At 38.5% G+C, this 57671-nt stretch carries 51 protein-coding genes (2 of these 51 only partly in view); 41 read left to right on the plus strand and 10 right to left on the minus strand.

What is annotated here, in order from left to right; translation table 11 throughout:
* From ACQKMV_RS02550 to opp4C, 5 genes are all read left to right on the plus strand, one after another.
* Positions 1–840 carry the 3' portion of an ABC transporter ATP-binding protein gene (locus ACQKMV_RS02550; protein WP_427502236.1) on the plus strand. Its footprint begins 156 nt before the window's first position, so 840 of the gene's 996 nt are visible here — the last part of the coding sequence; the start codon falls outside the window, past its left edge; the stop codon is at positions 838–840.
* 4 nt (positions 841–844) lie between these two features.
* Positions 845–1834, plus strand: coding sequence for an ABC transporter ATP-binding protein (locus ACQKMV_RS02555; protein WP_427502237.1), 990 nt, complete (start codon positions 845–847; stop codon positions 1832–1834).
* Positions 1835–1895: 61 nt separating this feature from the next.
* The gene (gene opp4A / locus ACQKMV_RS02560) at positions 1896–3620 is read left to right on the plus strand and encodes an oligopeptide ABC transporter substrate-binding protein (RefSeq protein WP_427502238.1); all 1725 of its coding nucleotides are present in this window, start codon (positions 1896–1898) and stop codon (positions 3618–3620) included.
* 94 nt (positions 3621–3714) lie between these two features.
* A complete protein-coding gene (gene opp4B / locus ACQKMV_RS02565; RefSeq protein ID WP_427502239.1) occupies positions 3715–4680 on the plus strand; it encodes an oligopeptide ABC transporter permease in 966 nt (321 codons plus the stop codon).
* A gap of 12 nt (positions 4681–4692) precedes the next feature.
* Positions 4693–5601, plus strand: a complete 909-nt coding sequence (opp4C, locus tag ACQKMV_RS02570) for an oligopeptide ABC transporter permease (protein ID WP_427502240.1) — start codon at positions 4693–4695, stop codon at positions 5599–5601.
* 459 nt (positions 5602–6060) lie between these two features.
* Here opp4C and ACQKMV_RS02575 read toward each other — a convergent pair whose 3' ends face one another.
* The 7 genes from ACQKMV_RS02575 to ACQKMV_RS02605 all read right to left on the minus strand — a co-directional run bounded on the left by ACQKMV_RS02575 (position 6061) and on the right by ACQKMV_RS02605 (position 14804).
* Complete coding sequence (locus ACQKMV_RS02575; RefSeq protein WP_427502241.1) at positions 6061–6987, minus strand: ABC transporter ATP-binding protein; 927 nt, start codon at positions 6985–6987, stop codon at positions 6061–6063.
* Positions 6980–8035: an ABC transporter ATP-binding protein gene (locus ACQKMV_RS02580; protein ID WP_387079883.1), complete on the minus strand. Its 1056-nt coding sequence runs from the start codon at positions 8033–8035 to the stop codon at positions 6980–6982. Before ACQKMV_RS02580 ends, ACQKMV_RS02575 begins: the two co-directional genes overlap by 8 nt.
* Before the next feature lie 14 nt (positions 8036–8049).
* Positions 8050–8970: an ABC transporter permease gene (locus ACQKMV_RS02585; RefSeq protein ID WP_427423735.1), complete on the minus strand. Its 921-nt coding sequence runs from the start codon at positions 8968–8970 to the stop codon at positions 8050–8052.
* Complete coding sequence (locus ACQKMV_RS02590; RefSeq protein ID WP_427502242.1) at positions 8970–9899, minus strand: ABC transporter permease; 930 nt, start codon at positions 9897–9899, stop codon at positions 8970–8972. Before ACQKMV_RS02590 ends, ACQKMV_RS02585 begins: the two co-directional genes overlap by 1 nt.
* A 131-nt stretch (positions 9900–10030) precedes the next feature.
* Positions 10031–11680, minus strand: coding sequence for a peptide ABC transporter substrate-binding protein (locus tag ACQKMV_RS02595; protein WP_427502243.1), 1650 nt, complete (start codon positions 11678–11680; stop codon positions 10031–10033).
* A gap of 1079 nt (positions 11681–12759) precedes the next feature.
* Positions 12760–14457 carry an Rqc2 family fibronectin-binding protein gene (locus tag ACQKMV_RS02600; RefSeq protein WP_427502244.1) on the minus strand — a complete coding sequence of 566 codons (1698 nt, stop codon included), beginning with the start codon at positions 14455–14457 and terminating at the stop codon, positions 12760–12762.
* A gap of 71 nt (positions 14458–14528) precedes the next feature.
* Positions 14529–14804 (minus strand): hypothetical protein, encoded by a 276-nt coding sequence (locus tag ACQKMV_RS02605; protein ID WP_427502245.1) that lies wholly within the window; start codon positions 14802–14804, stop codon positions 14529–14531.
* Positions 14805–15698: 894 nt separating this feature from the next.
* Between ACQKMV_RS02605 and ACQKMV_RS02610 the strand changes: the two genes are divergently transcribed.
* The 16 genes from ACQKMV_RS02610 to spoVM all read left to right on the plus strand — a co-directional run bounded on the left by ACQKMV_RS02610 (position 15699) and on the right by spoVM (position 30376).
* The gene (locus ACQKMV_RS02610; RefSeq protein ID WP_427502246.1) at positions 15699–16574 is read left to right on the plus strand and encodes a YicC/YloC family endoribonuclease; all 876 of its coding nucleotides are present in this window, start codon (positions 15699–15701) and stop codon (positions 16572–16574) included.
* Between the two features lie 43 nt (positions 16575–16617).
* Positions 16618–17235: a guanylate kinase gene (gmk, locus tag ACQKMV_RS02615; protein WP_053594155.1), complete on the plus strand. Its 618-nt coding sequence runs from the start codon at positions 16618–16620 to the stop codon at positions 17233–17235.
* 4 nt (positions 17236–17239) lie between these two features.
* Positions 17240–17467, plus strand: coding sequence for a DNA-directed RNA polymerase subunit omega (rpoZ, locus tag ACQKMV_RS02620; protein WP_427423740.1), 228 nt, complete (start codon positions 17240–17242; stop codon positions 17465–17467).
* Between the two features lie 87 nt (positions 17468–17554).
* Entirely contained in the window at positions 17555–18565 is a 1011-nt protein-coding gene (coaBC, locus tag ACQKMV_RS02625) for a bifunctional phosphopantothenoylcysteine decarboxylase/phosphopantothenate--cysteine ligase CoaBC (RefSeq protein WP_427502247.1), read from the plus strand.
* Positions 18562–20976 (plus strand): primosomal protein N', encoded by a 2415-nt coding sequence (priA, locus tag ACQKMV_RS02630; RefSeq protein ID WP_427502248.1) that lies wholly within the window; start codon positions 18562–18564, stop codon positions 20974–20976. The genes coaBC and priA overlap by 4 nt, the downstream gene beginning before the upstream one ends.
* 147 nt (positions 20977–21123) lie before the next feature.
* Positions 21124–21300: a hypothetical protein gene (locus ACQKMV_RS02635; protein ID WP_427502249.1), complete on the plus strand. Its 177-nt coding sequence runs from the start codon at positions 21124–21126 to the stop codon at positions 21298–21300.
* 57 nt (positions 21301–21357) lie between these two features.
* Positions 21358–21852 carry a peptide deformylase gene (gene def / locus ACQKMV_RS02640; RefSeq protein WP_427502250.1) on the plus strand — a complete coding sequence of 165 codons (495 nt, stop codon included), beginning with the start codon at positions 21358–21360 and terminating at the stop codon, positions 21850–21852.
* A gap of 1 nt (position 21853) precedes the next feature.
* On the plus strand, positions 21854–22795 hold the full coding sequence (gene fmt, locus ACQKMV_RS02645) for a methionyl-tRNA formyltransferase (protein ID WP_427502251.1): 942 nt from the start codon (positions 21854–21856) through the stop codon (positions 22793–22795).
* On the plus strand, positions 22792–24153 hold the full coding sequence (gene rsmB, locus ACQKMV_RS02650) for a 16S rRNA (cytosine(967)-C(5))-methyltransferase RsmB (protein ID WP_427502252.1): 1362 nt from the start codon (positions 22792–22794) through the stop codon (positions 24151–24153). Before fmt ends, rsmB begins: the two co-directional genes overlap by 4 nt.
* A complete protein-coding gene (gene rlmN, locus ACQKMV_RS02655) occupies positions 24153–25295 on the plus strand; it encodes a 23S rRNA (adenine(2503)-C(2))-methyltransferase RlmN (protein ID WP_427502253.1) in 1143 nt (380 codons plus the stop codon). The genes rsmB and rlmN overlap by 1 nt, the downstream gene beginning before the upstream one ends.
* A gap of 6 nt (positions 25296–25301) precedes the next feature.
* A complete protein-coding gene (locus tag ACQKMV_RS02660; protein WP_427502494.1) occupies positions 25302–26051 on the plus strand; it encodes a Stp1/IreP family PP2C-type Ser/Thr phosphatase in 750 nt (249 codons plus the stop codon).
* 2 nt (positions 26052–26053) lie between these two features.
* Positions 26054–28039, plus strand: a complete 1986-nt coding sequence (pknB, locus tag ACQKMV_RS02665; protein WP_427502254.1) for a Stk1 family PASTA domain-containing Ser/Thr kinase — start codon at positions 26054–26056, stop codon at positions 28037–28039.
* 11 nt (positions 28040–28050) lie between these two features.
* A complete protein-coding gene (gene rsgA / locus ACQKMV_RS02670) occupies positions 28051–28935 on the plus strand; it encodes a ribosome small subunit-dependent GTPase A (RefSeq protein WP_427502255.1) in 885 nt (294 codons plus the stop codon).
* A 2-nt stretch (positions 28936–28937) separates the two neighbouring features.
* Entirely contained in the window at positions 28938–29606 is a 669-nt protein-coding gene (gene rpe, locus ACQKMV_RS02675) for a ribulose-phosphate 3-epimerase (RefSeq protein WP_387081476.1), read from the plus strand.
* Positions 29603–30256 (plus strand): thiamine diphosphokinase, encoded by a 654-nt coding sequence (locus ACQKMV_RS02680; protein WP_427502256.1) that lies wholly within the window; start codon positions 29603–29605, stop codon positions 30254–30256. The genes rpe and ACQKMV_RS02680 overlap by 4 nt, the downstream gene beginning before the upstream one ends.
* Positions 30257–30274: 18 nt before the next feature.
* A complete protein-coding gene (spoVM, locus tag ACQKMV_RS02685; RefSeq protein WP_156304606.1) occupies positions 30275–30376 on the plus strand; it encodes a stage V sporulation protein SpoVM in 102 nt (33 codons plus the stop codon).
* A 921-nt stretch (positions 30377–31297) separates the two neighbouring features.
* On the opposite strand, the gene rpmB is transcribed toward spoVM, so the two are convergent.
* Together rpmB and ACQKMV_RS02695 are read right to left on the minus strand one after the other, a co-directional pair.
* Positions 31298–31486, minus strand: coding sequence for a 50S ribosomal protein L28 (gene rpmB / locus ACQKMV_RS02690; RefSeq protein WP_024362078.1), 189 nt, complete (start codon positions 31484–31486; stop codon positions 31298–31300).
* A gap of 663 nt (positions 31487–32149) precedes the next feature.
* Positions 32150–32890, minus strand: a complete 741-nt coding sequence (locus tag ACQKMV_RS02695; protein ID WP_427502257.1) for an IclR family transcriptional regulator — start codon at positions 32888–32890, stop codon at positions 32150–32152.
* Between the two features lie 222 nt (positions 32891–33112).
* Here ACQKMV_RS02695 and ACQKMV_RS02700 point away from each other — a divergent pair, with 222 nt between their 5' ends.
* The 9 genes from ACQKMV_RS02700 to sdaAA all read left to right on the plus strand — a co-directional run bounded on the left by ACQKMV_RS02700 (position 33113) and on the right by sdaAA (position 42679).
* Positions 33113–33985 (plus strand): dimethylarginine dimethylaminohydrolase family protein, encoded by an 873-nt coding sequence (locus ACQKMV_RS02700; RefSeq protein WP_427502258.1) that lies wholly within the window; start codon positions 33113–33115, stop codon positions 33983–33985.
* Between the two features lie 16 nt (positions 33986–34001).
* Complete coding sequence (locus ACQKMV_RS02705) at positions 34002–34763, plus strand: dimethylarginine dimethylaminohydrolase family protein (RefSeq protein ID WP_427502259.1); 762 nt, start codon at positions 34002–34004, stop codon at positions 34761–34763.
* A 193-nt stretch (positions 34764–34956) separates the two neighbouring features.
* Positions 34957–36393: an amino acid permease gene (locus ACQKMV_RS02710; protein WP_427502260.1), complete on the plus strand. Its 1437-nt coding sequence runs from the start codon at positions 34957–34959 to the stop codon at positions 36391–36393.
* 40 nt (positions 36394–36433) lie between these two features.
* Positions 36434–38038 carry a M20/M25/M40 family metallo-hydrolase gene (locus tag ACQKMV_RS02715; RefSeq protein WP_427502261.1) on the plus strand — a complete coding sequence of 535 codons (1605 nt, stop codon included), beginning with the start codon at positions 36434–36436 and terminating at the stop codon, positions 38036–38038.
* 413 nt (positions 38039–38451) lie between these two features.
* Positions 38452–38601 (plus strand): hypothetical protein, encoded by a 150-nt coding sequence (locus ACQKMV_RS02720; protein WP_427502495.1) that lies wholly within the window; start codon positions 38452–38454, stop codon positions 38599–38601.
* Between the two features lie 109 nt (positions 38602–38710).
* On the plus strand, positions 38711–39073 hold the full coding sequence (locus tag ACQKMV_RS02725) for an Asp23/Gls24 family envelope stress response protein (RefSeq protein ID WP_053594173.1): 363 nt from the start codon (positions 38711–38713) through the stop codon (positions 39071–39073).
* An 18-nt stretch (positions 39074–39091) separates the two neighbouring features.
* Entirely contained in the window at positions 39092–40741 is a 1650-nt protein-coding gene (locus ACQKMV_RS02730; protein ID WP_427502262.1) for a DAK2 domain-containing protein, read from the plus strand.
* Between the two features lie 349 nt (positions 40742–41090).
* Complete coding sequence (sdaAB, locus tag ACQKMV_RS02735) at positions 41091–41753, plus strand: L-serine ammonia-lyase, iron-sulfur-dependent subunit beta (protein WP_053483331.1); 663 nt, start codon at positions 41091–41093, stop codon at positions 41751–41753.
* A gap of 14 nt (positions 41754–41767) precedes the next feature.
* A complete protein-coding gene (sdaAA, locus tag ACQKMV_RS02740) occupies positions 41768–42679 on the plus strand; it encodes an L-serine ammonia-lyase, iron-sulfur-dependent, subunit alpha (protein ID WP_427502263.1) in 912 nt (303 codons plus the stop codon).
* 372 nt (positions 42680–43051) lie between these two features.
* Here the strand turns inward: sdaAA and ACQKMV_RS02745 are convergent, their stop codons facing one another.
* Complete coding sequence (locus ACQKMV_RS02745; RefSeq protein WP_427502264.1) at positions 43052–43327, minus strand: transporter; 276 nt, start codon at positions 43325–43327, stop codon at positions 43052–43054.
* A gap of 716 nt (positions 43328–44043) precedes the next feature.
* On the opposite strand from ACQKMV_RS02745, the gene recG reads away from it, so the two are divergent.
* From recG to ffh, 11 genes are all read left to right on the plus strand, one after another.
* Positions 44044–46089 (plus strand): ATP-dependent DNA helicase RecG, encoded by a 2046-nt coding sequence (gene recG / locus ACQKMV_RS02750; protein ID WP_427502265.1) that lies wholly within the window; start codon positions 44044–44046, stop codon positions 46087–46089.
* A 129-nt stretch (positions 46090–46218) separates the two neighbouring features.
* A complete protein-coding gene (fapR, locus tag ACQKMV_RS02755) occupies positions 46219–46791 on the plus strand; it encodes a transcription factor FapR (protein ID WP_427502266.1) in 573 nt (190 codons plus the stop codon).
* Positions 46792–46793: 2 nt separating this feature from the next.
* Positions 46794–47786 carry a phosphate acyltransferase PlsX gene (gene plsX / locus ACQKMV_RS02760; protein WP_427502267.1) on the plus strand — a complete coding sequence of 331 codons (993 nt, stop codon included), beginning with the start codon at positions 46794–46796 and terminating at the stop codon, positions 47784–47786.
* 256 nt (positions 47787–48042) lie between these two features.
* Entirely contained in the window at positions 48043–48996 is a 954-nt protein-coding gene (gene fabD / locus ACQKMV_RS02765; RefSeq protein WP_427502268.1) for an ACP S-malonyltransferase, read from the plus strand.
* Positions 48989–49735 (plus strand): 3-oxoacyl-[acyl-carrier-protein] reductase, encoded by a 747-nt coding sequence (fabG, locus tag ACQKMV_RS02770; protein ID WP_427502269.1) that lies wholly within the window; start codon positions 48989–48991, stop codon positions 49733–49735. Before fabD ends, fabG begins: the two co-directional genes overlap by 8 nt.
* Positions 49736–49792: 57 nt before the next feature.
* Positions 49793–50029, plus strand: a complete 237-nt coding sequence (gene acpP / locus ACQKMV_RS02775; protein ID WP_008181678.1) for an acyl carrier protein — start codon at positions 49793–49795, stop codon at positions 50027–50029.
* 331 nt (positions 50030–50360) lie between these two features.
* Entirely contained in the window at positions 50361–51125 is a 765-nt protein-coding gene (gene rnc / locus ACQKMV_RS02780; protein ID WP_427423765.1) for a ribonuclease III, read from the plus strand.
* Positions 51126–51128: 3 nt separating this feature from the next.
* The gene (gene smc / locus ACQKMV_RS02785) at positions 51129–54710 is read left to right on the plus strand and encodes a chromosome segregation protein SMC (protein WP_427502270.1); all 3582 of its coding nucleotides are present in this window, start codon (positions 51129–51131) and stop codon (positions 54708–54710) included.
* Positions 54707–55978, plus strand: coding sequence for a signal recognition particle-docking protein FtsY (ftsY, locus tag ACQKMV_RS02790; protein WP_427502271.1), 1272 nt, complete (start codon positions 54707–54709; stop codon positions 55976–55978). The genes smc and ftsY overlap by 4 nt, the downstream gene beginning before the upstream one ends.
* Before the next feature lie 191 nt (positions 55979–56169).
* Positions 56170–56505, plus strand: coding sequence for a putative DNA-binding protein (locus ACQKMV_RS02795; protein WP_427502272.1), 336 nt, complete (start codon positions 56170–56172; stop codon positions 56503–56505).
* A 12-nt stretch (positions 56506–56517) separates the two neighbouring features.
* Positions 56518–57671: the 5' portion of a signal recognition particle protein gene (gene ffh / locus ACQKMV_RS02800; protein ID WP_427502273.1), read on the plus strand. 205 nt of this gene lie beyond the right edge of the window; the window shows 1154 of its 1359 coding nt (coding positions 1–1154); the start codon lies at positions 56518–56520; its stop codon lies off the right edge, out of view.

The following is a 57671-nucleotide window of genomic DNA, read 5'->3' on the forward strand; positions in this document are numbered from 1 at the left end:
TCCATTATGCAGCTTCTTCCCAAAGGAATTGGTAAAATCACTGGCGGAGAAATAAAATTCCATGGGAAAAACATAGAAAATCATTCGAGCGACGAGATGAATAAAATTAGAGGAAAAGATATAAGCATGATTTTCCAAGAACCTATGACATCCTTAAACCCAGTTTTTACTATAGGCTCACAAATTGAAGAAATTATGCTTAATCATAGTAAGATTTCGAAGGCTGAGGCTAAAGAAAAAGCGATTGAATTATTAAAACAGGTTGGTATTCCAAGAGCTGAAAAAATTATAGATGAATATCCTCATCAATTGTCAGGTGGTATGAGACAAAGAGTAATGATTGCTATCGCCATCGCTTGTCAGCCTAGACTTTTAATAGCGGATGAACCAACTACTGCACTTGATGTAACTGTACAAGCCCAAATACTAGATTTACTGAAAAATATTCAAGCGAAAAATAACATGTCTATTGTCTTGATAACTCACGATTTAGGTGTAGTTGCGGAAATGTGTGATGAAGTAATTATTATGTATGCAGGGAAGATTGTAGAACGGACAAATGTTGATAATTTGTTTTACAATCCCAAACACCCATATACAAAGCTCTTGATGGCATCGATTCCGAGAATAGATACAGAAGTTAATGAGTTAACCACTATTAAAGGTATAGTACCTTCTTTAAAAAATATGCCTCAAGTAGGCTGCCGTTTTGTTGATAGATGCCCGTCGGCAATGCCTGAATGTAGCAATGTTACACCGCAACTTGCCTTAGTAGGTGACAATCATGAAGTCTCTTGTTTACTTTTTGAAGGCAGTAATTCTAGAAAGGGCGTGAGCTGACAATATGGAGCAAACAGCAATTAAACAAAATAAAGAAAATTTATTGGAGTTAATTGATTTAAAAACCTATTACCCGATTAAAGGTGGATTTTTCAAACATACGATTGGCTATGTTAAAGCAGTAGATAATATTTCTTTTTCAATAAAAAGCGGTGAAACATTAGGACTAGTTGGCGAATCTGGCTGTGGAAAGTCTACAACTGGTCGTACTATTTTAAGATTGCTAGATTCAACAGATGGAAAAATCATTTTTAACGGCCAGGATATTACAAAATTACAAGGAAAATCATTAAGGGAAATAAGGAAAGATATTCAAATGGTGTTTCAAGATCCCTATGCATCGTTAAATCCTATGCAAATGGTAGGTAGTATCATAGCTGAACCGATCATGAATTTCCATAAAAAATCACTGAACTCTTTAAAAAATGAAGTGATGGAGCTTTTACAAAAAGTAGGCTTACCAGAAGATGCATATTACAAGTATGCACATGAATTTTCAGGTGGTCAGCGTCAACGGATTGGTATTGCTAGAGCTCTTGCACTTAGGCCAAAACTAATTATAGCAGATGAGCCAGTTTCAGCTTTAGACGTATCTGTACAATCGCAGGTTCTTAATCTTCTAAAAGAATTACAGGATGAGTTTGACTTAACATTTTTATTTATCGCTCATGATTTAAGTGTTGTAAAACATATGAGTGATCGAATCGGTGTTATGTATTTAGGAAATATTGTGGAGATTGCAGATAAGGAACATATTTATGAGGAACCACTGCACCCTTATACACAGGCATTAATCTCTGCAATTCCAGTACCTGATCCAAGGAAGAAGAGTAGCCGAATAGTATTAGAAGGGGATATCCCTAGTCCGGCTAATCCTCCAAAGGGGTGTCCTTTCCATCCAAGGTGTCCGAAGGCAATGGCAGAGTGTTCATTATCAAAACCAACCTTAAAGGAGGTGAAGCAGGGGCATAGAGTTGCATGCCATTTATATTAAAAAATAACAAGAGAATAGTGTATTAATTATTTTCAAAATAAAATTCACGGGGGGATAAAGAATGAAAAAATCAGCATTATGGGCTTTCATGCTTATGCTAGTAACTGCTTTGTTTTTAGCAGCATGTAATAGCGACACATCGACAAATGAAAAAGATAAGGAAAAAGACAAGGGAGAATCCGCAACAACAGGTGAAACGGCAAAAGGTGGAGTTGTAACTTTTGGTACTGACCAAGCACCTGAAGGTGTATTTGATCCAGCCTTTAATGGAAGTATTGTAGATAGTTATATTCAAGGTTTTACAACTGAAGGTATTTATGAAGTAAATGATAACTTGGAATATGTTCCTAATTTAGCGACTTGGGAAATTAGTGAGGATAAATTAACTTATACGTTTAAATTTAAGCAAGGTGTAAAATGGCACAATGGTGAGGAGTTAACTGTTGATGACTGGGTATTTGCATTAGAGACACTAGCTGATAAGGATTACGATGGCCCACGATTCAATTATGTTGAAAATATTAAAGGTGCAAAAGCAAAAAAACAAGGGAAAGCTGATAAAATCGCAGGAATTGAAGTCGTTGATCCCTATACTGTAAAAATTACTTTTGAAGAAGTGAAAATTAATAATTTGGAAAGCCTGTGGAATAACCCAATGCCTAAAAAACATTATGAAGGTATTGCTGTTAAAGACTTAGGCGAGTCGAAACAAGTTCGTGCGAATCCTGTTGGCTTAGGGCCGTTTAAAGTGAAAAAAGTTGTAGACGGTGAATATTCTGAATTAGAGCGTTTTGATGATTACTGGAAGGGCAAACCACAGCTTGATGGGGTGATTGTAAAAGTAATTGACCCATCATTGGCAGCTGGTGCGTTCCAAAACGGAGAAATTGACATCATGGATATTAGACCACAAGCTGTAAAAGAATTGTCAGCATTAGATAACGTACGCATTGAACAAACGAATGGTGTAAGTTACTCATATATTGGTCTTCGTTTTGGTCATCGTGATAAAGCTGCTCTTAAAAATGTAGCTGATTTTGATAAGTTTAAATCAAAAGAATTGCGTCAAGCACTACTATACGCAATTAACCGTCCAGCAATGATCGATGCTTTCTTAGAAGGAAAAGCTAATGTTGCGAATACTGTGATTCCACGTGCCTTCTGGACTGCTGCAGAGGAATCTGACTTAAATCAATATGAATACAATCCAGAAAAGGCTAAAGAGCTTCTTAAGTCTGCAGGCTATGTAGATACAAATGGTGATGGATTTGTAGAAGATCCTAAAGGTAAACCATTTAAAATTTCGTTTGGTCACTATGCCGGTCCTGCTGTCTTTGAAGGTCGCTCTCAAGCGATTATTCAAGCTTGGAATGATATCGGAGTGAAAACAGAATTAGCTACTGGTACATTAATAGAATTTAACTTATATAATGATATGAAAGATAATGATGATGCTGCATTAGAAGCATTCTTCGGTTCTTGGAGTACAGGTTCAGATCCTGACCCATCTGGATTATGGGGTAACAATGCAGAATGGAACTATGGTCGTTATGTAGATGCTAAGAACCAAAAATTATTAGATGAAGGCTTAAGTGTAAAAGCATTTGACAAAGATACGCGTAAGAAAACTTATGTAGAGTGGCAAAAATACTTCAATGAAGAATTACCAGCTCTTCCGTTATGGGAAAATATGGATTTATATGGCATTAATAAGCGACTACAAGGTGTTCATATCAACGCTGTTGGTTTCCAAACAGACGTTTATAAATGGTACATTAAGGAATAAATTGTAGAATAACAAAGAGAAGTTAAAGCCTACTAACTAGGTCCACTTCATGAATTGGGCCTAGTTAGTAAATTTCTAGATAAGGAGACGTCATATGCTGCAATACACACTTCGAAGATTTCTTGGCATGATTCCATTGTTACTCCTTATTTCTGTGGTGGTGTTCTTTTTAGCGAAAATGATGCCAGGAGATCCATTTGCTGGTGAAATCAATCCGTCTAATACGAATCCACAATACATCGAAGAAATGAGAGAAAAATTAGGCTATAATGATCCGATTATCGTGCAATACGGTAGATGGGTTGGTAAATTTTTACAAGGTGATTTCGGGAAATCTACTGTTTATAAAAAACCAGCCGCAGAGATTATTGCTCAGCGAATACCTAATACAATATTTTTAGCATTAATATCATTAATTTTTACGTACATTTTTGCATTTTTTATGGGGATGTATGCTGGAAGAAAGCCTTATACACTCGGGGATAATTTAATAGCAACTTATAATTATTTAGCATTAGCAATTCCGTCGTTTGTTGCAGGGATTGTTGCTATTTATCTCTTTTCCTTTAAGCTAGGGTGGTTTCCTTTTAATGGTTCCGTAGGTGTAGGCATAGGGGAGGGGACTTGGGAGTACTACATGAGTAAGATTCACCATGTTTTATTACCGGCACTTATTTTAGGATTAATGGGAACGGCGTCCTATACACAATTTTTACGAAATGACATTATTGAAAATAGTAGAAAAGATTATGTAAGAACAGCGAGAGCAAAAGGAACGAAAGAGTCGAAAATTTATAACAAACATATTTTACGGAACTCCATTATTCCAATAATTACGTTTCTTGGTTTTGATATTGCAACTTTAATTAGTGGTGCGGTAATAACAGAAACGATCTTTACTTATCCGGGAATAGGCGCACTCTTCTTAGAGTCCGTTGGAAGAAGAGATTATGCAGTCATGATGTCGATAACAATGCTACTTTCGTTCTTAACACTTTTTGGTAATTTGGTGGCGGATATATTATATGGTGTGGTAGATCCACGTATTAGACTAGATTAAGGAGGGGAAATTATGACATTGGTAACTGATCAAGAAGTTTTATCTCCAAAAACGCCAAAAAAAAGCCCCTCGCCATGGGTAATAGCGAGACGAAAGTTTGTTAAAAATAAATTAGCAATGATTAGTCTTATTTTTTTACTATTAGTTATCGTTTTATCGTTTTTAGCTCCTTATATTACAACAAAAGATATTGTTCGTGTCGATTTTATGAAAATTAGTCTACCTCCATCAAATGAGCATTGGTTAGGAACGGATACGAATGGACGTGATGTTTTTACTAGAATGCTCTACGCTGGAAGATCATCTTTATTGGTTGGGTTAAGTTGTATGTTTTTTATTGTAATAATTGGTACTGCTGTTGGCGCGATATCAGGGTATTTTGGAGGAAAGATGGATCAAATTTTAATGCGATTTACTGATTTCGTATTAATGTTTCCATTCTTAATATTCGTCATTGTTTTTAATACGATCCTTTCAGGAAAAGTTTCTGGTTTATGGACATTAATAATTGTCATTTCGCTTTTAAGCTGGGGAAGCGTTGCAAGGATAGTGCGTAGTAGGGTGCTAGCTGAAAAGGAAAATGAATATATATTAGCAGCGCAATCAATAGGTTGTAAGCCTTCAAAAATAATCATGAAGCACTTATTGCCAAACGTTGCCTCGACGATTATTGTACAAGCAACATTATTAATGGCCGTAACAATCGTTGCTGAGTCCAGTTTAAGCTTTTTAGGATTTGGTGTACCAGCTGATACTCCGAGCTGGGGCAATATGTTATTTGAGGCTAGAAACTCAGATGTACTTAAGTATAAGCTTTGGATGTGGGTGCCACCTGCAACAGCCATTACATTAGTTATTTTGTCAATCAACTTCATTGGAGAAGGTTTAAAAGATGCATTAAATCCAAAATCAAGAAGGTAATAAGTTTGGTTTAGACGATTACATCATGAAACATTAAACAAAAGATAAGGGCACCCTTAAAAGTAGGTGTCCTTATTTTCGTTAAGGTCTTTCTTTACTAGGCTTTAAATCACATCCTGGGGTATAGTAGCAGCAGAAACAGGACCTACTATAAATGCAGTAAGATAAATAGTACGGAGAATAAGTTTAACATCTTTCAGCAGATGTTTTTTGTACCGAAAGCGAAGCGGCAGGTACAGATGTTTTTTGTACCGAAAGCGAAGCGGCAGGTACAGATGTTTTAAGTAACGCAAGTGAAACGGTAGTTACAAGTGTTTTGGTAGTGAAAGTAAAGCGTCAGCTACAAGCGTTTTGGTAGAATGTATGGAAGAATAATGCATCATCTGTAAGTTGTAGCTTTGAAGCAATAAAAAAATAACTCCCATCACAGCGTTTATACTGTAGATGGAAGTTATAGTTTTATCGATTAGCAACCCAAGTTTTCATAAGATCTGCAGTACCATAAACGTAATGCTGATCGCCCACTTCATGGTATGTTGCGCTATCGTCAACCTCTGTATGCTTGTACGGAATACGTTGACGGCGTTTTTCTGACATTGGGTCAGGAAGTGGAATTGCTGATAATAATGATTTTGTATACGGATGAACAGGGTGATTGTAAATATCATCTGCTTTACCGATTTCCATGATTTTACCACGGTACATAACAGCGATACGGTCACTGATATACTTTACCATTGATAAGTCATGGGCAATGAAAAGATATGTTAAGCCACGTTCTTTTTGCAGTTGTTTTAATAAGTTAACAACTTGCGCTTGAATCGATACGTCAAGTGCAGAAATTGGCTCATCGGCGATAATAAACTTAGGATCTAAGCTTAACGCACGAGCAATTCCAATACGTTGACGTTGACCGCCAGAGAATTCGTGTGCATAACGGTTTGCGTGCTCCTTGTTTAAGCCAACAGCCTCTAACAGTTGATTAACTTTTTCACGACGCTCTTTTTTATCTTTGTAAAGACCGTGAATCGTAAAGGCTTCACTAATGATTTCTCCTGCTGTCATACGCGGGTTTAATGAAGCATATGGATCTTGGAAAATCATTTGCATTTGACGATTGAATTTCTTTAATTCATCTTTGGATTTTTTCCCATGGACGTTCTCGCCATCAAAAATAATTTCCCCATCTGTAATGTCGTACAGACGAATGATGGAACGACCAGTTGTTGATTTACCACAGCCTGATTCTCCTACAAGGCCGAGTGTTTCACCTTCGTATACATCGAAGCTAATACCGTCAACAGCTTTAATAGGGTTACTTGGTGAACCGAAATGCTGCTTTACATTTTTTATTTCAAGAATTTTTTTTGCGCCCGATTTAGTCATTTGATTGTGCCTCCTTTGCTAAATATCCTTCAATACGTTTAGCAACCGCATCTGGAAGCGGAATTTTTGGTGCGTCAGGATGCATCAACCAAGTTTTTGCAAAGTGTGTTTCACTTACTTGGAACATCGGTGGTTCTTGCTCATAGTCAATAGCCATTGCAAATTCATTACGAGCGGCAAATGCATCGCCCTTTGGAGGGTTAGTAAGATCTGGTGGTGAACCAGGAATCGTGCGTAATAGCTCATCAGTATCGTTATCTAAGTCTGGCATTGAACCAAGCAGACCCCATGTATATGGATGCTTAGGATTATAGAAAATATCATTAACAGTACCATATTCAACGATTTGACCTGCATACATAACTGCAACACGGTCGGCAATGTTTGCCACGACACCTAAATCGTGGGTAATGAAAATGATAGATGTTTTCGAATTTTTTTGGATTTCTTTCATTAGCTCTAAAATTTGCGCTTGAATTGTAACGTCTAACGCTGTTGTTGGTTCATCGGCAATTAGAAGCTTAGGATCAGCTGCAAGTGCGATGGCAATAACAACACGTTGACGCATACCGCCTGAAAATTCATGCGGGTATTGGTTATAACGTTTTTCAGGGAAGGGGATACCTACCTGAGTTAAAAGTTCGATTGCACGTTTTTTAGCATCAGCTTTTGACACTTTTTTATGTTGTAAAATAACTTCAGTTATTTGACGTCCGACCTTCATCGTCGGGTTTAAGCTTGTCATTGGATCTTGGAAAATCATTGCAATTTCATTTCCGCGTACTTTTGACATTTCTTTGTCGCTTAAAGGCACTAAATCACGGCCATTAAATAAAATTTGTCCTGACTCATAAATACCAGGTGGCTGTGGAATTAGTTTCATTAATGCGTTACTCGTAACACTCTTACCGGAACCTGATTCACCAACGATTGCTAGTGTTTCACCTTCTTTCAAGTCAAAGTTTACACCACGAACGGCATGAACAAGACCTGCATAAGTTTTAAAGTTTATTTTTAAATCTTTTACTTCTAAAATTGTTTTACTCATTTTCGGCCACCTCCTTATTTACGTAGTTTTGGATCTAATGCATCACGTAAGCCGTCACCAACTGCGTTAAACGCAAAGATTGTTAGTGAAATGAATAATGCAGGGAAAATTAAACGCCAAGGATAATCAGCAATCGCTCCGTTTCCTTCAGAAGCCATTGTACCCCAAGAAGCTTGTGGAGCAGGAACCCCAAGTCCGAGATAACTAAGGAAAGACTCTGTAAAAATAGCAGATGGCACTGTTAATGTCATCGTTACTAGAATCGCACCAAGTGCATTTGGCACTAAATGTTTTAAAATTAAATGTCCTGTGCGTGCGCCCAGAGTACGAGCGGCTAAAACATACTCTTGATTTTTAATAGATAATACTTCACCACGTACAATACGGGCCATATTAATCCAACCTGTAATGGATAATGCGATAATCATTGGCACAATACCTGGTTCTAATACTACTAAAAGTACGATTACAACTAAAAGGTAAGGAACAGCTGTTAAAACATCGGCAATACGCATCATAATATTGTCAACACGACCGCCTGCTAAACCAGAAATACTTCCCCATAATACGCCAATGATCAAGTCAATAATGGCAGCAGCAAACCCGATGAGTAAAGAAATACGAGCGCCGGCCCATACTCGAACGAAAATATCTCGACCTAAATCATCTGTACCAAACCAAAATTCTGATGATGGTGGGGTATTAAAAGAACCTAATTGATCACTATAGTGGTATTGTGAAAACATCGGCACAAATGTAGCCATTAAAATAATAACTACTAAAGTAATTAATCCAAAAATCGCCATTTTATTATGGGAAAAACGAATAAATACTTCCTTCCAAAAGGAGACAGATTTATCTGCTAATTTATCAGTGGCTTCGTGATTTCCGCCAACAATTTTAAACTTATCTTTTTCGATTTGTTGCTGTGTCATTACTTTTTCGCTCCTTTCAGTCTAATTCGCGGATCGATTACGCTATATAAAATATCTACGATGAATACCGCAAATAAAAGAATGATTGCGTAGAATACGGTTGTTCCCATAACAACTGTATAATCACGGTTCGTAATACTTTGCACAAAGTGTTTACCTAATCCAGGAACCGCGAAAATTTGCTCCACAATGAAGCTACCTGTAACAACACCAGCAGTTAATGGACCTAAATAAGTAACGACTGGTAATAAGGCGTTACGTAAAGTATGGCGGAAGACGACTGTCCATTTGCCTAAACCTTTTGCACGAGCCATTTTTACATAATCACTATTATTTTGTTCAAGCATACTTGAACGTGTCAGTTTAGCTATAAAGCCCATATGCGAAAATGCAATAGCTAAGGCTGGTAATATACTATAAGTAAAGCCTTTCCATCCACTAATCGGGAATAACTGAAGTTTGTATGCAAGGAAATACTGCATGAGTCCAGCTAATATGAAAGATGGAACGGAAATTCCAAGCACCGCAAAGGTCGTTGCCAAATAATCTGGAAACCTATTATGATAAAGCGCTGCCACTACGCCGATTAATACACCAAATCCAATAGCAAGCAGCATAGCTTCAATTCCTAAAGTTAAAGATACAGGGAAGCCCTCTGCAATCATATCATTAGTTGAACGCGCTTTATATTTCATAGATTCACCGAAATCAAAAGTGGCCGCATCGATTAAATAATCTTTGTACTGAATATACCAAGGGTTATTTAATCCATACGTTTCGTTTAACTTTTCCTCTATTTGAGGAGGGAAATTACGTTCAGATGCAAATGGGTTACCAGGAGCAACACGCAATAGGAAAAACGTAGCCGTTACGATGACGAAAAGCGCGAGAAGTATATACATCAGCCTTTTCAAAATATATTTAATCACATAAAACTCCTCCTTCAATTTGTCAATTATCTGACAAATTAGTGCTTTCGTATTTTAAAAAGAGCTGACTCGCGCCGCAGTGGCTACGAGGCAGCTCTCCTCTTAGAGCTTAAAAGGTAATTTTTAAAAAATTATTTAATCTTTACGTCTTTAAGGTGAATATCACCTGTTGGATTTGGTGCTAAGTTTTCAATACCTTTTTTAACTACTGATAAATTAGTGTAGTAGTAAATAGGTGCAACTGGAAGTTCTTTCATAGCCACTGCTTCTGCTTGTTTTAAATAGTCAAGACGTTTTGCTTCGTCTACCTCAGCAACTGACTTTTTCAATAAATCTTTGTATTGAGCATTTTCCCAGCCTGTTTGGTTGTTACCGTTTTTAGCAGTATCGAACATTTCAAGGAATGTATATGCATCTAGATAGTCAGCTACCCAGCCCATACGACCTACTTGATAGTCACTAGTTCTTAATTTTTCTAAATAAACTTGCCATTCGGAATTATCTAATTTAGATGAAATACCAAGTTTTTTGCTCCATTCTTCTTGAATAAATTGAGCAATTGCAGCATGTGCTTCAGAAGTGTTAAATGAAATGTTTACTGTGATATCTTTAGGATCTTTAATACCAAGTTCTTTCATACCAGCTGCAAGAGCAGCTTTTGCTCCATCAACATCGTTATCTTTCATGTAACCACGGTCATTTTCAAATCCAGGAATTGCTACCGGAACCATACCTGTAGCTGGTTTTTGTTCACCTTTAGTTACGTTGTCAATTAATTTTTGACGATCGATAGCTAGAGTAAGAGCTTTACGGATATTTGCATTAGACATAATTTTGTCTTTTGTATTGAATTTATACCAATAAATACTTGCTTGGTCTTTGATTCTTAAAGAACCATCTTTTTTGAATCCATCAATTGCATTAAGATCTACTGTTTGGAATGGCGCACCGATATAGTCAAGCTCGCCGCCTTTAAACTTAGTAGCAACAGTTGCTTCTTTTTCAACCATAGCAATATTTACAGTATCAACATCAACATTTGATGCATCCCAATAATCTGCATTTTTTGTAAGAACCATAGAATCGTTATGTTTCCAGTCGCTTAATTTATAAGGACCATTTGTTACGAAATTTTCACCTGCGTCTGCGAACCATTCTTTGTTGGCCTCAGTCACTTTTTTGTTAACTGGTAAATAAGTTTTGAATCCTGTTAATTCTAAGAAATACGGAGTTGGATTTGCTAAAGTTACGACTAAAGTTTTGTCATCTTGAGCTTTGATACCAACGTTATCAATAGAGCCACCATTTAAGTTGTAATCTTCAGCACCTTTAATAGAGTAGAAGATAGAAGCATACTCAGAAAGGTTTTCTGGATTTAATGCCCATTTCCAAGCATATTCGAAGTCGCCAGCTACAACTGGATCACCATTTGACCATTTTGCATCACGTAAATGGAAAGTATAAGTTTTCTTATCATCACTTATTTCCCATTTCTCAGCCATACCTGGAGTAGCCTTACCTTCAGCGTCTGAAACAGTTAAACCTTCAAAAACGTTAATTAAGATTGCGCTAGATGTAGTATCTGTTGCAAGTTGTGGGTGTAAAGATGGTGGTTCTGAAGTGATTGCTAAGTTAATTTCTTTAGCTTTTGAACCAGAATCTTTTTTACCGTCTGAAGATGAAGAATTATCAGACTTATCACCGCCGAAGCCACATGCAGCTAGTACTAATGAAAAGACTGCAAGGACCGTTAATAATAAAAACTTTTTGTTTTTATTCATGTGAATCCCCCTTATACAATTTTAAGCCTTTTGTGAAGCTCCTATTTAATATACCAAAAAAATCATTGTGTACAAAATAAAAAAGATTCAAATTTATATAGTATTATCTGACATCTAAGAGAATAATAATTTTTTTCGATTCATCACACTAAAGAATGAAGGCGTTTTCATAGTACTAATTTGATATTTTATTGTTCTGAATATCAAAAATAAAATAAAAATAAAAAAATGACTTATTATACCGAAAATTCATATTCTTTTGATAATATTATTGCTAAATAAAAAATGATTCAAAAGTCACAGGCGTGATGCTATAAGAAATTTGGATGAATTTGTAGAAAATCACTGTAAAACTGAGTGATTTAGATTCTTGGATAGGTATTTTTTTGTAATTTATAATCTCAAAGAATGAATATTTATATCTATTAATGATATATAAGAAACTTGTTTTGTATTTATCTAAGATTATCTACTATATGAGAGAAAAAAGAAGAAGTAGAGTAAATGTATGAAAAAATGTTCCTTTCTTAAAGAATAAATATATGTTGTTTTAGTAGAATATGTTTTTTTGAGATAATTTATACATTACTTGAATATACAACGATGTATAAAAAAACGGAGCATTGAATCAAGTAATATTGAGCAGATAGTAAATGGAAAAAGAATCCTGATCTTGAATGCTCGAATGATGTTGTTTTATGGAGGAATCCATTTGTCTCGCTTAGGAGGAAGCTTCTACATATAGTTACTAAAAAATCGTGTAAGTAGAACTTAATGAGTAGAAATTACTTATGTTCTTTATGTGGTTTATTTTACCATACATACATTGATAAATGGTAGTCTTCCTAAAAATAAACAGTAGTTATAGTTTTTCCTAAAGAAATTGAAGGGTAATCATTGTGCTGTATGAGGTTAGTCTATACTACTGTCACTCAACTTTTGCTATCAAGAATGCTAAGGGATAATAGCTATAAAAAACAATCAAGTCAAAGGGAAAATGAATAGATGCATAGTGCAGATTACGTGTTAATAGCCATAAAAAAAGGAATACGATATATTGCGTATCGTATTCCAACCATTTAAGACTGTTTTTTTAACTGCAAAATGACAGCTTCATCTGGATCGATGTATAAAGTCTTTTGTTCAAAGTAAATAACAAAACCAGGTTTAGCGCCATTTGGTTTTTTCACCTGACGTATTTCTGTGTAATCTACTGGAACAGAGGAAGACTCTCTTGCTTTTGAAAAATAGGCAGCAAGTGTTGCAGCTTCTCGTAATGTTGTTTCGTCAGGCTCACTTGAATGGATGACAACATGTGAGCCTGGAATATCCTTCGTATGCAGCCAGATATCTGTGCGTTTAGCGATTTTAAATGTAAGCATATCATTTTGTTTGTTATTTTTCCCAACAGAGATCGCTACACCTGTAGAAGAAACATAACGTTCAGGTTCAGGCTTCGCTTGTTTTTTCTTTTTTCGTGCATGACGTATTTTCAAATAACCTTGCTCTGCTAATTCTTCCCGAATTTCTTCTATATCTCCAGGAGCAGCTTGTTGTACCTGCTGAGCAAGCATTTCAAAATAGGCTATTTCTTCCTTCGTTTTTTCTAACTGTTCTTGAACCATAATAAGGGCATTTTTTGCTTTTGTGTATTTAGTGTAATAGCTTTGAGCATTTTCAACAGGTGTTTTACGTTCACTCACTGGAATGGTGATTTCTTCATCTCCAGTTTCACTATAATAGTTAGTGACAGTTACTTCCTTTACACCTTTTTCAAACGCGTAAATATTCGCCATCAGTAATTCTCCATATAATTGGAACTGATCTAGCTTAGATGCGCGTTCGTAGTCTTTATTTAACTTTTTAGTTTTTAATATAAGCTTGTCAATTTCATTTTGCAGCCATCGCTCCAAATCACCTGCCTGCTGTTTAACACGATCACGCTCAGCTCGAGCGAAGAATACGCGGTCAAGTAGCTCATGGACATTTGGATAAATCGTTACATCTCCTTGTAAATGTGTTAAAGCGATCGGTGAGAAGTAAGTTTTATTATTTGCGATTACATACATCGGCTTTGTTCCACCATTATTAAAGGAAGCTATAAAATTTTTAAAGCAATTTACATAATCATCTGTGCCTGTTAATCGGAATAATAATTCCTCAGCGTGTATAGGTGAGAAACCAATAAATTGCGAAACTACTTCCTTAGCCGTTTTTGGTTCAGACAAAAACAGTGTAAGCTGTTCGTCGGTTACTGCTAGAGGGTGCCATTTATTCTGTGTAGGCGGTGCGATATAAGGTTGACCTGGTAAAACTGTTCGAAAACTATTCACGGAAGGTGGCAAATGCTTTAAGCTGTCAACTATTTTTCCCTGCTCCTTATCAATTAACAACAGGTTACTGTGACGGCCCATAATTTCAGCATGTAACTCCCTTATAATAGGGTCGCCAATTTCATTTTTACTTTCGATTTCTACTATTATAATGCGATCAAAATCGTGTTGTTTAATAGAAGAAATAAAACCACCCTCTATATGCTTACGTAATAGCATACAAAACATAGGGGGTTCTGCTGGATTGTCAATAGACTGCTCAGTAAGGTGAACACGTGCGTAAGAAGGATGAATCGAAAAAAGTAATTTATGATTGCTTCCGTTCGCACGGATATGTAGAACAACCTCCTGAGCGTTTGGTTGATGTATTTTAGTGATCCGACCTGTTACTAATTGTTGAAGGTCGGCTGTCATTGAATAAGTAAATAAGCCATCAAATGCCATATGAATTCCTCTTTCCAAAGATATAAGCATCTTGGTACTTTCGTATTTATTTTTTTAATGGTGCATTCTCATCACTCTGTTGGAGCACAAATGCACTTTATTTTTGACTTATCTGCATAACGTGTGGTTGATTTCCATTCCGGCTGGGCGCTTTGTTGCTGTCGCTTCGCTTTCGCACAGATAAAACATTTGTAGCTGTCGCTTCGCTTTCGCACAGATAAAACATTTGTTGCTGTCGCTTCGCTTTCGCTTCGCTTTCGCACAGATAAAACATTTGTTGCTGTCGCTTCGCTTTCGCACAGATAAAACATTTGTAGCTGTCGCTTTGCTTTCGCTACAGAAAACATTTGCCGCTGACGCTTCGCTTTCGCGCAGAGCAGAGCTTCCTGGGGGCGTCCGATGAGCCGCTTTTGTTGTTGCTGTCGCTTCGCTTTCGCACAGATAAAACATTTGCTGCCGCTGCGTTAGCACTACGCTTTCGCACAGAAAACATCCGCTTCGCTGCAGGGTCTCGGGCCAACACGATGTTGGTCACGAAGGCGTTATCACAGGATGTGATGCTTTTAGCCTTCGTTCCTCTATCGCTGATCCCCAAGGAGTCGCCCAGCCTCCACTCCAATCAACTTATTTGCATGACATACGTTTTAGCAAAATGTCATCCCTAAATTCCGATGATGGATCAATTTGTTAGATTTGCTGCCGCTACGCTTTCGCGCAAAAAACATCTGCAGGCCAAAGCACAAAGCCGTTTCCGGACGCAATTATGTCGAGGCATAATTGATCAAGTGTATTGATTAACCACTTTTATCTTCTCAAATTATTTAGAGTGCAACTGAATTAATTTGAGAAGAAATGTTGATTAGAAAACATTGTTTTGAGCAATTAAAGGGTTTTTTGTTGATATTTTGCTTATAAGTGCCCATTTTTAGCAGATTGTAGTGAAGGGCTACTTGACTCCCGCAGGAAAGCAAGTGCCCGTAACGGAAATCGGCTTCCCCCGATGAGTCGCCTGTTCTTCACTTTAATCAACTTCTAGACATGGCATACATTTTAACAAATGTCATCTCTATGCTTTGCTAATGAGTTTTTTCTTATGTTTATCATAGCATTTTTTAGGTGAATATTAAAATATAGCTTCAATTGTGGTAGAATTAGCTTTTGCTCTATGTAATTTTTTCAGTCATAAATGTCAGAGCTTATGTTATAATAATCCCAGTATGCAAAGAAAGGTGTGACGAACCTTGGTGCGTAGTATGACTGGTTTTGGCAGAGGTGTCACAACAACAAGAGACTTTCAATTAACTGTAGAAATGCGCTCGGTCAACCATCGATTTTTAGAAGTTAATGCAAAATTTCCGAAAGAATGGCTTGAAGCAGAAATTTTTGCAAAGAAATTAATTTCACAAGCTTTGTCACGTGGCAAAATTGATGTGATGGTTTATGTTAAGGACTTAGATAACGTCGAGCAATCTATTGAAATTAATTGGTCATTAATTGAAGCGTATCGTAAGGCAAAAGAGCAATTAGCAAGTAAAGTACCACTAGCAGAAAAATGGACGATGCAAGAGTTATTATCGCTTGAACAAGCGCTTGTACAGGAAAAGCCACAGCTTACACCTGAGGATTTACTTTGTGCTGTTGAAAAAGCTATTAAGCAAGGACTTGAACAGCTGATTCAAATGCGTGAGCGTGAAGGGCAAGAATTGCAAGATGTTGTTGTACAATATAAAGAACAGTTAATGGAGCAAGTGAACCAGATTCGTTCATACGCCTCTCTTGCTGTTGAAAAATATCGTACTCGATTATTGGAACGCATTACTGAAGTGGCGGATGGAGCGGTGCTAGAAGATCGCCTATTTGCTGAAGTAGCGATATTTGCAGAACGTGTGGACATCACCGAAGAATTGGACCGATTAGATAGTCACTTCAATCAACTGGAAGAAACATTACAAGAAACGATTTCGGTTGGCCGTAAATTAGACTTTTTAATGCAGGAAATACACCGCGAGATCAATACGATTGGTTCAAAAAATCAATCAACAGAGGCAGCAATTGCGGTAGTTCAGGCGAAAACAATTTTAGAAAAGATGCGCGAGCAAGTTCAAAATATCGAATAGCTTGGCTGTATCTGTTATAAATTAAGGGAGATATAGAGAATAAATGATAAAAGAACGTGGATTATTAATTGTTCTGTCTGGCCCATCTGGTGTAGGTAAAGGGACAGTGCGAAAAGAATTATTTTCTCAGCCGAATACGAATTATGAGTATTCCATCTCGATGACAACACGAAATCCTCGCGAAGGTGAAGTAGATGGTGTAGACTATTTTTTCAAGACACGTGAAGAATTTGAGGCGTTGATTGAACAGGGTGGCTTATTGGAGCATGCTGAATTTGTAGGGAATTATTACGGAACACCGTTAGCCTACGTAAATGAAACACTTGATGCAGGTCGTGATGTGTTTTTAGAAATTGAAGTACAGGGTGCTGCACAAATCCGTAAAAAGGCACCAGATGCATTATTTATTTTCTTAGCCCCACCAAGCTTAACGGAATTAAAGGACCGTTTGGTTGGTCGTGGGACGGAAACAGCAGAAGTTATTGCAAAACGTATTGCAACTGCAAGTGAAGAGCTTGAAATGATGAGCCTTTACGATTATGTAGTTGAAAATGATGAAGTGACAAATGCCTGTGATCGTATAAATGCGATTATTAAAGCCGAGCATTGTCGTAGAGAACGTGTTGAAAAAAGATATTTGTCAATGTTGAGAGGAGAATAAACCCATGTTATACCCATCAGTAGATACATTAAAAAAAGAAATCGATTCAAAATACTCTTTAGTAAGTCTAGCATCTAAACGTGCTCGTCAAATGCAAGAGGAACAAAACACTGAACGCTTACACAAGTATGTTTCACATAAATACGTAGGGAAAGCACTTGAAGAAGTGGCGGCAGGTGTACTTACGAAGGTATCACAGGATGAGTCAACTGTGTACGAAGACGAAATCTAACATTGGTGTAAATTTGATTATACAGAATGCCGAAAGCTCCCGAGGAAATTTCCTTTGGGAGCTTATCATTTGAAAGGACGATTGTGCATGAATAAAAATATTTTACTTTGTGTTTCAGGTGGTATAGCGGTTTATAAGGCTGTCGCTCTAGTTAGCAAGCTATCTCAGGCAGGTGCAAATGTAAAGGTTATCATGACAGCATCAGCAAGACAGTTTGTGAATCCGCTGAGCTTTCAAGTTATGTCCAAAAATGATGTTTTTTTTGATACTTTTGATGAAAAGGATTCGAGTGTTATTGCCCATATTGATTTGGCGGATTGGGCAGATTTAATTTTAGTTGCGCCAGCTACCGCAAATGTCATAGGGAAACTGGCGAATGGTATAGCAGACGATATGGTAACAACGACTTTGCTTGCAACAACTGCCCCTGTATGGCTTGCACCAGCGATGAATGTACATATGTATGACCATCCAGCGGTAAAACGAAATTTGACTCAGTTACAAACTGATGGCTATCAATTTATAGAGCCTTCAGAAGGATTTTTGGCATGTGGCTATGTTGGTAAAGGCCGTTTAGAGGAGCCAGAAAAAATAACGGCCATTGTGCAAGAATTTTTTTCAGAGAAAGGTAAACCATTAGCTGGTAAAACGGTAGTGGTTACAGCTGGAGCCTTTTATGTACCATTAGACGAGCACCATGTTATTAGTACACAGTCGAACAGTAAAATTGGTCAGGCAATAGCAGAAGAGGCAAAAAAACTTGGTGCAAATGTAATCCTAATAGATGAGAACGAAACAAGTGTGCATAAACTCTTTGAACAGCTTGAGGATTATAAAAAACAATATCCAACTGCATTTTTTATCCATGCAGCAAATACGCCTACAATTGAAGAGGCTCCGATACTGTCCATAGAAGGGATGACCGCAATAACTTTTGGCCAAAAGGTTATTGGTGAACCAATGTTAACAATTATGTCTGACTCGTGGATTGATTATAGTGACACGGCAGAAGTAAATGGTCAATTGTGGGATACGACAAATGCCACGCAGTTTGCGCAAGCATTTTGGACATATGTATTACAGGGTGAGATGCAATGAGTTTGTTGATTGCAGAAGTTATAGTGGATGTTTCAACATACCATGTAGATCGTCCGTTTGATTATGAAGTACCTACAGAATGGGCACATATTATAGAGATGGGCTGTCGTGTAAAAGTACCGTTCGGACCAAGAAATGTTCTAGGTTTTGTGGTCGGATTAAAAAATGAAACAGATGTACCATCTAACAAATTAAAGTCGATTGCACAAATTTTAGATATAGAGCCTGTATTAACCGAAGAAATGTTGTTATTGGCTAAGTGGCTGAAAAACGAAACGATTTGTTATGAAATTGATGCCTTACAGGTCATGCTCCCATCAGCGCTTCGAGCGAAGTATGAAAAAATCATAACGCTACTAGAGGAGAAAGATGCTTTGCCAGATGAGGTGCAAGCTATTTTTGGTAAGCGACACCAGGTTAATTTTAAAGAATTTGAGCGTGCTGAATTACTTCCCTTATTAAAGCACCTTATCACTGATAAAATTGTAAAAATTGAAAATGTTGTGAAGCAGCAAGGCAATGTGAAAGAAATACGGATGGTCAAAATTTCAGATAATCAGCAAGATATCGATAAGGCAATGGAAGGTGCAGCAAGAGCAGCTAAACAACGCCAGCTGATTGAATGGATGGGCAAACATCTTGGAGAGGTCCTTTTGCCACAGAAAATCTATGAGGAAACAGGCACATCTACCGCGGTATTACAGTCAGTTATTGAAAAAGGAGCCGCTCATTTTATACAAGAAGAGGTGTATCGAGATCCCTTTACGAAGGAGGTTTCCCGTACACAATCTTTACAATTGACGGAAGAGCAGCACATTGCACTTAAGGCTATTAATGGGTCGATGGAAGAACAGACTGCGAAAACTTTTTTACTACACGGCGTCACGGGAAGTGGTAAAACTGAAATATATTTGCAAGCGATACAAAAGGTGTTAGATGAAGGTAAGGAAGCCATTATGCTAGTGCCTGAAATATCATTAACACCACAAATGACAGAGCGTTTTCGTAGTCGTTTTGGTGAGATGGTTGCTGTGATGCATAGTGGCTTATCTGTCGGTGAAAAGTATGATGAATGGCGTAAAATTCAGCAAGGAAAGGTAAGCGTTGTTGTTGGAGCTCGTTCGGCAATTTTCGCACCTTTTACAAATATAGGTCTAATTATTTTGGATGAAGAGCATGAATCCACATACAAGCAAGAAGATTCACCACGTTATCACGCTAGAGATGTAGCGATATGGCGAAGTGAATTTTACAAATGTCCAGTTATATTAGGTAGTGCAACGCCTGCGCTTGAGTCATTTGCGAGAGCAAAAAAGGGCGTGTATAGTTTGCTATCATTAAAGCAACGTGCTTTGCATCAACCGTTACCAACAGTTTTTATTGCCGATATGCGAGAAGAACTTCAAAAAGGGAATCGTTCTATGTTTTCGGAGCAGCTTGTTGATGCTATACGTGTAAGACTTGAGAAAAAAGAACAAATGGTGTTGTTTTTAAATCGTCGTGGCTATTCTTCTTTTGTGCTTTGTCGTGATTGTGGAACGGTTGTACAATGTCCGAACTGTGACATCTCGTTAACGTATCATCGAACAACAGAGAAATTAAAATGCCATTATTGCGGTTATGAGGAGCGTGTTCCGCAAATATGTCCACAATGCCAGAGTGAGCATATCCGATATTTTGGTACGGGAACACAAAAAGTCGAGGAAGAAATTTATAAGCTATTCCCTGCGGCAAGAGTTCTTCGAATGGATGTTGATACAACAAAGCAAAAAGGTGCACATGAAGAGATTTTGCAAGCATTTGGGGAAGGACAGGCAGATATTTTGCTTGGGACGCAAATGATTGCTAAAGGTCTTGATTTTCCTAATATTACGCTTGTTGGTGTACTTAGCGCTGATACATCACTGCATCTTCCCGATTACCGTGCAGCGGAGCGTACATTCCAATTATTAACGCAGGTTAGTGGTAGGGCTGGACGTCATGAAAAGCACGGTGAGGTTATTATTCAATCGTATACACCAGAGCATTATGCAATTGAATTGGCAAAAATACAAGATTACGAGCCATTTTACGAACGTGAAATGTTTTTACGCCGCCGCTCTAGCTATCCGCCTTATTATTATGTAGCACTTGTTCAAATATCCCATGAAGATGTCATGATAGCGGCAGAGTATGCAGGACGTGCGGCAGATTGGCTAAGGGAAAACTTATCAAACCGAGTAGCAATTATTGGTCCAACAACTGCAAGTATTAGTCGTCTCCAAAATAGATATCGCTATCAATGTTTGATAAAATATAAAATTGAACCAAATCTCATTCCTGTGTTACAGCGCCTTCTTGCGATGTATCGAGCAGAATGGATTAAACAAGGTATATTAATGACGGTAGATTTAGATCCGTCAACTATATAAAATAGTTCATCACCAGATTGGACATGACATTTTGTTGAAATTTATGCCATGCGAATAAGTTGATTGGAGTGGAGGCTGGGTGACTCCTCGGGGGTCAGCATCACAGATGATGCCCTGCAGCGAAGCGTCAGCAACTGGGTTTTGTCTGTGCGAAAGCGAAGCGACAGCAACAACAAATGTTGTCTGTGCGAAAGCGAAGCGTCAGCGGCAAATGTTTTATCTGTAACGAAAGCAAAGCGACAGCTACAAATGTTTTATCTGTGCGAAAGCGAAGCGACAGCAACAAAGCGCCCAGCCGGAACGGAAATCAGCCCCACATTATGATGTAGCGTTACAATTAGACAAGGTATAAGCCTTAAATATAGAAATGAGGAACATAAGATGGCAATTAAAAAAGTTGTTGAACATCCAGCAAAGGTACTATCAACGCCGTGCGCGGAAGTAACAGAAATAAATGAAGAAGTTATTACATTATTAGATGATTTATATGACACAATGGTTGAATACGATGGCGTTGGTATTGCAGCACCACAAATAAATGTAGGATTACGTGTTGCAATTGTTGAGCTTGGCGAGGAACGAGATATTTTAGAAATGATTAATCCAACAGTCATTGAAACAGATGGCGCTGAAGTAGACATTGAAGGATGCTTAAGCTTCCCGGGATTATACGGTGAAGTTGAACGACCTGACTATGTGAAAATTGAAGCGTGTGACCGTGAAGGACGTGTATATGAGCTAGAAGCGGGAGGCTTTGATGCACGAGCAATTTTACATGAAATCGATCATTTAGATGGCGTGCTATTTGATTCAAAAATCAAACGTATTCTAACTGAAGAAGAGCTTGAAGCAATGTACGCTGAAGAGGAGGAATAAAATGACTTCAATAATATTTATGGGAACTCCTGATTTCTCCGCGCCAATTTTGCGTATGCTACATCATGAAGGTTATGATATTAAAGCTGTAGTTACACAACCAGACCGTCCTGTTGGGCGTAAGCGTGTGCTAACACCACCGCCTGTTAAGGCAGAAGCAATGGAGTTAGGTTTACAAGTTATTCAGCCTGAAAAGCTACGTGGTTCTGAGGAATTACAGCAAATTATTGATTTACAGCCTGACCTAGTGGTAACAGCAGCGTTTGGACAAATTTTGCCGAAAGAATTGCTGGATGCACCACGACTTGGTTGCATTAACGTCCATGCGTCACTTTTACCGAAGTATCGTGGTGGAGCACCTATTCACCAAGCAATTATTGATGGTGAAAAAGAGACAGGTGTAACGATTATGTATATGGAGCAAAAGCTAGATGCTGGTGATATCATTTCCCAAAAGGCTATCCCAATTGAAAAGGATGATTATACAGGTAGACTATTTGATAAGTTAAGTGCTGTGGGCAGCGAATTATTAAAAGATACACTTCCTTCTATTATAAATGGCACAAATAATCGTACCGTGCAGGATGAAGCACAAGTAACCTTTGCCAGCAATATTTCACGTGAACAGGAACGTATCGATTGGACAAAGGATGCTACAACTTTATACAATCAAGTACGTGGACTTCACCCTTGGCCAGTTGCCTATACAACATTTGAAGATGGCAACTTTAAAATTTGGTGGGCACAGGTTGGCGACACTAAGCATGATGCTATAGCTGGTGAGGTTGTTGCGATTTCAAAGGATCATTTTGAAGTTGCAGCAGGAAATGGGACAACACTTGCCCTGTATGATGTACAACCAGCTGGTAAGAAACGCATGACAGCAGAGGAATATTTGCGTGGTACAGGTTCTAAATTACAGATTGGGGACCAATTTAAATGAGTAAAAAGAGCGTAGTAATTTGGGATGGAAATGTTCGTGATGCCGCACTTTCTATTCTGTTAGCAGTAGATAAAAATCAAGCCTATAGTAATTTGCTTTTAAATGAAACGATAAAGCGACATAAAATCGAAGCGAAGGATCGTGCGCTTTTAACAGAAATTACGTATGGTACTTTACAATATAAAATGACACTAGACTACTATTTAGAGCCATTTATTCGTGGCTCAGTGGATCATTGGGTGCGCTGGCTTTTACGTTTATCTTTATATCAAATGCATTATTTAACGCGTATTCCACCACATGCAGCGGTAAATGAAGCTGTAGAAATTGCCAAGCGTCGAGGTCACCAAGGTATTGCTTCAATGGTCAACGGTATTTTACGATCTATTTTACGTCAAGGTGTAGCTTCTACTGATGAAATTAAAGATCCAATTGAGCGCCTTGCTATTGAAACGAGTCATCCCGAGTGGTTAGTACAACGCTTTGTCGATAACTATGGTGTTAAAGTAGCGGATGAAATGTTACATGAAAATAATGTGCCACCAGTGCAGACTGTACGTGTAAACATGACAAAAGCAAGCGTTGAGCAAGCCATTGCCAGCATAGAAGCGGAAGGGTTAACAGCGAAAAAAAGCGATCTAATGCCTGAATGTTTACATGTAACAAATGGTCAACCAGCTCGTACAAAGGCATTCCAAGAAGGGCTTATTACCATTCAGGATGAAAGTTCAATGATTCCAGCAAATGTTTTGAATCCATCTCCTGGCATGCGTGTCTTAGATATGTGTGCAGCACCAGGTGGAAAGACAACACATATAGCTGAAATTATGAAAAATGAAGGTTCGATTTTAGCGACCGACCTTCACCCTCATAAATTAGATTTAATCGACCATAATACTGATCGTCTAGGGATTGATATAGTAGAGACTGCTCCGGTTGATGGACGTAAAGCACCGGATTTTCTACAACGAGAATCATTCGACGCTATTTTAGTCGATGCACCTTGTAGTGGTTTAGGTGTTATGCGCCGCAAGCCAGATATTAAATATACAAAACGTGAGGAAGATTTAGAAAACCTCCAAAAAATACAATTGGCGCTATTAGATGCTGCAACAAAAGTATTGAAAATAGATGGCAAGCTTGTGTACAGTACATGTACTGTCGATAAAAAGGAAAATGAAGGTACTGTAGAGGCCTTTTTAACAACGCATCCAGAAATGGAAGCTATACAACTAGAATCTTTACCAACAAAATTAGCGGAAAAGCAAGCAAATGGCATGCTTCAAGTCTTTCCACAAGACTTTGGCAGTGACGGTTTCTTCGTTGCCGCCTTTCGTAAAAAAGGAGAATCCAACTAATGGTGGATCAAGAGAAATTTAATGAGCGTATTAACGACTTAGTTGAGGAAGCAGAAGACAAGCCTGTTCGACGCGAAAAAAAAGAAAAACCAAATTTAAAGGAATCGGTATACTCACTACAGCCGCAACAGTTAGAAGACTGGTTAAAGGAAAACGATGAAAAACCGTTCCGTGCAGCACAAATTTTTGATTGGCTTTATAATAAACGTGTAAAAACATTTGAGGAAATGTCTAATCTTTCAAAGGGATTACGTGAAAAGCTTGAAGCAAATTTTGCATTAACGACATTGTCAACAATTATTAAACAGGAATCAAAAGATGGTACAATCAAGTTTTTATTCCAGTTACAAGACGGCTATTCTATTGAAACGGTATTAATGCGTCATGAATATGGGAATTCTATTTGTGTGACGACACAAGTAGGCTGCCGAATTGGCTGTACGTTCTGTGCATCAACTTTAGGTGGATTAAAACGTCACTTACAAGCAGGGGAAATCGTGGAGCAAGTTGTCAAAGTACAGCAGACTTTAGATGAAGTGGGCGAGCGTGTTTCACATATCGTCATTATGGGTATTGGAGAACCTTTCGATAATTATGATGCGATGATGAACTTCTTAAAAGTCATTAATAATGAAAAAGGGTTAAATATCGGAGCTCGTCACATCACTGTATCAACATCAGGGATTGTTCCAAAAATTTATCAATTTGCTGATGAACAGCTACAAATCAATTTTGCAGTATCATTACATGCACCAAACCAAGAGGCTCGTCAAAAACTGATGCCAATTGCACGTGCTTACAAATTGGATGAATTAATGGAAGCTGTCCGTTACTATACTAAAAAAACTGGCCGACGTGTAACTTTTGAGTATGGTTTAATGTCTGGCGAAAATGATTCAGTTGAAATTGCAGAAGAATTATCGGCATTAATAAAAGGAATTAAATGCCACGTGAACTTAATTCCTGTAAACTACGTACCAGAACGTGATTATGTCAGAACATCTCGTAGTCAAATTTTTGCCTTTGAAAAAACATTAAAGAAGAATGGTATTAACGTAACAATCCGCCGAGAGCAAGGTTCTGATATTGCAGCTGCGTGTGGACAATTACGTGCGCAAGAGAGATCTGAAGAGACGAGGTGACCAGTGTTGGAATACACAGTCGAAAGTGATATTGGGTTAAAACGAGCAATCAATGAAGACCGTGCGGCATTTTTTAATCGTCCTGACGGGCTTGCACTAGCACTTGTAGCGGACGGCATGGGTGGTCATAATGCTGGCGATGTAGCGAGTGATATGGCAATGAAACAGATAGAATCCGTTTTTTTACAGGCAGAGGCACATCATTTTGCATCAACAACATCAAAAAAAGAGTGGTTATTACAAGCAGTCAAGCAATTGAATAAAAGTATATATGACTATTCTTTATCACATGAAGACTGTAAAGGAATGGGCACGACGTTTATTGCAGTGTTAATTGAAAAGAATCATTGCTTTATCGCCCATGTTGGCGATAGTCGTGTGTATTATTTCTTTGATGATGGTGCACAACAAATAACAAGAGATCACTCCTATGTAAATGTTCTGGTTGAAAATGGTGAAATCAGTGAAGAGGAAGCGTTGACACATCCGAAGAAAAATTTCATCTTAAAAGCTGTTGGTACAGAAGAAACGATTGAACCAGACTTTTATGAGGTTGAATTAGCATCAGAATCGTATTTACTCATTTGCTCTGACGGTTTAAGCAATAAACTTACAGTGTATGAAATGGCATCAATTATTACGTATCCAGATTTAATAGAAGAAAAGGGAAGAAAACTTGTGGAATTAGCAAATGCAAGCGGGGGGGAAGACAATATCTCCCTCGTGCTAATCACAAGGCAAGATGAGGAGGTGTAAGTATGCTTGTAGGTAAACGAATTAGTGACCGCTATAAAATTATTAAGCTTATTGGTGGCGGTGGTATGTCCAATGTTTATTTAGCACATGACATGATTTTAAACCGTGATGTAGCGATCAAAATATTACGCTATGATTTTACCAATGAGGATGATTTGCATCGACGTTTCCAACGTGAAGCACTTTCTGCTACAAGCCTTACACATCCAAATATCGTTAGTATTTATGATGTAGGTGATGATGGTGATCTACATTATATTGTGATGGAGTATGTTCAAGGAAAAACATTGAAGCAGTACATACAGGAATTTGCACCAATTTCTCCTGCCAGAAGTGTGCATATTATGAAGCAGTTAACATCAGCAATTGCCAATGCTCATGAAAATCATATTATCCATCGTGACATTAAGCCTCAAAATATTTTAATGGATGCAGAGGGCAATGTGAAAATAACTGATTTTGGCATAGCGATGACGCTTAGTGCAACGTCATTTACACAAACGAACTCCGTGCTTGGAACGGTGCATTATTTATCACCAGAGCAGGCTCGTGGTGGTACGGCAACAAACAGATCTGATATTTATGCACTTGGCATTGTTTTATATGAATTATTAACAGGGGAATTGCCATTTTCAGGCGAGTCAGCTGTTTCTATAGCGCTTAAACATTTACAATCAGAGACACCGTCAGTTCGTGCATTCGATGCTACTATTCCACAAAGTGTGGAAAATGTTGTGCTAAAAGCTACAGCAAAAGATGCTTCTCATCGTTATTCAACTGTAGAAGAAATGCAAGCAGATTTAGAGACAGTTTTATCACCAAATCGTATCAATGAACCGAAGTTTGTAATACCGGAAGATAATGATATTACAAAGGCTATTCCGATTATAAAAGAGCCAACTATACGTAAAGACGAAGATTTAACGAAGACAAGAGTAATCGAACCAATTACACAATCAAAGCCGAAACCAGAAGCTAAGAAGCCTGTTGAAAAGGCAGTACCTGTAAAGAAAAAGAAAAAATGGCCAATATATGTTGCTGGACTAGTAATAGCAGCCATCGCCATTTTCCTATTCTTATTCTTTGCCACAAATCTATTTAGCCCGAAAAAGATACCTGTACCTAGTGTGGCTAATATGACAACTGAGGAAGCTACTAAGAAATTAGTGGCTGAAGGTTTTACTGTCAGTAAAGAACCTCAGGAGCGTTATGATGAGAGCGTCGAAAAGGGTAAGGTCATTGAAACGGACCCTTCTGAGGGTACAGAGCGTGTAAAAGGTACGGAAATAGACTTAATCGTTAGTCTTGGGATAGAGACGACGAAAGTGGAAGATTATAGAGGACAGCAAATTAGCCAAGTTAAATCAATGTTAAAGGATAAATTTTTAGAGCCGGAAATTAAGTACGTGCATTCAACAGAGCCAGAAGGACAAATTATTGAGCAAGAGCCGAAACCTCAAGAAGAAGTAATTGCTAAAGATACTACGATGAAATTTACGGTAAGCGCAGGAGTACAAATGGTTACCGTAGATAATGTTGAGAATTACACGAAGGCTCAAATGGATGAGTATGTAAGTAGAAAAGGCTTAAAATGGCGTATTTCTTCGGAAGACTTTAATGATAAAGTGGCTGCTGGAAGTGTTATTTCGCAATTGACGAAATCTGGGACTGAAGTTGAAGTAGGATCTACAATAGCGGTTGTTATAAGTAAAGGACCTGCCGAAAAACCTAAAAAAACTTTAGTGAAAACTGTGGCTGTGAAAATACCATATGAACCAGCTGAGGAAGGTATGAAGCAAAATATTCGTATTGTGATTCAAGATAAAAACCATACGATGTCATCAGCAGCTGATTCATTTACTATTACGGCTGATACAGACTATAAAATACAGCTTGTCATTGAAGAGGGCCAAGTAGGTGCATATAAAGTTATACGTGATTCGGAAATCATTGCTGAAGACAGTTTTAGCTCTGATGATGTTAAATAAGGGGGAATTGGATGGCGCAAGGCCAAATTCGTAAAGCATTAAGCGGTTATTACTATGTATACGATGGAGAACAACTAGTACAATGTCGAGGACGTGGGGTATTTCGCAATCGCGGGGAATCCCCACTCGTTGGCGACATGGTAGAATATACTCTGGAAACAGAAGGATCGGACGGTACTATCCAAAAAATTATGGAACGTCAAAATGAATTAGTACGTCCTCCAATTGCCAATATTGATCAAGGTATTTTAGTGTTTTCTGTCAAAGAACCTAATTTTAATACAATTTTACTGGATCGTTTCTTGGTTGTTTTAGAGTCATTTCATGTTCATCCGATTATTTGTTTAACAAAGATGGATTTGCTAGAAGACCATGAACGTGAGGAATTGCAAGGCTATATAGCAGATTATGAAAGCATGGGTTATACCGTGTTACAAACCTATAAGGATGAAGAAGAATTAGTTGATCGTCTAAATCCGATTTTAAAGGAAAAGACTTCTGTATTAGCAGGGCAATCCGGAGTTGGGAAATCCACACTACTAAATACTTTGATTCCAGATTTAAATTTAAAAACCGGAATTATTTCACAAAGCTTAGGACGTGGGAAACATACAACTCGCCACGTTGAATTAATCGAGGTATGTGACGGCTTATTAGCGGATACTCCAGGATTTAGTTCATTTGATTTTGATGAAATAGAAAAAGAAGAATTAGGTGCGTGCTTCCCTGAAATGGCCCGTATTGCAGATGATTGTAAATTTAGAGGTTGTTTACACTTAAAGGAACCTAAATGTGCAGTTAAGGCAGCGGTAGGAGCGGGAGAAATTCGTGACTATCGTTATAAACACTACGAACAATTTATGCAAGAAATTATGGATCGAAAGCCGAGGTATTAATGATGATACAAATAGCACCATCAATTTTAGCAGCTAACTTTGCTAAATTAGGAGAAGAAGTAAAGGAAGTAGAAAAGGCGGGGGCACAGCTTATTCATATCGATGTTATGGATGGTCATTTTGTGCCAAATATTTCTTTTGGTTCTATCGTATTAGATGCAATCCGTCCATTAACGGATTTACCGCTAGACGTTCATTTAATGATCGAAAATCCTGATCAGTATATTGAACAATTCGCCAAAGCAGGAGCAGACTATATTACGGTGCATGTAGAAGCTTGCCGCCATTTACACCGTACAATCCAATTAATTCGTTCATATGGAGTAAAACCTGGTGTTGTATTAAATCCACATACACCAATTGAATCTATTCAACATATATTAGAGGATATTGATATGGTGTTGTTTATGACAGTGAATCCAGGATTTGGTGGACAAAAATTCATTCATTCTGTTGTGCCAAAAATTGAAGCATTAGCAACAATTATTAAAGAACGTAATCTCGATATTGCTATAGAGATCGACGGTGGTATTAATGCAGAGACAATTATTCCTTGTGCAAAAGCAGGTGCAACAATTTTTGTAGCTGGTTCAGCAATTTATAGTAAAGAAGATCGTTCAGCAGCTTTACAGGAAATTTTAGCTGCTGGTGAGGCAGCGATTCAAGGATGACAGTAGTCGTTGTTTGTGCAGGTGGACCAAGAGAGGAACTCTGTTCATTTAGTCCGTATAAAAAGCAAAGTGATGTGTTATTTATCGGAGCAGACCGAGGAGCGCTATATTTAATCGAGCAAGGAATCACACCACATGCCATAGTAGGAGATTTTGACTCACTATCGCAAGAGGAATATGAGCTGGTGATGGCACATACAAATGATAGACAACGATTCCAGGAAGAAAAAGACGAAACAGACACAGACTTAGCGTTATTAAAAGCCTTGACCTATACACCGCTAGAAATTGTACTTACAGGTGTTACAGGTGGACGTTTAGATCATTATGAGGCAGCAGCTCGTTCGATTTATCGTTTACAAACAGAGCATCCACAAATAGTATTGAAGATTATTAATCATGCAAATATGTTGCAATTTTTAATGCCAGGCACACACATCATTGAAGCAAACGAGCAATACCGTTATCTGTCTTTCTTTGCACATGAAGAGCCTATTAAAGATGTGACATTAAGGCAAGTAAAGTATGAAACAACAAATGAAGAAATCTCTCTTGGTACATCTCGGTTTACAAGTAATGAAATAATAGGCAATTCAGGGTCTATATCTTTCTCGCAAGGCATATGTTTAATGATAAGAAGCATAGATTAGCGTAAGGGGGAGAGAGTCCTGAAAGTATATACGTTCCAGCTACCTAAATTTGTAAGTAGTATTACGCGTACGTGTATCAACATGTTTAAAAAAGAAAAGAAAGTAAAAAAATCCGACTAACACTAGTCGGATTTTTCTTTTAGTGTTGAAAAACAAAATGGCCAAGGAATTCTTTGTGAATATTGTGGTGGGTGATTTCCGTTCCAGGCTACTCGCTTTCCTGTGGGCGAGCGTCGAGCCGCTTCCTCCGCTGCGCTCCGTGCAGGGTCTCGCCTGTCTCGCTTTCCCACGGGAGTCGAGTAGCCTTCCACTCCAATCAGCGATAGCTTAGAACTTTTATTAATTTTATGTATTTCAAAAGTGAACGCTATGGCTACTCAACATAATCAAACAGAAGAAACTTATAACAATAATGCTATTGTACACCTGATCTTGCTGACGCTACGTTAACACTACGCTTTCACGAAAGGGGTACATACTATGAGAAGTGGTTGATTGGAGTGGAGACTGGGCGACTCCTCGGGGATCAGCGATAGAGGAACGAAGGCTAAAAGCATCACATCCTGTGATAACGCCTTCGTGACCAACATCGTGTTGGCCCGAGACCCTGCAGCGAAGCGAAGCGGCTCATCGGACGCCCCCAGGAAGCTCTGCTCTGCGCGAAAGCGAAGCGTCAGCGGCAAATGTTTTATCTGTAGCGAAAGCAAAGCGACAGCTACAAAGCGCCCAGTCGGAACGGAAATCAACCCTTTGTTTTGCCGGAGAGCCATGTAACTGCGGTTTTTATAGATAAAAGGCGATTGTTATGCTGAATTGAGGCTGTTATATGTAAAGAAAGCCGCTAGTAATTACAATGAGACGGAATTACTAGCGGCTTAGTCATTTCATTGTATTTAAGGTCACTCACTAGAACGAATGATTAAATACAAAATCTACTTTTATATAAATATTCACAAAGGCGGTTGGTAGTTTGCCCAGTTAATTAAGAAAGAAAAAAATCGATTTGCGCCAAATGCGAAATCGATTTTTTGGAAGCAACGATTAAACGCGCTCAATTTTACCTGATTTTAATGCACGTGCAGAAACCCATACACGTTTTGGTTTACCGTTTACTAAGATACGAACTTTTTGAAGGTTAGCACCCCAAGTACGTTTGTTAGCGTTCATAGCGTGGGAACGGTTGTTACCAGTACGAGCTTTACGTCCAGTGATTACACATTGTTTTGGCATGTTGTATTCCCTCCTTACTGTTAATGCTGAAAGATTATTATTTCAGTTCGGTATTTCACATACCATAATAATTTAACATACGATGACGTTCAGTGCAACAGTTTTCACATAACCTTTCAAGAAAAAAACCTTTACAGACATAAATAATTGTCAGATAAGAGGGAATCAATTTCTAGATACAGCAGATATAGGCTAATAAAAAGTTTCAGTATTATAAGATGTGTTGATTAACCATTTTTATCCACTCTGATTAATTAGAAGGCTCTGGATTCCGTTACGGGCTACTCGCTTTGTTACTGACGCTACGCTTTCGCACAGAAAACATTTGTTGCTGACGCTACGCTTTCGCACAGAAAACATTTGTTGCTGACGCTACGCTTTCGCACAGAAAACATTTGTCGCTGCCGCTTCGCTTTCGCGCAGATAATAAAGTATTGCTGCTGCTTCGCTTTCGCGCAGAAAACATCCGCTTCGTGCATGGTCTCGTCTGTCTCGCTTTCCCGCGGGAAGCTTTGTTCTACGACGAAAGCGAAGCGATAGGAGCACTCGTGTGCCTTACGCTACAATCAGTTGAAATAGGAAAATATTAGCGAAATAGCAATAAAAAATCCTTTTATCGCTTTATAATAAAGTTGTTTTTTCCCATTCAACACGCCTGCAATATTATTTTCCTCGGTAACCAAGCTTCATAGAAACACGTTTCCCAGTTTCCACTAAGCGCTCTGTAAGGGTATTAATATGTTCTGCTGAAACGTTAAAGCTAACAAAACCTATACTTACTGCACCGACTACTTCATTGAAACCATTTAAAATGGAGACTGCAATTGAAGATGTTCCTGCAGTTCTTTCCCCATGACTAATGGCAAATCCTTGTAGTCTTATTTGTTCAAGCTGTGCCTCTAATTCAGCGATTTCTTCATGAGGAATAAGCTGTTCAATAATTTCCTTTGCTTGAGAAACGGGCATTGTCGCTAAAATGGCTTTATTTGCAGCTCCAATATGCAACGGTATACGAATACCTAGCTGATCATAAATACGAATGGGATTAGCTGCACTGTCTATTCTTTCGATAATAATTGTATCTAAACCAGCGGGCTTACTTAAATAGACGCTTTCCTCGACTTCTCTTGTTAAACGCTCTAATTCGGGCCTAATTTTACTAATGTAGTCCATCGTATCATACACTTGTAAGCCGAGTTCCATCCAAATTGTTCCGAGTCGATATTGTTTAGTTTGATCGTCTTGTTCAATCATTCCTTCCTTGATCATCGCTTTTAAAATTCTATGTAATGTACTAAGTGGTAAATTGCATTTTGCCGAAAGCTCTGAAATGGACAAGCTATTTTCACTTGCTTCAGAGGCCAAAACTTTAGCGATTGTCATAGCTCGTTCTAATAATTGCATTCATGTCCCACCTCTCCTTCATTTATTTTATTTTTATTCTTTGTCTAAGTCTAGCTACATAATCGTGGATATCTATTTCGTTACGCTTCTCACCTCGAAAAGAATGAATATAGAAATTTTTCTAAATATATTGACAGTATACCTTAAAACACATATATTTTTCATATAAACTTTCCTCTATGCGGAAACGTTTTCCACTACACGGAAAAGGAGGTGAAGGGAATGCATTATTGTTCGTCAATGTATGCACCTTTGAAACACGTAATAGTAAAACATCCAAAAGATGCGTTCCGAAACCAAGAGCATCTTAGCGATGAATGGAAAACATTTAACTACTTATCAGAGCCTAACTATGATGAGGCACTTACAGAATATGCTGAATTTATGAGTATTCTAGAAAAGTATGTTGAAAAAATTGATTTTTTACCAGAATCAGATGAAGTAGGGTTAGATTCGTTGTATGCGCATGACCCTGTAAAATTCACACCAAATGGTGCCATTATCTTAAAATCTGGTAAAAAATTAAGACAGCCAGAAGCCGCTGTTTATAAAGCATTTTTACAAGAAAAGGGTATTCCAGTTATCGGAGAATTGACTGGAGAGGCTGTATCAGATGGTGGAGATATTGTTTGGCTTGATGATCGTACACTTGTTGTAGGTCGAGGCTATCGAACGAATGATGAAGCTATTCGTCAGCTAAAGGACATGACTGCGGATATTGTCGATGAATTCATTGTAGTACAGCTACCGCACGATTTAGGTGAAGCAGAATGTTTACACTTAATGTCCTTCATTAGTATGGTTGACAAGGATTTAGCGGTTGTACATTCACCATTAATGCCAGTTTTTTTTCGACAGCTTCTAATCGAGCGAGGTATTCAATTAATTGAAGTCCCGAAAGATGAGTATGATGCGTTAGGCTGTAACGTTTTAGCACTTGCACCTAGAGTATGTCTTGTTCCAAATGGAAATCCAATTACAAAACAACAATTACTTAATGCAGGCGTAACAGTTTATGAATATAAAGGAAATGAAATTACGGTAAAAGGGACAGGTGGACCAACATGTCTAACTTGCCCAGTCATAAGAGGATAAAAGGAGACGAAGTTAAATGTTTAAAAACGTTATTGTAAAAAATCCAGGGAATAGTTATGTAAATGGTTTAACGACAAGTGACTTAGGAAAACCAATTTTAGAAGTATTATTTGAGCAGCATGAAAAATATGTTGAAGCTTTAAAGAGATGTGGCGTAGAGGTTACACAGCTTCCAGCAAATGAAGCCTTCCCAGATTCAACATTCGTAGAGGATACAGCTGTTTTAACACCTGAATTTGCCATTATTTCAAATCCAGGGGCAGAAGCTCGTAATCGTGAGATTGAAGAAATCGAACCAGCTGTTAAAAAGTTCTACGGAAAATTATATTATATCGAAGGTCCAGGAACACTTGATGGCGGAGATGTATTACAGGCAGAAAAGAAATTTTATGTCGGCATCTCTGATCGTACTAATGAAGAAGGAGCTCAACAATTCAAAGAAATCGTTGAAAAAGAAGGCTATGAGGCAACGATTATTCCATTAAAGGAATTTTTCCATTTAAAAACAGGCATCGCGTATGTTGGCGAAAATCGTATGGTGGTAGCAGGAGAGTTTATCGAACACCCTGCATTCGAAACCTATGAAAAAATTATTATTCCAAAAGAGGATGAGTATTCAGCAAACTGTATTCAAGTAAATGATTATGTCATTATTCCAGCTGGTTATCCAGAAACAAATCGTAAATTAAATGATTTAGGCTACCAAACAATTGAGCTTGAAATGTCTGAATTTAGGAAACATGATGGTGGGCTAAGCTGCTTGTCATTACGTTTTTAACTTCTTTCAGCGGGTTTCCAAATATCCGCTGAAATTGAGGAACTCAGTCTAAGAACGCCACGTCCTGTGGCAACGACTATGCCGAGGCTTGATTTTCAGTACCCAATCAATTTATAGGAGATAAATTGATTGGGTACTTTAGTAAAAGTAATATCAGAATTTTTGATATATTAATAACAACTAGAGAGTGGGGATGGATGTGAGTAAAGGGGAACAACGGCAAGATAATCAATTAAACCGTTCAATGAAGAGTCGTCATTTATTAATGCTATCGCTCGGTGGAGTTATTGGAACAGGACTATTTTTAAATGTTGGCTACACAATTAATCAGGCAGGTCCTGGAGGAGCATTAATTGGTTATTTATTTGGTGGCTTAATATTGTACATGGTAATGAATTGTCTTGGAGAATTAGCTGTTTACATGCCTGTTACTGGTTCTTTCCAAACCTATGCAACACGATTTATTAGTCCTTCAGCAGGATTTTCTTTAGGATGGATGTATTTTGTTGGGTCAGCTGCCACAGCAGGGGTAGAATTTACTGCAGCGGGCATTTTGATGCAACATTGGTTTCCGCATGTCCCTATATGGATATGGTGTGCCGTATTTATGGTCTTGTTATTTACTTTAAATGCATTAACAACTAAGGGCTTTGCAGAAGCAGAATTCTGGTTTGCAAGCATTAAAGTCATTGCAGTGATTGCATTTATCGTAATAGGGGTGGCAGCAATCTTTGGATTGATTCCGTTAGCTGATCGTCCAACACCACATTTTACGAATTTAGCACCGTCTGGTTTATTCCCAGCAGGTATTGCAATTATATTTGTCACAATGATGAATGTTATCTTTTCTTATCAAGGTTCTGAACTTGTCGGTATTGCAGCAGGAGAAACTGAAAATCCAGAGAAAAATATTCCTCGGGCAATAAAGACAATTCTTTTTAGAATAATAGTTTTTTATATTGCTTCTATTATTGTTTTATCTGCCATATTCCCTTCATCGGAGCTTGGATTACTGGAAAGCCCATTTGTTACATTGATGAATTTAGCTGGCGTTCCATATGCTGCTGGCATCATGAACTTTGTTATTTTAACAGCGATATTATCAGTAGGTAACTCATGTCTATATGCTTCAACACGTTTATTATGGTCGATGTCAAAAGAGGGCATGGCTCCTAAATTATTCGGACGACTAACGAAAAATAAAGTGCCATTAAATGCACTCATTTTCACGATGCTTTTCTCGCTGCTTTCTTTATTAACGAGCGTGATGGAAGCAGATGCAGTATTTGTTTTACTCATGTCTATTGCCGGAATTTCTGTAACAATTTCATGGATGGGAATTTGCGCATCTCAATTGATGTTCCGATATCGTTATGTGAAAGCAGGAGGGGATATGGCTGAATTGAAATTTAAGACGCCATTTTATCCATTGATTCCAGTGTTCTGTATTAGTTTTTGTACGCTAATTCTTGTCTTTTTAGCATTCGATCCAACACAAAGAGTTGGTTTACTATATGGTATTGGATTCTTTATTGCTTGCATGATTTTCTATAAAGTAAAATTGAGTAAAACAAATATAGTTTCTTCTGAGGTTAAAATGAAAAATGAGGAATCACTTGATATACATTGATATGTATTCGGTGTTGAAGATCGGATAAAGGAGAATTTTTATGAATGATTATCTTTGGAATACACCTGAAAAACTACGTGCATTATTATGTGAAATTGTCAGTTGGGAAAGTAGGACATTAACAAAAGGTGAACTTGAATTTGCCTATAAACTAAAAAATAAATTGCAAACGCTTTCTTATTTTCAGGAAAATCCGGAATTTATTGAATTACATGATGCGGGCCTTGAACGCAATGCTGTGACTGCCTTGTATAAGCACCCATCTGCAACAGAAACGGTTGTGCTAATTAGTCATTTTGATACTGTCCATACTGAAGAATATGGTGAACTGGAACCATTAGCTTTCTTCCCTGAAGAGTTGACAAAAAAGCTAATGGAACCTAAATACAAAAAGGATTTACCTGAAGCGGCAAGGATTGATTTAGAATCAGGTAACTATTTATTTGGACGTGGTACGATGGATATGAAAATGGGGCTAGCTTTGCATATGCAGTTGATTGAAAAGGCAAGTATCGAAGAATGGCCAATCAATCTTATTTTAACGGCTGTGCCAGATGAAGAAGTGAACTCTGCTGGAATGCGTGCAGCAGTTGTTGAGCTTGTAAGACTTCGTGAACAGTATGGATTATCTTATAAACTATTTTTAAATAGTGAGCCTTCTTTTTCACAAGGCCCAGCTGATACCAATGAATATATTTATTCAGGAACGATCGGTAAAATTATGCCTGCTACCTTATTTTACGGAAAAGAGACACATGTAGGTGAGCCATTAAAAGGAATGACAGCAAATTTTATTGCTTCATACATGACACAACATATGGAGTGGAATCCAATATTCCGTGAAACAGACCTTGGTGAAAGTACACCATTACCTGTATCCTTACAATTAAAAGATTTGAAAATGGAGTATTCTACACAAACACCATATCGTGCAGCAGCCCTTTATAATGTGTTTTTATTAAAGCGCACAGCATCGGAAGTAATGGATATTTTTGAACAAGTTGCAATAGAAGCTATGGCAGCTTGTAATGAACAATATAAGCGAATTTGTGAAAGAGAAAAGGTACATGGCGTAGGTGAAGTAAAAGTACTTCGATATGAGGCACTTTTAGAGCATGCGATCAAGAAATTAGGCGCTGAGGAAGTAAATTTAATAAAAAGTCAAGTTCTTGAAAATAGTGCATGGGATGATCGGGAGAAATCTATTCGCATCGTAGATCAGCTAATGATTCGTTGCCAGGAGCTAACACCGGCGACAGTGCTATTATATGCACCACCTTATTATCCAGCGATCAATTCATCCGATCATCCCCTTGTAATTCAATCGATTGAATTAATGAAGAAAACAGCAAAAACATTTGATATTGAAGTGGAGCAAATTCACTATTTTAATGGTATTTGTGATTTGAGCTATGTCAATTATTCAGATGACTCTAATGAATGGACAGCATTCGAGCGCAACACACCGGTTTGGGGAGACACTTACAGTATTCCATTTGAAGCAATGTCCGCACTACAAGGCCCTGTTTTAAACGTTGGCCCTTTTGGCAAGGATGCCCACCAAAAGACTGAAAGGTTACATGTGGATAGCGCATTTAAAGAAATGCCAGTGATGATTGATACGCTTATAAAAAGCCTATTTTAATTTAAGACATAAAAAGCGTAGCGACAGCAAAAAAGCGCCCAGTCGGAATGGAAATCAACCCCTCGCTTGCCGAAGAATCATATTTTTTAACATGACACCTTCATTTCATTGACACAATAGTTTTTCAAAAACATGAAAGCTGATCTTTGATAATAAAGAATCAGCTTTTTTATTTTTTTAGAAAATATCTAATGAAACGAAGTGAAATGCCTGCTATAGAAGTTTGTTCTTGACTACGAAACCTGCCAAGCAATATGGTAGGTTTTTTGATCTTTTTTAAAAGGTGGATCAAATTCCGCTCATTTTTCTACCATTTTTGCAAAAGACTACTTGTATCTTTTATTATTTAAACGATAAAAATAGGACAAATAAGCATCTTCATTTAGACAAATGTTTTTTTAGCGGCAGTCAGCATCGGGATGTGTCATGCTAAGATCTCAAATAACGAGCAATTGAAAACATGCTGTGAATTAGCCGATCAAGCATTGAAAACAGCAAAACAAAAAGGTCGTAACAACTTTTACAGCAAAAGTGGAAATTTCGATGAAGATGTATCTTTCTAATGTCAGTAAAACGTTGATACAGTGCGCTTTCAGGCTTTCCAAGGTTGCTTAATGTGTAACGAAAGTGTTACAATATAATTTAGTCAAAAAGAGCCAAGGGGGCATTTCTATGTCAATTGAATTAAACAATGAATTCGGCCAAATTGATATTTCAACAGATGTACTTGCACAAATAGCTGGTGGCGCTGCTGTAGAATGCTACGGTATTGTTGGCATGGCATCTAAACATCAAATTCGTGATGGTCTAACTGATATTTTACGTAAAGAAAATTTTGCAAAAGGTGTTGTTATTCGAAAACAGGACGACGATTTACATATTGATATGTACATTATTGTTAGTTACGGGACAAAAATTTCGGAAGTTGCTTATCAAGTACAATCGAAAGTGAAATATACAGTTGATAAAACATTAGGTATGAGCGTGAAATCTGTCAATATCTTTGTGCAGGGCGTTCGTGTAGCGAATGATTAAGAGGAGGAACTAAATCGAATGCAGTCTTTAGACGGAATAAAGTTTGCTGAAATGGTGCAAATGGGTGCCCATCACCTATTCCAAAATGCAAATTATGTTGATTCATTAAATGTATTTCCAGTACCGGATGGTGATACAGGAACAAATATGAACTTATCGATGACATCTGGGGCAAAGGAAACGGAGCTTAATGCTTCAGAACATATCGGCAAAACAGCCCAAGCCTTATCAAAAGGTTTACTTATGGGAGCACGTGGAAATTCAGGCGTTATTTTATCGCAGTTATTCCGTGGCTTTGGTAAATTTATCGAAAAAGAAGCGACAATTGATGCCAAGGGCTTTGCAGGTGCCTTCCAAGCAGGCGTAGAAACTGCCTATAAAGCAGTAATGAAGCCGGTTGAAGGGACAATTTTAACGGTTGCACGAGAAGCGGCGAAAAAAGGTGTAGAAGTGGCAGAAACTGAAACCGATATCATTGCGGTGATGGAAGCATTTACTGCTGAAGCACAGGCTTCGTTGGAACGTACACCTGAACTTCTACCTGTTCTAAAAGAAGTCGGAGTTGTAGATAGTGGCGGTCAGGGCCTCCAATTTGTGTATGAAGGATTTTTAGCATCCTTAAAGGGCGAGCCATTACCGGTGAAAAACGAAGCAACTTTAGATGATTTAATTAATGCGGAACATCATAGAGCGCAAGATTTCATGAGTACTGCGGATATTGAATTTGGTTATTGTACAGAAATCATGGTACGTTTTGAAGAAGGAAAAGAGCCATTTAGCGAAGATCAATTCCGCAATGAATTAAACCCTCTAGGTGATTCTTTACTCGTTATTTCAGATGAAGAGATTGCCAAAGTGCATATTCATTCTGAGCAACCAGGCGCTGTTTTAGCAATGGGACAAAAATATGGTAGTCTTATTAAAATAAAGGTCGACAATATGCGTGAACAGCATTCTGCTATTGTTGGTGAGGATCATAAAGCACCTTCTTCAGCCAAAAAAGCAGAAAAGCATCCATATGCAATTGTAACGATTGCAATGGGCGAGGGAGTTGCTGAATTACTTCGTTCAATTGGTGCCTCTTATGTTATTGAAGGCGGTCAAACAATGAACCCTTCAACTGAAGATATTGTGAAGGCGGTACAAGAAATTGGTGCTGAAAAAGTATTGATTTTACCAAATAACAAAAATATCGTCATGGCAGCAGAACAAGCAGTAGAGCTTTTAGATATTGAAGCGGCTGTAGTTCCAACGAAAACAATCCCTCAAGGTATGGCAGCGATTCTATCGTTTAATCCAGAGGCAGCAGTTGAAATGAACCAAGCAACAATGACAGAAGCCTTTGCAAATGTTAAAACAGGTCAAGTAACTTATGCAGTTCGAGATACATCTATTGACGGTGTGGAAATTCATAAGGATGATTTCATGGCTCTTGCGGAAGGTAAAATTGTATTATCTACTCCAGCATTAAAAGATGCTGCTGAGAAGGTGATTACTGATTTAGTGGATGAAGATGCAGAAATTGTAACAGTCATCTATGGTGAGGATACAACGGAAGAAAACGCCTCAGAATTAGTGGAATTTATTGAAGAGAAATATCCAGAGGTAGAAGTAGAGTTATTTAATGGTAAACAAGGATTATATCCATATATTATTTCAGTAGAATAATTCAATCTACTTTGCGTATAAGTAGAGAAAGCAGTGCACACGCCGTGTACTGCTTTTGTTTATGGTACAAGGAGAATTGGGGATAATAAACTTAAAAATCAGCTAAGAATTAATGATCTGATGTATGTTTCCAGAGGACAACGAACTTGGAAATGCTGGAATTTAGGCATTTTGAAATCATTGTGTATACGGAGTAGACAACAATTAATCAATATTTCCGTTGTGAAATTATAGTCGTGTAAATTTTCTGAAAGTTGATAAAGAAGTGCTTTACTTTTATAGTAACTATCAAGCATGATATAAATAAAAAATCGATATTATTATATGGATAGGATAAAGGGGTGTTATTATGAAGTTTACTTCAGTATTTGATATTATCGGACCAGTGATGATTGGACCTTCTTCATCGCATACGGCAGGTGCCGCACGAATTGGGCGCGTTGCCAGAGATTTATTTGGAAGACAACCAAAGTGGGCGAAAATCCACTTATATGGTTCGTTTGCTGAAACGTATAAAGGACATGGAACAGATGTAGCTTTGGTAGGGGGCCTATTAAATTACGATACATTCGATGAGCGAATTAAAACAGCTTTTGCCGATGCAGAAAAGGCAGGGTTAGATTATGAATTTATCCCAGAAACAGCAAATATGGAGCATCCGAATACAGCTCGCCTTGTGATTGGCGATGATGAAGGAGAAATGTCTGTTGTTGGTATTTCTATCGGTGGCGGTAAAATTGAAGTGAGTGAGGTTAATGGCTTCAAGCTGCGTCTAACAGGTGGTATGCCAGCAATCCTTGTTGTTCACGATGATCGTGCTGGCTGTATTGCCAATGTGGCAAATTGCTTAGCGATGCATGCAGTCAACATTGGACATATGGAGGTTTCACGTATTGAACGTGGTTTAACTGCCCTTATGGTGATAGAAGTCGATCAAAACATCGAGGATAAAGTATTACAACAAATTTCTTTAATACCACATATTTCGAAGGTTTCTAAAATTAATAACTAAGGAGGTGTCCCAATATGGACGTATTGTTTCATAATGTTCGTGAACTAGTTGAACGAGCGGAGCAAGAAGGAAAACTAATTTCTGAAATTATGATTGAGCAGGAAATGTTAATAACTGGACGCACAAGAGAAGAAATTATACAGCAAATGGACGTTAATTTAACTGTGATGGAGGAAGCTGTTGAAAGAGGCCTAAATGGTGTGAAATCTGTAACGGGCTTGACAGGTGGTGACGCAGTATTGCTTCAAAACTACATTGCGCAAGGCAATTCATTGTCAGGGGATTTATTATTAGACGCTGTGAGTAAAGCGGTTGCAACAAATGAAGTTAATGCGGCTATGGGTACAATTTGTGCTACCCCAACTGCAGGCTCAGCTGGTGTTGTACCAGGAACACTGTTTGCGGTGAAAAATAAGCTAAATCCTACACGTGAACAAATGATTCGCTATTTATTCACATCGGGTGCTTTCGGCTTCGTTGTTGCCAATAATGCTTCGATTTCAGGTGCTGCTGGAGGTTGTCAAGCTGAGGTTGGCTCAGCTGCTGGTATGGCAGCGGCAGCGATTGTAGAGATGGCTGGTGGTACTCCGCAGCAATGTTCAGAAGCATTTGCCATTACACTTAAAAATATGCTAGGGCTTGTTTGTGACCCAGTAGCTGGATTAGTAGAGGTTCCTTGTGTTAAGCGAAATGCTATGGGAGCGGCAAATTCACTTGTGGCAGCGGATATGGCACTTGCAGGGGTTACAAGTCGCATCCCATGTGATGAAGTGATTGGTGCGATGTATCGAATTGGACAATCTATGAGTCCGAATTTGAAAGAAACTGCACGTGGAGGCCTTGCTGCAACACCAACAGGTAAAGCTATTAGCAAAGCTATATTTGACAATGGCAATTTAGAGAGTATCCAATCATTGCAAAAATAAAAGTATTAAACACGCTTCCTAAGGGAGCGTGTTTTTTTGAGGTTCTACATGGGACAGGTGTTTTATCGGTGAAAATGAAAAGAATAGTGGTGAAATAGTATGAGAGGGTAGTTTGGGCAAAGTGGATATATTTTCTTGGTGATACTCCCTATTCTAGATTCATCACAATAGCGTGTGGTTGATTTCCGTTCCGACTGGATCTTTTTAGGGGGGCGTCCGATGAGCCGCTTCGCTTGCGCTCCAGGGTCTCATCTGTGACGCTCCAATCAACTTATATACATGGCATACGTTAGAATAAATGTCATCTCTTACTTTTACTTTTGGTGATGAACCCTATCACAGCCAATAAAAAAGAAAAAGCATTTTGGAATTTTAGTAAAGGGTAGGGGTAGGGTAACAAGCAACTGCATCGATCAATCCTTCATCAAATCCGTAGAACGCCCAGTAGGCACCATTCCATCTATATCCAGATACTTCACCCATTTCTATACGAGTAGGATAAAACCAAAATTCTCTCCCGTTTCTAAGCCATACATAAGTATTTTGATATACACAATCAATAATATAGGACACAGAAGGTTTTGATGGTCTGACGTTTGGTGGAGGTGATTGTGGTCTCGTTGTCCCTTGAGGTGGAAAAAATCCCAAGTGATTTCACTCCTTTTTTCAACATTATATGCTGAGAAAAAATAAATGCATTTATTTAACCGGACTAGTAAAAACCTGAAGATTGTGAAGTTATGTATTTCAATAAACGGTGGGCTTTAGTTGAAGCTCGAAACACAAAAGAAGGCATTGAGGTATTGCTTCTTTATTTGCTAAAGGTAAAAAAGTTTATGTTCTTTAGGTTCTTATGTACGCCACTTAGAGATAACTATCCAGGCGTGTTGATTAGGAAAAAAATAGGTTAATTATTAAGCGATAATAGGATTTTTTTGTTGCTATTTTGCTAATATATTCTCATTTTTAACTGATTGTAGCGTAGGGCTACTCGAATGCTCCTGTCGCTTCGCTTTCGTCTCAGAGCAAAGCTTCCCGCGGGAAACGAGTAGCATGTAGTAGAATAAAGAGCCTTTTAATTGACTAGGGCGAATAAAAATGGTTAATCTACACACCTGATAACTATCAATCAATTATTAATCAATTGAATTGCTATCTTACTGAAAATGAAAAGTTATATAATGATATTGAGAATAATAATGCGTAGTATGTTCAAAAGTGTTAAACGCAAGCAACGATATTATGAAAGCTAAGAGTAATCGTAAGAAAGGGGAAAACTCATATGCTGAAAAATAGTATAGTTATACGAATGATTGTAGGTAAAGTACTTGTGGTGAAAAACTTTGGAGGAGCTGTCGTGCAAGGTGACTGATTTAACGAATCCCGTTACTGATTTAAAGGGAATCGGGAAAGAAACAGCAGGACATTTAGAGGCATTGGGTATCGAGACGATAGCGGATTTACTATGGACGTTCCCGCATCGACATGAGGATTTTCGTTTAAAGGATTTGGCACAAACACCACATAATGAACGTGTCACTGTTGAGTGTAAGGTGGAACGAGAAGCGACAATATTGTTCTTAGGTCGCAATAAATCACGATTGCAAGTCACAGTGCTGGCAGGCCGACATTTAGTTAAGGTTGTTTTTTTTAATCAAGGCTATTTGAAGCAGAAGCTTGTACCTGGGGCTATTATAACCGTTACGGGTAAATGGGACCGCGGCAGACAAGTTATCAATGGAACGTCTGTAACGTTTGGTCCTAAGACAGACCAGGTCGACTTCGAACCTGTTTATAGTCTAAAAGGTTTGATTCCGCAAAAACGTTTTCGTAAATATATGCGACAAGTGCTAGACGAGTTTGGTACAGAAATACCAGATGCTATTCCACAGCGCTTACGGGTGGATTATAAGCTTGCTACAATGCGTGATGGGCTTGAGGGAATTCATTTCCCTCTTGATGCAGGACATGCAAAACAGGCTAGAAGACGCTTTGCCTATGAAGAGTTACTTAACTTTCAACTACGTATTCAAGCGTTACGTAAAATTCGAAAAGACAGTGAGCACGGTACAGTTATACAGTTTGATTTGCAAAAGTTACGTGACTTTATTGCGTCTTTACCATATGAATTAACAGGTGCTCAAAAACGCGTCGTCAATGAGATTTGCAAAGATTTGAAGGAGCCACATCGTATGAACCGCTTACTTCAAGGTGATGTAGGGTCGGGGAAAACCGTTGTTGCGGCAATATGTTTATATGCAGCTGTAACGGCTGGTTTTCAGGGAGCGTTGATGGCGCCGACAGAAATTTTAGCTGAACAGCATGCTGAGAATTTGAAGGAATGGTTTGAGCCATTTGGTGTACGAGTAGCATTACTATCGGGATCGACGAAAGCGAAGGAACGTCGTTTACTTTTAGAAGAACTGGCAAACGGAGACATAGATATTTTAATTGGTACGCATGCACTAATTCAGCCTGATGTCGTTTTTTTAAAACTGGGTTTTGTTATAACAGATGAACAGCATCGTTTTGGTGTTGAGCAGCGTAGAATATTGCGTGATAAAGGAGAAAATCCAGATGTGCTCTTTATGACGGCGACACCAATACCGCGAACACTCGCGATTACAGCATTTGGAGAAATGGACGTTTCGATGATTGATGAAATGCCAGCGGGGCGTAAGCAAATTGAAACACATTGGATGAAAAAGGAGCAGTTTGGCTCTGTAATGTCAAAGCTGGAATTAGAGCTTGCTGCTGCTAGACAAGCTTATGCTATTTGTCCTCTGATCGAGGAGTCAGACAAGCTGGATGTACAAAATACAGTAGAAATCTATGAGCAGCTTGCAGCATATTTCAATGGGCGTTACAATGTCGGATTAATGCATGGTCGCTTATCCGCAGATGAGAAAGATGCTGTCATGCGAGCCTTTAGTGAGGGAACTATTCATGTGCTCGTGTCAACAACAGTTGTTGAGGTTGGGGTTAACGTACCGAATGCAACTTTTATGATTATTTATGACGCTGAACGCTTCGGCTTAGCTCAGTTGCATCAGCTGCGTGGGCGTGTTGGACGAGGCGAACATCAGTCATATTGTGTGTTGCTAGCCGATCCGAAATCTGATGAAGGCAAAGAGCGAATGCAGTCGATGACGGAAACGAATGATGGTTTCCGCCTAGCTGAAAAGGATTTGGAACTACGTGGACCAGGTGATTTCTTTGGTCGTAAACAAAGTGGTTTGCCTGATTTTAAAGTAGCGGATTTAGTGCACGATTATCGGATACTTGAAACTGCGAGAAAAGATGCAACGGATATGATTAAGACTGATGCTTTTTGGCATGATGATGAGTACAAATATTTACGTGAAATGCTTGAAAATTCAGGAGTTTTACAGGGAGAACGCTTTGATTAACTGACTTTGATATCTAATTTCGAATGTGAGAGCTTGTTTTGAAAACAAGTCTTGCATTCTTTTTTTATACTCTATATACTGATATTAGTACCAAGTGCTAATAACAACTAAAAAAGGTGGCGAATGATGTTGAGACGAACGAAAAAAGAGCGACAGCGACTATTATCCGAAACGATAGCTGATAATCCATTCGTCACAGATGAACAGCTAGCAACACAGTTTCAGGTTAGTGTCCAAACAATTCGTTTAGATCGTATGGAATTAGCGATTCCAGAATTACGAGAACGAATTAAAGATGTTGCTTCGAAAACCTATGAAAATGAAGTAAAATCACTACCGATTGATGAAGTAATCGGAGAAATAATTGATATTGAATTGGATAATCGTGCATTATCTATTTTTGACGTAAAAGAAGAACATGTTTTTCAGCGCAATGGCATCGCACGTGGACATCATTTGTTTGCGCAGGCAAACTCATTAGCGGTAGCAGTTATTGACGACGAATTAGCATTGACAGTACATTCTAACATTACCTTTGTGAAACCTGTTAGAGCTGGAGATCGTGTTATTACAAAAGCAATCGTTATCGGACGTGATGAAAATAATCATCGTACAAAAGTAGAGTTAACGTCCACAGTTAACGGTGAAACAGTTTTTGTTGGTGAATTTGATATGTACCGCACGAAAGGTAAAGGTGAATAACAATGAAATTAGCGCTTGATGGAATGGGTGGAGACAACGCACCAAAATCAGTTGTTGAAGGTGCTTTATTAGCATTAGAGCAAATCCCAAATTTAGAAATTCAATTATATGGTCAGCAGCAAAAGCTTGAACCATTTTTAAAAATACATGATAGATTAACTGTAGTACATTGTGATGAAGTTGTTGAAGGAACAGACGATCCAGCACGCGCTGTTCGTCGTAAAAAGGATTCATCGATGGCAAAAATGATGGATGCAGTTGAAGAAGGAAAGGCGGATGCTTGTCTTTCAGCAGGTAATACAGGTGCTTTAATGGCAGGAGGCTTATTTAAAGTAGGACGTATTGAAGGGATTGCTAGACCTGCTCTAGCCACTACACTTCCTACTTTAGATGGTAAGGGCTTTTTAATGCTTGATTTAGGAGCAAATGCAGATGCACGACCTGAGCATTTATTGCAATATGCGATTATGGGCGATATTTATGCGAAAAAGGTAGGTGGCTTACAAAAGCCGCGTATCGGCTTGTTAAATATCGGTACTGAGGATAAAAAAGGAAATGACTTAACGAAGGCAGCTTTTGGATTATTAAAAGAAGCAGATTTAAACTTTATCGGTAATGTTGAAGCTCGAGATTTACTTGAAGGGGTAGCGGACGTTGTTGTAACAGACGGCTTTACAGGTAATATGGTGCTGAAATCGATAGAAGGTACTGCTGGCGCGTTATTTTCAATGCTAAAAGAGGCGTTCATGTCTTCAACAAAAACAAAAATTTCGGCAGCACTTATGAAAAATAATTTGCGTGACCTAAAAAATAAAATGGATTACACAGAGTACGGTGGTGCAGGTTTGTTTGGTTTACAAGCACCTGTGATTAAGGCACATGGCTCATCCAATGCCAAAGCAATATACAGTGCAATCCGCCAGGCAAATACGATGGTTGAGCATACAGTCATCTCGACGATTACAGATACAGTACGTCACTTAGAAATTGATTAACTTCTTTCAGCGGGTGTCCAAACACCCACTGAAATAGAGGAACTCAGTCTAAGAACGCCACGTCCTGTGGCAACGACTGAGTGACCAACATCATGTTGCTGACGCTACGTTAGCACTGCGCTTTCGCACAAAAAACATCATGTTGCTGACGCTACGTTAGCACTGCGCTTTCGCACAAAAAACATCATGTTGGCCTAAAGCCTCCGGACGCAAATTTTGCCGAGGCGTAATTGATTAAAAAGGGGATTAATGAAAAATGACGAAAATAGCATTTATTTTTCCGGGCCAAGGTTCTCAAGCAGTTGGGATGGGGCAAGAGTTTATCGAGAATGCGGCAGAAAGTAAAGCATTTTATGAGCGTGCAAATCAATCACTTGGCTTTGAGTTGTCTAAGCTTATGTTAGAGGGACCCGCTGAGGAGCTAACATTAACTTATCATGCACAGCCGGCACTTTTAACTACTGGTGTGATGGTTGCAGAAAAATTACGTGCAGCAAGTATTACGCCAAATTACACAGCTGGACATTCACTGGGAGAATACGGTGCATTAGTAATCGCTGGTGTGCTATCGTTTGAGGACGCAGTTTCTGTTGTGCATAAGCGTGGGCTTTATATGAATGAAGCTGTACCTGCAGGGCAAGGTGCTATGGCAGCCATTCTAGGGATGGAGTTTGATGCACTGCATGAAGTAACTGAAAAAATATCTGCGGCAGGTAATCCAGTTCAGGTAGCGAATGTAAACTGTCCAGGGCAAATCGTTATTTCTGGTACAAAGGAAGGCGTTGAAAAGGCTTCTTTAGCAGCAAAGGAAGCTGGTGCAAAACGAGCAATTCCTTTAGTTGTTAGTGGTCCATTCCATTCAGAGCTAATGCGACCATCATCTGAAAAATTAAAAGAAACGTTGGCTGATATATCATTGTCAGTTCCACAAATTCCTGTAATCGGCAATGTAATGGCAAAAGAATTAGAGGATGTTCCAGCTATTCAACATGAGTTAGTAGAACAAGTATATAGCGCTGTGCAATGGGAAGCATCTGTGCGTGAAATGATTGCACAAGGTGTGGATGTCTTTATTGAATGTGGACCGGGCAAAGTATTAAGTGGATTAGTGAAGAAAATTGATCGATCTGTTGCGACATATTGTGTTTATGATGAAGCATCATTAGAGGTTGTACTAGAAGCGGCGAAGGAGTGGACAATTAATGCGTAAATTAGAGGGTAAAGTAGCTGTTGTAACTGGTGCTTCGCGTGGTATAGGACGCGCTATTGCCTTTAAGCTTGCTGATGAGGGTGCTAAAGTTGTCGTTAACTATAGTGGGTCACAGGCGAAGGCAGAAGAAGTTGTCGCGTCGATTCAAGAGAATGGCGGCGAGGCTATAGCTGTACAAGCGAGTGTTTCAAAAACAGAGGAAGTTACAGCATTAATGGATGCAGCAGTAAAAACATTCGGCTCGCTTGATATTTTAGTAAATAATGCGGGTATTACACGTGATAACTTGTTAATGCGTATGAAAGAGGATGAATGGGACGATGTTTTAGATACGAACCTAAAAGGTGTTTTCCTTTGTACAAAAGCAGTAACACGTCAAATGATGAAGCAACGTGCTGGCCGTATCATCAATATTTCATCGATTGTTGGTGTAGCTGGTAATGCAGGGCAAGCTAATTACGTAGCTGCAAAAGCAGGCGTTATTGGATTAACTAAAACGACTGCCAAGGAATTAGCATCACGTAATATTCTAGTAAACGCGATTGCACCAGGCTTTATAGAAACTGAAATGACTGATCAACTACCAGAAGATCTAAAGCAAGGTATGCTTACTCAAATTCCTCTAGCAAAACTTGGGCAGCCTGAGGATATCGCAAAGGCAGTAGCTTTTCTAGCTTCAGATGATGCTAACTATATGACAGGTCAAACGTTACATATAGATGGCGGCATGGTAATGTAATTTAAAATAGTCATAGATAATGATTTTTTGTATAATCATTGAGGGGAGGTGAATGATTTGTCTACAGTATTAGAACGCGTAACAAAAGTAATCGTGGACCGTTTAGGTGTTGAAGAGAGTGAAGTTACTCTAGAAGCCTCTTTCCGTGATGATTTAGGTGCTGACTCATTAGACGTAGTTGAGCTTGTAATGGAGCTTGAAGACGAATTCGATATGGAAATTTCTGATGAAGATGCTGAAAAAATCTCAACAGTTGGTTCTGCAATTTCATACATCGAAAGTAAAATAAACTAATCGTTTAACTTTATATAGCAGAGATTAATCACCTCTACTGGTGCTGACATGGATGCGGTCATTATACAATAAATGTTTATGATTGAATAAAGTTAAAGCCTTTGGCAGAAATTACTCATGTTTTTCTTCGGTGTGAAGAGTAGATACTATGCTGAGGCATGTTTAAAAAGGGGACGAAATGGTTCGTTTAGCGAACTGTGATCGTCCTCTTTTTGATTTTGGAAAATAATTAATTTCCAAAACATTGTATTTAAACCGAAATACTTTTGCATAAATGCCTTGAAAAAGGTACACTTAAACGGTAGAAACTATTAGGAAGGCAGATTGTTCAATGGCTATGAAAAGAAAAGGAATTATGCAGAAATCTGGCGTGCTTCCTGAAAAAGTACGCAATCAATTCGAGCTGTTACAGCATGAATTAAATATCACATTTATTAATAAAAATTTATTGTATCAAGCATTCACGCATTCATCCTATGTGAATGAGCATCGCCGTAAATTGTTTACGGATAATGAGCGTCTTGAATTTTTAGGGGACGCAGTACTTGAACTGTCTGTTTCTAAATACCTTTTTGAGAAATTCACTAATATGAGTGAGGGTGAGCTGACGAAGCTACGAGCATCCATAGTATGTGAGCCATCACTTGTTATCTTTGCAAATGAATTAGGCTTTGGTCGCTTTGTATTACTCGGAAAAGGTGAGGAATTAACAGGTGGACGGGAACGCCCAGCGCTACTTGCAGATGTATTTGAATCATTTGTAGGTGCCCTTTATTTAGATCAAGGCTTACAAACGGTCGTATCATTTTTAGAACGAATCGTATTCCCGAAAGTAGAAGTCGGTGCTTTTTCGCATGTGATGGATTTTAAAAGCCAATTGCAAGAAATGGTACAGCAAACAAGTAACGGTCTTCTTCATTATGAAATTATTGATGAAAAGGGTCCTGCACATAACCGTACCTTTGTATCGAGCGTACTATTAAATGGGCAGGAGCTTGGTATTGGTCGTGGGAAATCAAAAAAAGAAGCCGAGCAGCAAGCTGCGCAATGTGCAATGCGTACAATGCATAAGCAAACTGCAAAAGAGGAGGCTTAATAAATGTTCCTAAAACGACTCGAAGTGATTGGCTTTAAATCTTTTGCGGAGCGCATTGGAATTGATTTTGTACCCGGAGTTACAGCGGTGGTTGGGCCAAATGGTAGTGGGAAAAGTAATGTCACTGATGCCATTCGTTGGGTACTAGGGGAGCAATCGGCAAAGTCGTTACGTGGGGCAAAGATGGAGGATGTTATATTTGCTGGCAGTGACTCACGTAAGCCACTAAACTTTGCAGAGGTAACATTAATTTTAGATAACACAGATGAACAGCTTGCTTTTTCATATACAGAAGTCAGCGTAACAAGACGCGTATACCGTTCAGGTGATAGTGAATATTTACTAAATAACCAGCAGTGTCGCCTGAAGGATATTACGGACTTGTTTATGGACTCAGGACTTGGGAAAGAAGCCTTCTCCATTATTTCACAAGGCCGTGTCGATGAAATTTTAAATAGCCGACCTGATGACCGACGTTCAATTTTTGAAGAGGCAGCTGGCGTGTTAAAGTATAAACTAAGAAAGAAAAAGGCAGAGCATAAGCTTGTTGAAACAGATGAAAATTTGTATCGTGTTTTAGATATTTTACATGAGCTAGACAGTCGTCTGGAGCCGTTAGAAATTCAGGCATCAAGTGCAAGAGATTATGTGCAAATGTCAACAGAGTTAAAGGATTTTGATATCGCCATCCTTGTGCACGATTTGAAAAATTGTGCACAATCTTTGCATGCTCTGAAAGCTGAATACACAGAACTATATGAAACAGAGCAAAAACAAGCTCATAATATTTCTTCGATAGAGAAGCAAACTGCAAGTATTCGTAAGCTTTTAAAAGAGCTAGATGACTATCTAGATACGACTCAGGCTGAGTTTGTCAATGCAACGATGGAGGTAGAGCGTTGGGATGGTCGTAAAGCGTTAATGGCTGAAAAACGGCAGAATGCTTCAAACCAACTACTTCAATTGAATTCAGCATTACAAGAAGCTAAAGATGAGGTTGAGGCTCTTATAGCTCAAGAGCAAGAGAAAAAAGAATTGTTCACTGAAAAACAGCAAGAGGTATCAGAGCTGAAACAAAGCATTAAGCAGTTAGAGCAATCCTTAAATCGCTCGGTTTCTGAAATTGAACAAGAAATTGAAGAACAAAAAAACCGATATATCGACTCTTTAAACGAAGAAGCAACAGTTAAAAATGAATTAAAAAATATCGAACAACAGTTAGCGCAGCAAAAAGCGATGGCGACACGAATGTCAGACCAAACTGACGAAATCGGGCAAGAGCTTGCGCAAATTCTAGCAGAAAAAGAGAAGCTAGTTGTTGCTCATACTACAACAACTAACGAATTGCAGGAAAAACTTGAGCAATATGAAACATTGCAAATACAGCTTAAGAATGTCAATGCATCGTTTAATGAAAAGCAAGATATGCTTTATAAAGCGTATCAGCATCAGCAGCAACTTAAGGCTAGAAAAGATACACTAGCTGAACTCGAAGCAGATTTCTCTGGGTTTTTCCATGGAGTAAAAGAAATATTATTAGCACGTGATAAAGGTGAATTAGCTGGGATTGAAGGAGCCGTTGCTGAGTTAATTCAAGTGGATGGGAAATATTCTCAAGCTATTGAAACAGCATTAGGGGCAGCCTCTCAGCATATTGTAACAACCGATGAACAATATGCTCAACAGGCAATCCGTTGGCTAAAACAAAAGAGAGCTGGACGCGCAACATTTTTACCCAAAACAGTTATCAAGTCACGTAAAATCAATCTATCTGCGATTCAGCTAGCCACTGAGCACCCAGCATTTGTCCAAATGGCTGATGCACTTGTAACGTTCGATGAAGCCAACCGCACAATTGTTGAGAACCTCCTTGGTAATGTCATCGTTGCATCAAGTTTAGAAGGTGCAAGTCAAATTGCTCGATTATGTGGGTTTCGATATCGTGTTGTAACACTTGAAGGTGATATCGTCAATGCAGGCGGTTCGTTAACAGGTGGTGCAACGAAGCAGCAATCTTCACTCTTTACAAGAAAAGCAGAATTAGATGATTTAATAGTAAAGCTACAATCGTTGGAAGCATCTATTTATAGTGCTGAACAGGCTGTCTCAACTGAAAAAGAGAAGCTTGCAACATTGCGTGACAAAGTAGAGCAATTGAAGCTTGATGGTGAGCAACTACGAAAAGATGAAATGCAGCAGGCGAGTCGCATACGCGAGCTAGAGGTTGTCGAGAAAAGCTTATCTGCACGAGTTTCTTTTGCTTCTAATGAAACACAAGATGTAAAAACTCGCGAAGAAGCATTGTTAGCTCAAAAGGAAGCGGCTACAGAGCGTTTAACAGCACTAGCAACAGAACTGTTAGAGATCAACGAAACCGTGGAACAACTAAGTAAAGTGAAGTTACAAAGTGAAACGGAGAAAGATGTACTTCGTGAGCAGTCGGCAGAAAAACGCTCGCAGTTAGCGGTTATGCAGGAACAAATGTCACAAGTACAAATTGCTACAGCCGAGTTAGCCCTACAATTAAACAAAGGTCGTCAAAAAGTCGACAATATTTCTCAGGAAATAATCTGGCTTCAATCTGATGAATCGACAAAACTTTTAAGCGATGAAGAAGTGGATGAGCAAGTTGCTACGTGGAAAGCTAGAAGAGATTCGCTGCAGGATACTATTTCACAGAAAAAAGATGAAAAAGTAGCACAACAACAAGAGCTTACTACTTTAGAAGAACAGCTAAAAGAATTACAGCGTACACATAAAGGCTACCTTGAAGCGATACGTGCAAATGAATTGAAGCGAAGTCGCGTAGAATTTGAAATCAATAATTTTAATGAACAGCTAGAAGAAAACTATCAGCTCACATTTGAGGAAGCTGAGGAGTTAGCCCTTGCAATTGAAGATGAGGAGCATATGCGACGTCGAGTGAAATTACTGAAGAAATCTATTGAGGAGCTAGGCCCTGTTAATTTAAGTGCCATTGAGGAATACGATCGTGTACTTGAACGCCATTCATTTTTAACAGAGCAGCGTGAGGATTTACTTGCTGCACAGGAAACGTTACATGAGGCTATTAAAGAAATGGATGAAGAAATGACGCTACGTTTTTGCGAAACCTTCTATGCCATTCGAGAGCAATTTAAACGTGTATTCCGTGAGTTGTTTGGTGGAGGGCAGGCAGATTTAGTGTTATTGGACCCTCAAAACCTGCTAGAAACAGGTATAGAAATTGTGGCACAACCACCAGGAAAGAAATTACAAAATTTAAGTTTGCTTTCAGGTGGTGAACGTGCACTAACTGCAATCGCTTTATTATTCTCCATCCTAAATATACGACCTGTACCATTTTGTATTCTCGATGAGGTAGAGGCGGCTTTAGATGAGGCAAATGTTGATCGATATAGCCAATATTTGAAGAAATTTAGCCGTGATACGCAATTTATTGTGATCACACATCGTAAAGGAACGATGGAGGGAGCAGATGTGTTGTATGGTATTACAATGCAGGAATCTGGCGTATCTAAACTTGTATCAGTAAAATTAGAAGATGAACCCGTACTTGCGGAGCAAAGGAGCGAACAAGCATGAGTTTTTTTAAACGTTTAAAAGATAAAATGATGGGCAACCCTGCCGCAGAAGAAAAAGTAGCGGCGATCAATGAAGAAGAAGTTGCTGAACAGAAGCATGACGAAGCAACAGAACCTGCTCAAATTGAAGCAACAGAACCTGCTCAAATTGAAACATCTGTAGAGGAAGTTGAAAAAGTAGAGGAAGTTTCTGTAACGGAAAGCTCAATTGAAACAGAAGTTCCTGTAGCAAGTGAAGATCAAGAGCAACAAGAAGTGCAAGAGGTCGCAATAGTAGAAGAACCTGCAAAAGAGAAAAAACCTTCTGCATGGTCTATTACACAAAAGTTCAAGGCTGGACTTGAAAAAACGCGTAATTCATTTACTTCGAAAGTAAACGACCTAGTTGCTCGTTATCGAAAAGTGGATGAAGATTTCTTTGAAGAATTAGAAGACTTATTATTACAGGCGGACGTTGGCTTTGAAACAGTAATGGAGTTAATGGACAAATTACGCTTCGAGGTTCAGCGTAAAAATATAAAAGATACAAGCGGTATTCAAACGATTATTTCTGAAAAACTTGTGGAGATTTATGAGCAAGGAGAAGAAGATTTAATCGAGCTTAATATGCAACCTAAAGGTGAGCTTACGGTAATTTTATTCGTAGGGGTAAATGGTGTTGGGAAAACGACGACAATCGGTAAACTTGCCCATCGTTTAAAATCACAAGGTAAAACAGTTGTTTTAGCGGCAGGTGATACTTTCCGTGCTGGTGCCATCGATCAATTACAAGTTTGGGGAGACCGTGTAGGCTGTGAAGTGATTAAACAATCGGAAGGTTCAGATCCAGCGGCGGTTATGTATGATGCAATTCGTGCAGCGAAAAACCGTAATGCAGATGTGTTAATTTGTGATACAGCAGGGCGCTTACAAAACAAAGTAAACTTAATGAATGAGCTTGAAAAAGTTCATCGAGTAATCTCTCGAGAGATACCGAATGCTCCGCATGAAGTACTTTTAGCATTAGATGCAACAACAGGTCAAAATGCACTTGTTCAAGCACAAACATTTAAGGAAGTTACAAATGTAACTGGGATCGTTTTAACAAAGCTTGATGGCACTGCAAAAGGTGGTATTGTTCTCGCTATTCGTAATAAATTACACATTCCTGTGAAGTTTGTTGGTCTTGGTGAAAAAATGGATGATTTGCAACCATTTGATGCAGAGCGCTATGTGTATGGCTTATTTGCTGAGGGTTTAGATAAAGAATTACAAAATAGTGAGGACTAATAGCTCACAAGCAATTTGAAGTGCTCGTCTGTAAACAGGGAATCGCATTGTTTAAAAGAGAAATACTAGCTTTAGGTGAAAAACGCCTAAAAAGCAGTTAATTAAAGCTTTTAGACAAGGAGATTACCTTGACACAGACGGGCGCTTTTCGTTATGATACAAATGACTAATAACGGGAGGAGAAACATTCGATGCTACTTGAAAAAACAACACGCATGAACTTTCTCTTCGACTTTTATCAAGCATTATTAACAGATAAGCAACGAAGTTATATGGAGCTCTATTATTTAGATGATCACTCACTTGGAGAAATCGCTGAATCGTATGGGGTTTCACGCCAAGCTGTTTATGATAATATTCGTCGAACAGAAGCGATGCTTGAAGAATATGAAGAAAAACTATGTTTACTTGAAAAATTTCAACAACGTACACAAATGCTTGCGCAACTGACAACAGGGATTACAGAACAAAGTATGACCGTTGAAGATCAGCTGACGCTTATAGAACAGTTGAAAGAATGGGATTAGGAGGCGAAAGCAATGGCTTTTGAAGGATTAGCGGAACGACTCCAAGGAACGATCCAAAAGATTAAAGGTAAAGGTAAAGTATCGGAACAAGACGTTAAAGAAATGATGCGCGAAGTCCGATTTGCTTTAATCGAGGCGGATGTTAACTTAAAAGTAGTCAAAGAATTCGTTAAAAAGGTCAGTGAACGTGCTGTCGGTGTAGATGTTATGCAAAGCTTAACACCAGGTCAGCAAGTTATTAAAATCGTACAAGAAGAATTAACAGAATTAATGGGTGGCGAGCAAAGCCCAATTAAATTTAATACAAAGCCACCAACTGTTATTATGATGGTCGGCTTACAAGGTGCAGGTAAAACGACAACTACAGGTAAATTGGCAAATGTGTTACGTAAAAAATATAATCGTAAGCCATTACTTGTTGCTGCAGACGTTTATCGTCCAGCGGCTGTTCAGCAGTTACAAACATTAGGAAAGCAGTTATCCCTACCTGTTTTTGCGTTAGGAACTGATGTATCTCCAGTAGAAATTGCGCGTCAGGCAATTGAATTGGCAAAAGAAGAACATCATGATGTCGTTATTATCGATACAGCTGGTCGCTTGCATATCGATGAAGATTTAATGCAAGAATTAAAAGATATTCGTGCGTTAAAAGAGCCGGATGAAGTATTCCTAGTTGTAGATGCTATGACAGGTCAGGATGCTGTCAACGTGGCAGAAAGCTTTAATGAAGCGGTCGGTATTACTGGAGTTGTTTTAACAAAGCTCGATGGTGATACACGTGGTGGTGCGGCGCTATCAATTCGTTCCGTTACACAGAAGCCCATAAAGTTTGTCGGTATGGGTGAGAAGATGGATGCGCTGGAACCTTTCCATCCAGAGCGTATGGCGTCTCGTATATTAGGAATGGGTGACGTTTTATCACTTATTGAAAAGGCTCAGGCAAATGTTGACGAAGCAAAGGCTAAAGAACTAGAGGAAAAATTTAAATCCCAGACCTTTACGTTTGATGATTTCGTTGAACAATTGCAACAAGTAAAGAAAATGGGGCCTCTTGACGAAATTTTGAAAATGTTACCAGGTTCCGGCAAAATCAAAGGCTTAGACAATGTTAAAGTTGATGATAAGCAAATGGGGCGCGTAGAAGCGATTATTTATTCGATGACACC

Source organism: Lysinibacillus sp. NPDC094403 (assembly GCF_050278745.1).
Lineage (GTDB): Bacteria > Bacillota > Bacilli > Bacillales_A > Planococcaceae > Lysinibacillus.

What these genes read in the sequence shown, in the direction of transcription:
- ACQKMV_RS02555 (WP_427502237.1), top strand. Translation starts at nt 845, where the DNA reads ATGGAGCAAACAGCAATTAAACAAAATAAAGAAAATTTATTGGAGTTA.
- opp4A (WP_427502238.1), top strand. Translation starts at nt 1,896, where the DNA reads ATGAAAAAATCAGCATTATGGGCTTTCATGCTTATGCTAGTAACTGCT.
- opp4B (WP_427502239.1), top strand. Translation starts at nt 3,715, where the DNA reads ATGCTGCAATACACACTTCGAAGATTTCTTGGCATGATTCCATTGTTA.
- opp4C (WP_427502240.1), top strand. Translation starts at nt 4,693, where the DNA reads ATGACATTGGTAACTGATCAAGAAGTTTTATCTCCAAAAACGCCAAAA.
- ACQKMV_RS02575 (WP_427502241.1), bottom strand. Translation starts at nt 6,987, where the DNA reads ATGACTAAATCGGGCGCAAAAAAAATTCTTGAAATAAAAAATGTAAAG.
- ACQKMV_RS02580 (WP_387079883.1), bottom strand. Translation starts at nt 8,035, where the DNA reads ATGAGTAAAACAATTTTAGAAGTAAAAGATTTAAAAATAAACTTTAAA.
- ACQKMV_RS02585 (WP_427423735.1), bottom strand. Translation starts at nt 8,970, where the DNA reads ATGACACAGCAACAAATCGAAAAAGATAAGTTTAAAATTGTTGGCGGA.
- ACQKMV_RS02595 (WP_427502243.1), bottom strand. Translation starts at nt 11,680, where the DNA reads ATGAATAAAAACAAAAAGTTTTTATTATTAACGGTCCTTGCAGTCTTT.
- ACQKMV_RS02600 (WP_427502244.1), bottom strand. Translation starts at nt 14,457, where the DNA reads ATGGCATTTGATGGCTTATTTACTTATTCAATGACAGCCGACCTTCAA.
- ACQKMV_RS02605 (WP_427502245.1), bottom strand. Translation starts at nt 14,804, where the DNA reads ATGTTTTCTGTAGCGAAAGCAAAGCGACAGCTACAAATGTTTTATCTG.
- gmk (WP_053594155.1), top strand. Translation starts at nt 16,618, where the DNA reads ATGATAAAAGAACGTGGATTATTAATTGTTCTGTCTGGCCCATCTGGT.
- rpoZ (WP_427423740.1), top strand. Translation starts at nt 17,240, where the DNA reads ATGTTATACCCATCAGTAGATACATTAAAAAAAGAAATCGATTCAAAA.
- coaBC (WP_427502247.1), top strand. Translation starts at nt 17,555, where the DNA reads ATGAATAAAAATATTTTACTTTGTGTTTCAGGTGGTATAGCGGTTTAT.
- priA (WP_427502248.1), top strand. Translation starts at nt 18,562, where the DNA reads ATGAGTTTGTTGATTGCAGAAGTTATAGTGGATGTTTCAACATACCAT.
- def (WP_427502250.1), top strand. Translation starts at nt 21,358, where the DNA reads ATGGCAATTAAAAAAGTTGTTGAACATCCAGCAAAGGTACTATCAACG.
- fmt (WP_427502251.1), top strand. Translation starts at nt 21,854, where the DNA reads ATGACTTCAATAATATTTATGGGAACTCCTGATTTCTCCGCGCCAATT.
- rsmB (WP_427502252.1), top strand. Translation starts at nt 22,792, where the DNA reads ATGAGTAAAAAGAGCGTAGTAATTTGGGATGGAAATGTTCGTGATGCC.
- rlmN (WP_427502253.1), top strand. Translation starts at nt 24,153, where the DNA reads ATGGTGGATCAAGAGAAATTTAATGAGCGTATTAACGACTTAGTTGAG.
- pknB (WP_427502254.1), top strand. Translation starts at nt 26,054, where the DNA reads ATGCTTGTAGGTAAACGAATTAGTGACCGCTATAAAATTATTAAGCTT.
- rsgA (WP_427502255.1), top strand. Translation starts at nt 28,051, where the DNA reads ATGGCGCAAGGCCAAATTCGTAAAGCATTAAGCGGTTATTACTATGTA.
- rpe (WP_387081476.1), top strand. Translation starts at nt 28,938, where the DNA reads ATGATACAAATAGCACCATCAATTTTAGCAGCTAACTTTGCTAAATTA.
- ACQKMV_RS02680 (WP_427502256.1), top strand. Translation starts at nt 29,603, where the DNA reads ATGACAGTAGTCGTTGTTTGTGCAGGTGGACCAAGAGAGGAACTCTGT.
- rpmB (WP_024362078.1), bottom strand. Translation starts at nt 31,486, where the DNA reads ATGCCAAAACAATGTGTAATCACTGGACGTAAAGCTCGTACTGGTAAC.
- ACQKMV_RS02695 (WP_427502257.1), bottom strand. Translation starts at nt 32,890, where the DNA reads ATGCAATTATTAGAACGAGCTATGACAATCGCTAAAGTTTTGGCCTCT.
- ACQKMV_RS02700 (WP_427502258.1), top strand. Translation starts at nt 33,113, where the DNA reads ATGCATTATTGTTCGTCAATGTATGCACCTTTGAAACACGTAATAGTA.
- ACQKMV_RS02705 (WP_427502259.1), top strand. Translation starts at nt 34,002, where the DNA reads ATGTTTAAAAACGTTATTGTAAAAAATCCAGGGAATAGTTATGTAAAT.
- ACQKMV_RS02710 (WP_427502260.1), top strand. Translation starts at nt 34,957, where the DNA reads ATGGATGTGAGTAAAGGGGAACAACGGCAAGATAATCAATTAAACCGT.
- ACQKMV_RS02715 (WP_427502261.1), top strand. Translation starts at nt 36,434, where the DNA reads ATGAATGATTATCTTTGGAATACACCTGAAAAACTACGTGCATTATTA.
- ACQKMV_RS02725 (WP_053594173.1), top strand. Translation starts at nt 38,711, where the DNA reads ATGTCAATTGAATTAAACAATGAATTCGGCCAAATTGATATTTCAACA.
- ACQKMV_RS02730 (WP_427502262.1), top strand. Translation starts at nt 39,092, where the DNA reads ATGCAGTCTTTAGACGGAATAAAGTTTGCTGAAATGGTGCAAATGGGT.
- sdaAB (WP_053483331.1), top strand. Translation starts at nt 41,091, where the DNA reads ATGAAGTTTACTTCAGTATTTGATATTATCGGACCAGTGATGATTGGA.
- sdaAA (WP_427502263.1), top strand. Translation starts at nt 41,768, where the DNA reads ATGGACGTATTGTTTCATAATGTTCGTGAACTAGTTGAACGAGCGGAG.
- plsX (WP_427502267.1), top strand. Translation starts at nt 46,794, where the DNA reads ATGAAATTAGCGCTTGATGGAATGGGTGGAGACAACGCACCAAAATCA.
- fabD (WP_427502268.1), top strand. Translation starts at nt 48,043, where the DNA reads ATGACGAAAATAGCATTTATTTTTCCGGGCCAAGGTTCTCAAGCAGTT.
- fabG (WP_427502269.1), top strand. Translation starts at nt 48,989, where the DNA reads ATGCGTAAATTAGAGGGTAAAGTAGCTGTTGTAACTGGTGCTTCGCGT.
- rnc (WP_427423765.1), top strand. Translation starts at nt 50,361, where the DNA reads ATGGCTATGAAAAGAAAAGGAATTATGCAGAAATCTGGCGTGCTTCCT.
- smc (WP_427502270.1), top strand. Translation starts at nt 51,129, where the DNA reads ATGTTCCTAAAACGACTCGAAGTGATTGGCTTTAAATCTTTTGCGGAG.
- ftsY (WP_427502271.1), top strand. Translation starts at nt 54,707, where the DNA reads ATGAGTTTTTTTAAACGTTTAAAAGATAAAATGATGGGCAACCCTGCC.
- ACQKMV_RS02795 (WP_427502272.1), top strand. Translation starts at nt 56,170, where the DNA reads ATGCTACTTGAAAAAACAACACGCATGAACTTTCTCTTCGACTTTTAT.